The organism is Ruegeria discodermiae (assembly GCF_030758345.1).
Lineage (GTDB): Bacteria > Pseudomonadota > Alphaproteobacteria > Rhodobacterales > Rhodobacteraceae > Ruegeria_C.
The window spans coordinates 1-57,671 of sequence record NZ_JAVAMO010000019.1 but is presented as its reverse complement, the minus strand read 5'-3'; the positions used below and the strand labels follow the sequence as shown (position 1 = coordinate 57,671).

Here is a 57,671-nt window from a genome sequence, read left to right as displayed (position 1 = left end):
CAGCGCAGGCCGTTCCGACATTGCTTGCATTAGCCCAAGAATATCAATGCAGCGGGCGGGACATCCTAAATGCGTACATTCAAAGCATCCACATTCAGGCCGCACTTGCCAGTGCGATGGGACGTAATCATACGCTCACCGGTTGGCACGCCACCGGAACCTTGGCGACGCTCGCCAGCGCTGCGGCTGGTGCGAAAATGGTTGGCCTCAACCCAAACGAAATTGGAAACGCGATCAGCATCGCTTGTAGCATGGCGGCAAGCACCAAGGCGCAATTCGGAACAGAAACGAAATCGGTTCATTGCGGATTGTCCTCTAAAAACAGCGTTTGCGCGGTTGAACTTGCCATGGCCGGTTTGGAGGGAAGCGAAGATGCTATAGACGGTAACTTCGGCTTCTTTCGGCTATATAACGGCACCAAGGATCCAGAGCTTGGCAAAGTCTTAGCCTATTTGCACGGATCCAATGCTTTGGAAAATTCAGGATTGGCACCAAAAAGGCACGCTTGTTGTGGCTCCGCTCACAAATGCCTCGATGCGGCAGAGGATCTGGTTATAGAAAATGGCCTTGAGCTCGAAATGATCTCACGGATTGAGGCCGAAGTAGGCATCACAAATCGACAAAACCTCCGGTTCGACAGTCCGAAGGATGGCCTGCAAGCACGATTTTCGCTGCCGTACGCTATGGTGGTTTTTTTATATTCCGGCAAGTTTTGGTTAAATGATCTTGATGACGATGCTGTGTTGCGCCCCGAGATCCAAGCCCATTTGGGAAAGGTGAAAGTTAGTGTTTTGGACGTTGCCGAAAGCAGTATTCCAATTGACCAGCCAGTCGCCCACAATATTCGGATCGTCCTTGAAGATGGACGGACGTATTCGGCACGTCGCGCATATGCCAAGGGAACATTGGCTGATCCCTTTTCGCCGAAAGACTATTCGCACAAATTCCAGCTTTGCTGTTCGGAACGGTTAGGGTCGGCATCCACGGGAGCTTTGTGGGGTCGTCTCATGAAACTTGATGATCAGAAAACGGCGAACCAGTTGCTATTGGCTTAGTTGGATTCCGACGCAAACCCGGCGGCAACTATTGAACTTCCAATTCCCGATAACAACCAGCAACAAAGTCTCGCAACCACATGTGGAGCGGCTCAGTATCCCGTGTCTTGTGCCAAACCATGTTAATCGAACGGCTGGGTGAGGCAAACGGTAGTTCGGACACATTCAGATCGTACCGCTGCCGGGCCACATCGGCCAGGATCCGCGGAATACTCGCAATCATCTCTGTCTCCGCGACAAGGGCGAGTGCACCTGTATAGTGGGGAATTCGGGTCTTTATGTTTCTTGAAGCGCCAACTTCGGCCAGTTCCATGTCGAAACGCGTAAGGTCGGTATCAACGGTAGAAGTACTTACATGAGGCGTCGTTTCGTAATAAATCTGATCAATCTTTCTGCCAAATTTAACATTCGATTTTGCCCCGACACACACATAGTCAACATCGCCAAGTTTCAACCAAGAAAACCGGCCTGGAATCTCATAATTCCAGGTAAACGCTAGGTCGATTGTTCCTTTGTCTAAATCGGTCAAAATCTCCTCGCTTGAAACCTGCTGCGTCAGTCCGCGGGCTGGTAGCATTCGAAACTCAATGTTTGGAGCAACCGAACGAGTCTTTGGCAAAATCACACCTGGCAGAAGGCCGGTTAGCAACTCGCTCATCGCGATACGCACTACTGTATTAGCCGTGGACGGATCGAACATTTCTTCCGGCTGAATGGCATCCACGATCTCACTGAGACTAGCGGTAACTCGCTGAGATATTTTTTTGCAGCGTTGAGTCGGCATCATCCCGTCGGGTGTCCGCACAAACATCTCGTCATCGAACAGGGCTCTCAGTCGACCCAACGCATGGCTCACGGCGGGCTGGGACAAGCCCAAAGACTGCGCGGCTTTAGTGACATTGCGCTGCTCTATCAGAGCGTTGAGGACCTTGAACAGGTTCAGATCGACCGTGTTGAGTTTTTTTCCAGCCATGGCAGCTTTAGGTCCAATTCGGGAGCGTCAATCTGAGTGATAGTGTATCGCCCATTGTAAATCCACACAGGCCAAAGCTGTTCTAAATGCTTGGTCAATTGGCCGAGGAGTTGAACTAAGCTTGGTACGCCAGGTCACAGACCATTGGGACCGTCCCTTGCTAGTCACCTACGCGTTTCACCAGTTGCCAACAGCCCAAGCGGAATGCTCGGATAACCCGCTTCGATGACATTGCTATTGTTGCAATCAGAAGCCATTTGCCTGATCCAAACAACGCTCATTTCCGCCTCGGATTGCTTGCGACATTGCGGCTAGAGGCAAGAACTGTCATTTTGTACGCATTTCAGAATTACAAAGCCCTGTGATGAAGGTCCGCATCGGGCTGACTGCGATCCTTTGGAATAAAAATGCGGATGGCCGCAAAGTCCCGCGATCTGTGAATTGCCGTCGCATTCTTCGCTGCACAGTGAACGAATGGCAGCGATCTCCGCTGCCACGCGGCGTCATAGACTGAGCATCTGCGGAAAATTTCGGGCTGCGTGCGCATGCAGCGAGAAATGGCAATGACTGAGTCGGGCTCACAGCGGACGATCCCAGCCCTCAGCATGAATGTCAGCTTAAGAATTCGAGGCAGGTCTTCTGTTACGACGGCGACCTCATTTGTTCCCTGTTAGATTTCAGGAAATCCCTGATATCATAGAAAATTTCCCTGTTGGTTGAACTAGGGAATATCTATATAAAACACTGTTAGTTTTGGTAATTTGGGCCTCCACGAAGCCAGAAATCGCGTCAGTTTCTGCATTTTCCCTATAAATTCCCGGTAAACAAGGAATTTCTGACCGAGACTGGATAGCTTGAGACTGCGCGCACAGCCATGATTTTCCATAAATGTGTCGTCCGGTATGAATCGAAACTTGTCCGGCTTGAAACACATCTTTTGACGGGTAAAACCGCAACTTTTGCCAAATCTGGCGGTTTTGACGGGCGGGCCTCAGTCAACTTGGCAGTTTTTCTAGTTTCCAAGAATTGCCACGGTGCATGAGGTCTGGAGGCTCTGAATCCGGCACCCAGGGCGGCATCCAGACCTTCGCTGCAGAAGCGAAAGCCCCCGACGCCTGCTTCAGAAGCCGACGTTGACGCCTATCGTCCCATTGGCGCTGACGCCAGACAGCTGCGGTAGCTTGATGTCAACGTCGAGCTCGAGAAAATAGCTAGAAAACCTGCACCTCATCCTTCGAAACCCATTTTTTGTCTATCATCAACTGGGAAACCGCATTTGGATCATCAGAGTAGATCACTAACGCCAGGCTCAAGAAAATCTGGCGGAGCTCCAACCTTTCCTTCCAGAAAGCCGAGCTTGAAATCATATTGTGGAATTGCAACCAGCCTCACGGCAGGCTTTGTTCCTATTGCAATCACAACGTCCTCACCGGCCAGTGCTGCGTCGATGAGTTCCGGCAATTGGCTCTTCGCCTTTTGTACTGTGCATAGCATGGCAACTCTCCTTATTCGCTAAATTTGCCAATCTTGTAGGCAGTTTCAACCACGCTCAGGACTGACCTCGTTTCTCAGACACCCTACGTCGGCTGGTCCCGAACCGGCGGTTGGTGGTCTGCGCGGCGAAGTCTGACTCGAGCCCAACCCGGTCATCGCAGTTTTGTGCTGCGTGAGCATACAGCGAAAAAACTGCTGCGCATGCATCGGTCAGCGTGCCGCCACGCAGCGAGAAGAAAGGCCATTCGTGCTCAGCGCAGCGATCACGACGGCTCGAATTCACAGGACCGGGACCAGCTGACCTTTACCCTAGGCATGCTTGCCGCTGATAATCCCCTGTAGAGTCAAGATGCTTGGAGAACCCGTCTATGCGAGAAGAATTGGTTGAAATCTATTCTGACGAAACCAACGCAACGGTCCTCAGGCATCCTAGGAGGAAGTTTCCTGGAGTTCTTTTGCAGGGGGACACCCTACATAACATCTGTCAGAGACTTGATTTTGCATTGAAAGATTTCAACCGTGGTAGCTCGGCGTACGACGAACTGAATGAGATACGAAAGGCGATGGCCGCAGCTTTTCCGCCGCCTTCGGAGCCGACGAACAGGTAATTCTTGCGGCCTATGGCAATTGGCTTCATCGCCCGCTCCGCGGAATTGTTGTCGAGTTCCAGGATGCCATGATCCAGATAGGGGCGCAGTTTCTTCATCCGTGTCAGAGCATAGCGGATGGCCTTGGCCAGTTCGGATTTGCCTGGAATCCGTGCCAGCTGCGCGGCCAGCCAGGCCTCCAGATCATCAAGCAGCGGCTTTGACCGGGATTTTCATTCTGGGGCGCTGCCGCTTGTCCCAAGTTCACATGATCGAGATAGTCTCGCCAGAGAACACTGGCGGAAGCATGCGAGGCTAAGTAATCCGCTCGCTCCGCGTCCGACAGGGCAGCCCAAAATGGCAATCAGCTTTCCATCAACCAAGACTCTAAGCAGCCCTGTCGCCAACATCTGTCCGTCGGCTCTGACCCCTCGTGGTGCACCCAATGTGGGAGTGGTTTAGATTCGCGATCGACCATCAAACGATATCACTCTAGTTCTCATATATCAGATCCGCTAGCCAGTCCGCGCCTGTATAGCCCGCCCATCCGAAGAGAATCGCCCCGATAGCACCGGTTACTATGGCGCCGGGTCCCGTTTCAATACCAACCAATGCACCTGTTTTGAAGCCAAGCGTTGCACCAGCGCTGGCCGCCGCCCATCCCCCAACCTGCCGAACCCCTTCTGCGGTGATGGGGCGAAGCGAAACTTGATCTACTGACTCTTTTGCAGCGAAACCTATGTCATACGCAGTCATAACAAAACCAAACACAGCCACGCCCCTACCGAGTCGCCCAAGGTCCCGGGCATTTCGAAAGGACTTGTCCAGTTTCCTCAAGAGATGCGCAGCCTGAGTACGTGTGATCTGTTCCTTGGTAACCGCCTCGAAAATCTCGTCGGCGGAATGTAAATACTTCGAGTGTTGCGGGCTCATCTCACGGGTGCTCCCTTTCGGCAAACTGCCTTCAATAAGGGTTTCGCCTTCGAACCGCTCGATCGTATCAATGGCCAAATCGACCGTTTGGCGCATTGCAGGATTTTCGCGCGCGAGTTTTTTCAAGTCTTGGATCAATTCCGAGGGCCGAACGACCCGACCACCGGCACGTTCGACTTTTTTCGTATCAATTAGGTATCCGGCACTTTGCTTGCCCTCGGCCGAGTAGCCCGTAAGGCGATCCCACTCGGTTGGCGATCCATGTGACCGGTCAGAAGCCGATAAAAATTGACTGTTTTTCGACGAAAAGTAGTGCTCGGCGGGTCGGATTCTATTTCCCGGGTTCTTCGGAATGAAGTCTTGCGGTACGACAACGACCCTTCGGATGATATTCCTATTGCCGACTTCAGGAAGTTGGTGGACAAGAACGAACATCCATCCGCGCCCAGGGATCGTGTTCGTTGATCTTGTTTGCGCTGGCGTTGCCATTTCCGACAAGACTTGACCGTGAACGTCATTCTTCACTTGCCTCCCGATGGCGCCTGGCTTTTGCGACACCGGTACGATGCCTCGGTCCACCTGAACGCTGGTCTCTAGGGTATCATGATCCTTTGACGTTGCGCTTTGTTTCTTGAAGCGCAATTCGCAGGAGCAGGGAATCGCTTTTCCTTTTGGATCTATAAGTATTCCGTTGCAGATTCCGGTATCGGTCTCGAGTACAACCGGTCGTCCACCTATCTGCATTTTTCTGCGCGGTGGCACGATTTGCCCTTGCCCCTTGCCAACCGCTCCGTCGTCGCTGGTGCAACCTTCCATAAAGACTGAGACGATGTCAGAGACCACCTTACCATCACACATGGAGACACGCTCCGCCGTGACGTTCTCGGTCGGGACTCCGTCGCCTTTGCCGAGGGAACCCGGCATAGGCGAAGGTGTGTCCAACTCGGGTTTGTCGACGACTACGAGCGTGCCGTTGATCCTGATCACTTGGGACATTCCAAAAAAAGGTCCGTCATTTCGCCTCTTGTATCATTGTTAGTTCTCTTCCCAAAAAACCGGACAGATAGTGGAGTTACTATGCGGCCTCGACGGCAGTCATGTCGACCCTCGTCTCCTCTAGCAACTGTATTTCTCAGGGGGTCTGAGCTGACCGGTTTTGCCGAGATTTGAGGAGTGCGTTCGCGATTGTGACGAGTTTTCTAGCGACTGCTGTGATGATGACTTTGTGTGGCTTGCCCGCGTCACGCAAACGATCTGCGAAGATCTTGAGATTCGGATTGTGATGACTCGCGACGAGAGCAGCCTGGAACATGACGTGTCGTACCTGTCGCCGTCCGCCACCAATGGCGCGCTTGCCGCGCATCGCACCGCTGTCGTGAGCAATGGGAGCCAGGCCCGTGAGCGCAGCAGCTTGTTCTCCCGAGAGTTGGCCCAGTTCTGGCATTTCCGCGATCAGCATAGCGCTGGCAACGGGGCCGATCCCAGGGACAGAACGCAAGATACCAGCGGTTTGTGCAAGGCCCTGATCCGCGGCGATGGTCTGCGCAATCTGATCTTCCAATTTACCGATCTGTCGGTCCAACAGCGCCCTCAGCTCAGCATCAACTTCAGTGAATATCCCATCCGTTCCCAACTTCTCATGCGCCTTGATCTGCGCCAGAAGTCTCTTGCGCGTCTCGACAAGTTGCGCACGCTTTGATGCCAAGGCTCTGAGAAGGCGCAATTTCCCATGTGGCAGTTCGCGCCCTGCGTTTGGTCGAAATGCCATGAATCGCGCAATGAGTTCCGCGTCGATCCGATCCGTCTTGGCGCGTGTGCCACGGCTGGCGGCGAAGGCTTTGATCTGAGCTGGCGGCAACTGCCGAGTAGCGATACCGGCTGCATCCAGCGCGGTCCACAGACGCCATTCCTCCCCTCCAGTCGCCTCGAAACAGACAAGCGCGTGCGTTGATTGTGCCAGACCAACAAGCTGCGCGTGGCCCTCATCGCTGTTTGGAAGCCGCAACCTACGAATGTCCGGGAGACAATGAACGTCAAGCCAATCGCGGCTGACGTCTATGCCGATGATCTGCTCGTGTGATACTTTGTTCATACTCTCTTCCTTCTGCTCCGCGGTCCAGACCGGCCGCATTCAACTGTTCGAGACGATGAAGAGAGACGGTGCTGGCTCGGTAGGAAACCTGGTCATGCCACAAGGCTCAGACGCCATACACCGCCCCGTCAGTAACCTCGGCAAAGGTGGCTGACGGGGGTTAAGTTAGCAAACTCGAGATACAGAAGGCTCAGGACTCATAGCCAATAGATGACCAAAGCGGCGAGAGCGATTGCTGACCCTAAGGGCTACCCAAATATAGAAAAAAGGGTAATGATAGAAATATAGTTCGGGAAGTAGTGATATTTCATATGTCTCTTTCGCTCAAAATATTAGCTAAAGTCCGTGGAAGCGTGAGCATTAAGGCCTCGCGGTCACTCGATACTAACAATAGTTGGATTGAGTCTACGAAGCTGACTGAGTTTAGTTGGAGGCTGTTTCCGCTACCAGAGCCGGGGACAGCGTCCCAGTATTCCTCTTTTGGGAACGTTCACATGGTACTTCGAAATGCGGTAGAAGGAGAATTGCGTTACAAAAGACATACGCGGCATGCTTGCCTACTTTTTGGGGGGCTTAGTTAGATGGGCGTTTCAGTTACGTTGATCGTCCGCCCGACCGAGTCAGCTTTAGGGCGTCGCGATTGGCGGACAAGTTGGGGCCAACTCGCCGATCTTGATCCATCTAAAGGCTTACGTCTGATGTCGCAAAGGACCGAAACAGCGGGCCTGACGCTTGATCGCTCGGAGGATGGCCGCCTCCGTCTAGTGCCGGTAATTCCACGCGGTAATCTGCTCGAAGAAGAGCATCGGAAGACTCTGCGGCACAACCTGCATTTGGGCAGAGGAACTTTGTGGCTCTCGAATCCGCTTCTACGAGAACGCAGTGCCTTCACTCTCACCAACCCGGACGCTAAGTCTAAGCGTGGCCAGATTGCGGACGGCTGCTGGCGGCGGTGTTTGCCGTTGGCTGACGTGTCTGACGTTGATGACTTCCTGCCCTCGATGCCGGCGGGCGACCCCCTTTGGTGTGGCCTCGATGCGCTGCATCTCGGCAGCATGTACCGCTTCAGCAGATTCGGGTCCGACGACGATTGTGCTGCAAGCGAACCTATTGAGATCGGTGAGCCGATCGACGAAGAAGAAGGAAGTACAGATACCGCCTTCGACGACGGGGACGGAAGTTGGGCTGGCTGGGCCAACCCGATAGTGCTGCAGTTCACTACTGCATCGCTAGAGGAGCCAGTGCATCCCATTTTGGCCCGGCTTTTGCAGGATGAGTCTGCCTGTCTCGATATCCAGGTCACACTAGCAGGTCCGCGATCAGGGTCGTCAGATGCGGCACTGGCCGCGCGGTTCTGGTTGCATGATGCGCTAAGAGCTCGAGTGTTGAAGGCCGACTATGCAAATGCGCCGCTACCCCGTCTAGTCTTTGGCCCCAATGCTCCCCCCGGCGGAGCGCTGGCCTTTCTGCTGCTTGATCTTGAGGGTGGAAAGTTTCTGCTCGACGTTGCGACGGGGCAGCGTGCGAGGGCTTCCGAGTGGCTTGCCCCCCGTCGGCAGTTGCGCGAAGACGGGGAAGCAAAGGAAACGATTGGTGACTGGCTACGCGCCCGATGCTGCGAACATCTAGGGCTCAAGCAAACCCTCGACAGAGGCGACGGGCCGCAACCCATTCCGCCAGTCCGAAATAAGGATCGAATTGGCACCACAAGTCCGCCTGCAAACCTCGTCTGTACCACGGGTTCAATAACAACCACGCTAGCAGAACGGATGGCAACAGCGGAAATGCCTGCTGTTTTAGAGAACCTTGCGGAAGCTCTAGACCATCCTCGAGACCCGGATGCGCCAGGGGCCGCGCTCGCATCCGAAGGTGCGAAGTTGCTGTGGGAAGCACTGGCTTCGAGGGACCGCGAAGCGGTCGGGCATGCGACACTGATCGAGCAGATAGCGCGCAACTTGGCCCTACCTCATTCACCAATCCTGCTTCGTTTCCCTGAACCTCCGAAAACGCTCGATGAGACCGAGACGGAGAAATGGCGGACAGAAGCCGAGTCGCATTGCGTTGGCCTGGTCGAAAGCGCGCATGCTGCCGGTGTCTGGTGGTTCGCCGGGCTTAGTGAGGCGCGCGTAGCGCAGACACCCGAACCCGACTGGGATCTCCATGAAGTGCACTGGGCAGCGCGACTTTACAGGGCAGCATTTGTACAGGCAGCGCGCAATTGGAGCCCTCAATGGAAGGTCGAGGTCACTGCTGGGGGTCTCGGCACGGGACTGCTCGGAACGCTACTTCTAGGCGGTAGTGGAGGCCCGAGTCCGGCAGCGATGCTGCCAACTCGCACACGCATCACCGACGTTTCCTTTCAAGCGGAACGGACACTCGGCTTATGAACGGAAGGGGTGGAACAGAAGCGGCGGCAAGCCTGCTGAGAGAGAGCGCCCGAGCATTCCGGAACCAGCACCCTGATGCGCTCTGTTGGGCGGCGGTGCTTCACCTGTGCCTAGACAGGGCAAAGCAGCATTCAGCCTATAAGTCGGATCCTCGCTTACCAGAACTGATGAAGGCGGTCGAGGCAGAGATTTTCTCCCAGTATCATGGCGTGCCACTTGGCAGTGGGCTTACAGATGCGGATATCGATGCGGCTCTGCGCGCTCTGGAGACCAGATTCGCTGGCGCACGCGAGGCGGCGCGGGCGGCGGGACACGAACTAATTCTGGCCTGGCGCTCGGGGTCCGATGAGGTGGGTGAAGATTGGTCCGTGCGACCTTGGCGGGCGTTGCTGTCGCGCTTTGAGGTCGGGTCCGAGATGTTCTTGGCACAAGCGCCTTGGCCTTCGGTTCCCGAGGACGGACCAAAGCCAATTGACTGGCGCACCGAACTCGACGCGTTGGTTGGCCTCGGCAAAGTTAAAGAGCAGGTTAATGAACTCCGCGACCTTCTCTATTTGCAGCGCCTGAGGATGCGCCGCCGCATTCCGGGCGTTGAGCCAGTCGAGCTTTCGATGCATCAGATTTTCAAAGGCAATCCCGGCACGGGCAAGACTACGGTCGCGCGCATCTTGGGAGCAATTTACCGCGAATACGGCCTGCTCAAGGGCGGTCATGTAGTCTCGGTCCAGCGATCGGACCTGGTAGGAGCCGTGATCGGGAAGACCGAAGAACTAACTAAAGGCTGGATTGAGAAGGCAGTAAATGGTGTGCTTTTCATAGACGAGGCTTATAGCCTCACCAGTGGCGGGGCGCAGGACTTCGGACCGCGGGCGATCGACACTCTGCTGACAGAGATGGAAGATCGCCGCAACTCGCTGGTCGTTATCGTCGCGGGCTATCCCGCTAAGATGGCGGAGTTTCTTGAGAGCAATCCGGGGCTCGCCAGCCGGTTCAACGACGAGATCCACTTCGACGACTATGCAAATGATGAACTCATTGAAATATTCCGGCGCTTGATAGCGCGGCATGGCATAGGCGCGCCGGCACCAACGGTTGAGGCACGAGTGGCAGCATGGCTCGCGAACCGACGCGCAGATGCAGGCGCTCGTTTTGGCAACGCGCGCGACGTGCGGAACCTTGTCGGCATTCTATTCCGAAGACAGGCACGGCGGCTGAACCTGTCGTACCCAGACGGGGCGCCGCCCGAGGATGAGTGGGATAGTTTTGCTCCAGAGGACGTGCCCTGCCCAGTTGGCGGAGACGAAGCGGGTACGGCTCGCTTACGCGGCCGCGCGGTGGACGAACAAACGACAGAGGAAATAAAATGAAGCTAGATGAGATTCTCAAGCGCACAAACCGCCATGTAGCGATCTTAGGCGCCTTTAACCTCGAACGGAACCAGCCCAAGGTTATGCGCGGCCGAGCTAGCGAGGTTCTCGAGAAACTGTCGTTTAGCCTGATGTCCAATCGCGTTCAGCGTCTCCGCAACGGCAATATCCCCTTTTACAGCTATGCAGTGACGGCCCCGGCGGAGCTAGCCGGCAAGGGATTAGGCAACGAGGCAATCAAGACCTACCAGGTGCTGCCAGATGGGGACGGTGTACTCTCGAAATATCTCAAAGACCCGCATCGCAAGCCGAGCGATATCGGCGCGGAGCTCTTAAAGTCGCTGCTGGATGCTGGCGACGCGCTTCGCCCCTATGAAGATCCGGCATTTGGCATACAACTGACTGAAGGTCTCTACTACGCTTTGGATAGCAGTGGTGTTTTAGCAAGCCGCGGCGTGTCGCCCGACATCGTAGATGCCATGATGCTGCGCGAACTTCTGTACCACCCAGGTTTCAACCAAGCATTCCAAGACTTTCTGCGCGCCAGCGATGGACAAATTCTGGCTGCAGCGCTTGACACGGCATTGCAGGAAGCGGTCTACCAAGCCCTCGGCGAGCAACCGGATCCACTTGTTAAGAAGGCGCGAAAGCGGCTGGCAGAAGCCTTCGCGGCAGAGACGGCGGCTTATCGCTCCTGGCTTGATTCGACGGGCGGCGCCTCTAGCGATCACAGCCATTTCGCTGTGCTGGACAGCGAAACAGGGCACGGTGCAGAATTCCAGGCTGTCCGCACTGAGCACCCAATCCAGGAACACAAATCGGCCGGATTACGTGAAGCATACGGTTATTTTCGAAGCGCCCACGACCAGGTTACCGATCTGGCCCAATGTGAACCTTTAATGGCCTTTATCACGCAGTGGTATCTTGAGAGCTTTTCGGAGCAAGTGGCCGGCAAGGCAATGGCCGATGCGATTTTCGAAGCGATATATCAAGGCAACAAGGAAGCTCAGCCAAGCCGGATCCCGCTCCGCGTCAAACGCGCGGCGGCAGCGGCCCATGCTGCGGCGATGAAGACGCTGTTGGAGGAGCCAAGCAAAAAACCTCAGGATGTAATGGCGCGCGAGATGGCGGAGGAGGCGCTTGAAGCATACCTGAAGGTCCGCCGCCCTATCTCGGCTTTCGAACGCGATGACTTAATCGATCTGATGCGCGAGGAACTGATGACGCTTTCGCTCAAGCTCTTTCCCGGGCGGGAAAAGATCGACGCGACCAACGCGAAGTTAGTCGACGCGTTTTACGAGGCCGAGCGAGGCGTCGAAAAATGCTTCCAAGTAGCCAAGGAGAAGGACGCAGAAGAAAAACTGCGCGAGGTGATGGAGCCGGTTTTCAAGACTTTGGGCGAGGAGGTCACCAGGGCAATCCATGACCTTGGCGAGGCTGAGGTCGCGAAGGACCAAGGCACCAAGACTGCCGAGATCTTCGAGGCGACACTCAAGAAGGTCGGGGCTGAGCCTAAGGCGATCGCCGAGGCACTGAATGTGGCGCTTGGCGCGGCTGAGGGCGAGGCCAAGGCGTTGGTTATAAATGCATTCCGCGAGGCGGAAGGTGGCGCCATCGAGGAAGCGGGCGAGGCAGTGCGCGCCGCTTACGAACGGCTACTCTCGACCTCGGCGGGCATGAAAGTGGCTGGCAGCCTAGGCCCCGTTAGCGACCCTGAACTCTCGGCCAACGAGGTCCGCGAGGCGAAAGTGCGTGTGGAGATTGCCAGACTGTTGAGCGCGGGCAGCGATGCCGTGCAGGGACTGCCCGCAGACGAGACCGAAGCGGGAGAGTTAGAAGTTATGCCTGCCGGTAGGACGACCGAGGAAGAGTCCAGTGTCGAAGCGACTGCAACAGCAAGCGGAACGGACAGTGACGGTTCTGCCAATGAGGACGAACTAGAGGCTGATGCCGCGGACCCGCCCACGACCTCCGTGATGCCGGCGGACGAGAGCTCGACCGACAAGACGGCTCATAGGGAACTTTCAACTCGAGCGCCAAGGCCGATCTCGATGGCGCTGACGGCGGAAGAGCGCAAGGGTCTGCTTGAGGAGGCCGCCGAAACAGAGCTCGAAAAATCGCCGCGAGGCCGTGCCGCGGCCGTGCGCCGTTTGGCCGAGCAACTCGTTGACGCTCGCGACCGGGTTATGGCTGAAAAAGGTCGACTTGCGAGGGAGCCGCGCCTCAACACTGCCGGAGACCCGGTGGGTAAGGCACTCGCGGCAGGCTTGCGGTTCTTGCGGCTCGGCGAGAACTTCCTGACCGCGCCTATGGGCAACTCGCCCCTCGGCAAGCCTGACACCTCGTTCAGTGCAATGATCGCACTCCATCTGATGAAACAAACCGGTCGGGAGCATGGCCCTGGCCAACGCGATCTGCTGACCGGATGGAAGCAACAGGCCGGGGACGAGCCGGCGACGGCCGCGATCCGCAAGGTGCCACTATGGCAGATCTGTCCCGCCATCTTCGACGCTGACGGACTGGATGAGGACCAGTTTGTTGAGAAGTTCCGCAAAGAGGCGGGACGTGCGCTCACCGGATTCATCAGAGAGGTGCAGAGGCAGATAGCAGAGCTCCAGCGCCTTTCAGGCTTCTATCGCGATGTCGAGGAGGTGAAGGATCTCCTTAATCTTCTCGCTTATTCAGGCGACTGCGAGGTTACCGTAGTGAACACGATTGCTACGGAATACGATGAGATTTGCAGGAACGAAGCCTATCCATCGGGCGGACCGCTTTTCAACGGACGCCGAGACTTGCTTGATGACGTTCCGCCAGGCATGGTCTTCGTATCTGGCCAGGCTTTTGCACCGGAAGCACCGCGAGATGTAGACGTTTTGATTGGAGCGCTCGGGCTCGGCAGCGACGATAGTGGAACCGAGCCGCTGCGCGCGACAGAATCCGGCTCCTACATGCAGACAAATGCGCATCCCGGCACGCTGGGGATTCCAGTGGTGTTCGGACGTGGGATCGAGAGTCAGTCATTGCCAGTGGTGGGTTTCGACGTGCCGGGTCTTTCAGAATTGCTAGTTTTGCTGACAGGTGCTTCAGTTGGCGGTCTGCCGCGCTTCCGCGAAAAATGGGGCGAACATACTCGCATCGCGGGGCTGCCCGAAATCGGGCCCGATAACACTGTGGTACGAGCGCTCGCCATGATGCTGAGGTCACCGGAGGTGCACTCGCCTATTATCTCCGCCCATGTTTTGACTGGGCTAACGCTTCAGAGCCAGTTTGGTCCACTGGACAAGCAAACGCGCAGCCTAAGGTCAACAAGCGACTTCCAGCCCGCGGAAACGGCGCCGTTGGTTGTTCAAGCTGTGGACGCGGCTCTTGCAGCACTGGACCCGCTCGCAGAGCAGTTGGGCGAGACAGATCTTGGCGAGCTTGTTTACATGTACCGTGACGGCGCTTGGGAGCAAATAAAGATTCGCAACGACGGCGTGGGAGAACCCGGTAAGTGGATCGCCTTCGCGCCACCGCCAGGGCACGGCGAGGACGCACCGCCGAACCCACTCTTCGACAGACTGTTCCCGAAAACTTCCAAAAACTGAAGGACATCGTGATGCCATACAGATTCACCCAGGATGGAGGTTCAGCCATTGAAATCGCGGGCTACTTCTACGTTCAGCCCTTCTCGACCCCAGGTGGCAAACTTCAGAGAAATCCGAACTCTGCTCGCCTGCTGATTACGCTCGCCCTAACGGGCTACAATGACGATACCTATCCCTCACCTAGTGCTGGTCTGAAGCCCGCAGGCGATATCGAAATCGCAGATCCAGCCGCGGGCACGGTTCTCACCGCTAGAGGCTTCCAAACCACGACGATAGTGCAATCGCAGTCGCGCGATCTGGCATTGACGCATTGGATCTTCAATGGTTCGAACAACTCAACTGTCGACTTTACTCCAGCTCTGGTTAACCAAGCTGCGCGTGCTGGCCGCGTCCATGACGAACATCGCGTACGATGGTATGGCTATGCCGAAAGCGACGGACAGGAGGCGAAGCGCCTTAACCTCACGTATCTTTCTGGGCCGATCAGTTTTGGTCAGAATCGCCATTTCACCACAATCGATTTGCTTGGGATTGCCAACGTAGAGGGCTCTGGCAGCCTGGTCTCATGGCTACTTTCGGAGGATCTGGACCAGTACGTCGGCAAGATTATTGTGAAAGATGAGATGCGGAAGGTACTCACAGACTTCGCGGGTAAGGATGGAAACGGTACGGCTGCGGCAATGCAGATGAATCGTGCTTTCGGCGCTGCATATTCGCTTAACGGCATCTACACAGCGCAGCCAGCTGCAACAATCGCCGCATTCGCGCGTCGCTTCACCGACGGTACCGCAAATGTCATTCGAGATGCCGCCCGCGATGGCACTGGTATCTTCGCAGGTCTGACTCAGCCGCTGCGCGACACACCAGACGGCACGGGAAAGAACCCTAACGCCTACGACGTCAAAGGTCCCGATTTCGAAGGACTGTCAATCTGGGACTTAGCGCCCCGCCAGGGTGCTGATGCAGGCCTGTTGTTCTGAGGCGGTATGGTCGCGAAAGTTGATATCGGCGATCCGCTTTGGATCGAGATGGTAGTCGCTGATGGCGAGACGGCGCGTCTCGACTATCGTGTCATACCGAACAAGCGGGGTTTCGAAGCCGGGCTGCTCCGCGGCACGGCACTTAGTTCTGGCATTGACCCTGAAGAGCCGATTAGCCGTTTGACGGCGCTTGTTAGGGGTGATCGTGGGCTCGACCGATATTTCGCGGCGCTCACGGAAAGCGATCTATGCGAAGTAAGGACCGACGGCCTCGGCTACTGCCTACGGGCTGAAGGAACGCATTTGTCGGCCGAGGCAGCGGCGGTCGAACAATCAGCTCCGCTCGAGGTCTTGCAGCGCGCAAATTCGCAGGCAGTCGAGGAATTTCTGGCCCGGGCGGGCCGGCTGGAGCTCGCGCCCTCCACGGGTCGGCTTGACCCGGCTATGCTGGGCGCGGCTCTGCCCGAGGGAGTCGTATTCTTGTCGCGCGCGGGTGAGAGCGCTAGCCGCCGGCGCAAACGGGTGTTGGGGCTACTCGCGGCACGGTCGACATGCTATGTGGCCGCCAGCCGTGCAATAGGCGATGCACACTGGCGACTAACAGCATTTCCGCAGACTGAACCCGACCGGCAGCTACAGATCGGCACGCCTTGGGTACTCGACGGATTTGCTGATACGCCAGAGGGATGCCAGCTAAGCTTGGCGCTTCGAGTGGTTGACGGCCGCCGCATCTACAGCGAACTGATAAAGACTGCGGCGCAGGGCAACACGCCATCGACCGTGGCTTTGACTGAAAAGCTCCAACTACCACGCGAGCCAATGACGATAGTCTTCGAGGGTGAGTCGCTATTCTTGCGTCGCCTCACAGTGCGGTTCTTTCACGACGCACTCGCAGAGGATCCACCCGAGCGTGGCGCCGTCAACTTCCAGGCCACGCTCGAACTCGTACCCGACCCGCTGGCAAAACGAACATTGCCTCCGCTGGAAGAAGCATTACTGCTTGGTCGACTGGTAGAGCCTATCGAAGCGGGGGCGGGGCAACGGCTGATGAGAGTCGAGCCCGCAAGCCGAGATGCGGTGGTCGAGCCGGCGCTGCAGGCGCTAGTCGACTGGGCGACACCTGATGCTGCCAAGCTCAGTGCTGTGACCTGCGCTACGGCCTTCGAACGGCCCGACGAAGCCGGGCTGCAGGTTCGATGGAAGGCAGGCGATTTGGTGCTGATCTCCGTTGCGGACGGGCGGGTACCGGCGATCCTAGGGGCACCTCGGCTTGCGCGCCCGGCTCTCTCGGACGCGCTGGCAGCAGACATGGCGCTATTGGGGGGGCGCATCGAATTGGCGGCCCGCGCTCCCGAGGCAAAGCCGGACACTGTTTTGACTCTAGAGCAAGGCGGGCGGGCGACACTAAGGGCAACGGAGGTCAATATAGCTGATCGGGTGACGATCACCCAGAACGAAGTGAAAGTCACAACCGACACCAAGATTGCCGGCAATCTTGACGTTGAGTGAAGTGGGTCGCGTTGCATGGGCACTAGTGCATCGATCAGGAGGGCTAAGGATATGAGCGAACTTGAGACATGGCGTGAAAAATGGCCCGTGCCGAACGACGGAAAGCCGTTAAAAACGGTGCATCTGCGCGGGCTTGCCCTTGGGACGCTTGCCCAAGCGGCCGCTGGCATCGGCCGTCTCGGCTGGGGTCTGGCGCTTCCGTTCAATTCCGCATCGGGAGCGGCGAACATTGCAAGTGTTGGCGGAGGCAAGGTTGAAATCGATGCGCTCTCCGTTGTGCTTCCACAAGGGGTATATGTGCGGCTCGCCCGAGCGTCGGCAGCCTTGCCTGCCAGAGGCGAGCAAGTGCTCGGGCTGGTTTGGACACTACCCGACCATGCTCCAAACGAGAACTTATCCGCGCAGATCCAACCAGAACTCAAGGTTTACCCAGAGGTGGCAACCGCTGCTGCGGACGGGGCGACAGTGCTGGCCGAGATCCGATCGGCGGGAAAAGGCCGGCGCCGAGTTCTGCGTTGGATCGTTCCTGTTTTGGAACCCGGCGCCACGCCTGAGACCGCCGCGGCAGGTGCGGCCCTGGCCGACGCGATGCGCTCTGCCGCTGTGTCCGCTAGTGCCCATGACCGCTATGAGTGGCAGTCTGCGGCGGTCGCGCTGCGCATGGCGGCCAGTCAACCGGCAGCGAGATCGACTGCCGCAGTGGTGGACGATATCTCGCGCGCACTCGGCGAGGTGCTAGCACTGGTGCGCGCCGCTGCTAGTAAAGCAGACAAGACAGCCCAGGCTGCAGCGGCTAAGCTGGCCGACTTGCTTGAGGCCGTGCCCACCGAGCCTATGCCCGACGCGATTACGAATTGGTACGCCGAACTGGCCGCAGCCTTTGCCCCGCACGGCCCACTTATGTCATGGCTGCGCGGCAAAGGCACCGAACTCCGGCGCCTGCCTGGCTACCCGCGAGCCAACGCCGTGGGCCGTCGTCTTGATCGTTTCGACGTAGCTCTTGCTACGCGAGTCTTAGTGCGCCTACGGCTACGCGATCGGGCGCCGCCTCGGGTGCTTGTGCAGGTCGATGATGCACCCTTGGCTCCTATCGTCCTAAGCCTTGTGCCTGGCGGCTTCGAAGCGGTGCTAAGCCTGCCGGAGACTGCCCAGCAGCTTGAGTTGGAGTTGCCGGTGGAGGCCGAAGTTGAACTGCGCGAAACGGCGGAATTCGGGGGGGATGAGTCGTGAACGATGGATCCAATCTAAACGAGCAGACATTGCCTGCCCATTGGTCCGAAGAACTCGGCGCACTCGAAGCATGTCTCGACCAGGAGAGGCGCGGCGTACACGCTCTTGAGGAATCATTCCGGACGGTAACGTCATCGGCAGTTGAAAGCTGCAGTTGGGCGCCAGTATTTGAGGCTTGGGCAACGCTGGCCCGACGGTACAAAGATGTTACAGAAGGTGAAGCGCTAACAATCTGGGCCTCGCCTGAACGATGCGAGCTAGACTTCTCGCGATGTCAACCACAGTTAGACTTTCGGTCGTTCGAAGCCGATTTGGTGTTGGGCATTTGGCCTGCCGTACGTTGGGGTGAGACGGGGAGCCCTCCTGACCATCCGTCGGCCGACTGCGAGACCACTTGGCTTTCGCTATGGCAAACCATTTGGCAAGCGGCAGCTTCCTCACCCGCAGCGGACGAGGATAGACAGCAGGAAACAGGCACCGGCCTAGGTCTAAGTGAATCACCAGTCGACCAAGGACTCGTCTCCACGCTGGCAGCCTATACAAGGCTGGCCGCCGCGGTTTTTGCTCCTCGGCGCGGGAGCGAAGCCTTGGGTATGCCGGCGCGATGGCGGCTTTGTCTGCTCCGCCAGGTGCGGGCATTCGAAGCGGCGGCGCTCGGCGCACCTGGTAATCAAGCTCTTGCAAGACCTGAGAGCAGCGATCCGGCAGCAGGCCAAGTGATCGCGGCTGGTTGTCTTGCCCTCTTTCACCATGCTACGCGTCGCCTCGGTTCTGGTCCTGGACAGGGGCGAGTCTTCGGTGAGGCGCTGCGCGACTTACTTTCTGCTCCGCTGCCCGAGGCCGAGAACGACAAATGGAGCCAGGATGCGGAACGCTCACTTGAGCGTCTTTTCCGTTTCTGGGCGGCCGGGGAACCAGCGCTTGGTGCGCTTTTTGAGGGCTGGCTTGGCCTCGAGTGGGGTGAAGGTCGCGAAGCTTTGCCTGCACCGCAAGCTCCGATGCCACATGATGTGGTAGAGCGTATCGCCCTCGTCGGCGGCAGTTACGTCGGCAAAAGCTCGTTCCTTTTCGGTTCCGAGTTACTTCGCGAAAAAGTAGCAAATGACGAACTCGCCGACATCATGCTACCTGAGGTTCGCCACGCCTGGCTAGAAGGTAGATCAGAAAAACAGAAGATCGCGTCCCGCCGGGCAAGGTGGAAGAAGGGCCAACATTCACAAACAGAAATTCCCGATTTGATCGCGACAACAGGTGTTCACGATTTTCAGGCCTTCGAAATCATCGACATGAAAGGCGAAGATCTACTGCCGCAGGGCGACTTGGTCATGGACTACGCCTTGCGGTACATTTTTGAATTTCGCCCGCCGGCTGCACTCGCGTTTATGCTCGACACAACTGCATCATTGGCAACAAACGAACTCGAATCCTTTAAGCGCCTTATGTCGCTCGCGATTGACGCGCATCGCACTTCCCCACAACCTAATTCCCTAGGAACGGCGGAAGCCCCAGTACCGCCGGTCCATCTTATAGCGAATAAGGCCGATCGACTACTGGTGGATCTACGTTCTGAGCGCTTCGAGACTCCAGCCAAAATCCAAAAGAGCGATGTAGAGCTACTCGACCTGCTTTGCGAAGAGACGCTCGACTTCGGCTTGCTTCTGCGGCGTGCAGCTCAAGCGGCGTCCGATGGACTTCAAAGTCCACTTACAATAAAGTCACTTATCCAGCGCGAAGCGCTGGAAGCAAAAGTCCTCAGTTCGAGTCCTACGATTGGCATTTTGGTCGACCGACTAATTGAGCGTGAATGGGCTCTATTGTCGACGCTGATAGAAGTTACTGCGACGAATGTAGTATTGAACTTTACCTGCTCAGCCGCTCCGGGAGTCGTGTCAGGCTTGGAGTTGCCTGGTATCCATGCTTTTTGGAAAGAGATTTGGGCATGGGCGCGCTCACGCCGTCACGCTGCGCTTACAGTCCAGCGTGACGGCTTCCTCGACGGCCCTAAACGCGACCACGATGTACTAAGCAGGCATCTCGAGCGCAGTGCGCTTTCACTTCCAGTCGATGCGCTGATCAAATCCATCGCAGATGTTTCAATTCAGGCGCAGAACGGAAAAGAACTATTGGCGGATCGGCTTGTTGCAGTTGAATTGCCTGCTTCGCCAGAGGCCTTGGCAGATTGGTTGTCCCAGTCAGGCAATGGAGTTTTAAAGGACCTCAGCAAAGCTGCGAACCAAGTAAGAACGTTGGCTGCAGAAACCGACCAAAACCTGAAGCATACAGTGGATCAACTCATTCATGGGCTTGTGACTTTGCTTGGCATTAATCCGAAAGCTAAAATCCACACTCTAGGTGACCGACAGATCCAAGCCAGTATTGTCAGCAAAGAAGTCGACTGGCTAGATGCGCTACAGCTTCAGACGGCAAACGGTGAGCATGCTAGATTACTGCCCAAGATAATCGCCGAAGACGAGTTGCTTCCAACACTCATACAGGCTCGGCAGCTACTTGACACCCTAGTTGACGTTGAAGCGGAAAGCGATGGCCGTAGCGAAGCATTAGACTTCCTACGTCAGATGCTCGACCGAAGAATCGGAGCACCAGTTCCAAACGAGACTCTCGAGCGGGCTTTGCCGGGTGGACCAGAAAAAAATCCACGCCTGTTTAATCGCGTCAATGGAGCTCTGCTCGACGACTGCTTTTGGCGAAACGAACCTTGGCGCAAAGACCACAGCGAAGACCCCATAGTCAGCTTCATTCTCTCAAAACCCGAGAGCAATGTGAACGACCTGTTAATCGAACTAGCTGGCCAGCCTGCCCAAGAAAACAAAACGGATTGGCTAGGTATTCTAGCTCCACTCTTACGTCTATTTGCCGAATACGATCCTGTGTTTCCCCAATTGGCAATGAAGTGCTTCGAGAGCGATGCCCAAAAGGCTGCTGTGCTCCACAGGTTGAACGGCCGACGCCGAGTAGAACAACTGATCTCGGCGCTCAAGGCAACTCTCGCAGCACGCGCCGATCTCCATCAAGAACCTAGTCTAGTCGAACGCGCCGAGCGATTGATTTACGTTGAAGTAATTCTGCCCGCGATCCAATCACTCGGGTTCGATGCACGACCGTTCGAAGAAACCGTGCGGTTTGGAAGTGCTGCGGCACGAAGTGACAATGCAACGGCGCTGACAAGTATCCAACAAAGTTTAGACAAGCAAATTGCAAGCTGGCCAGGAGAGCTCATGTCGCTGACGGCCAAATCCAAAAAGCTGGTCCAAGAGATACGTGCGGAAACGTCGGATCTTCGCAACCAGCTAAAGGACGACTTTGGTGACGGTATCCTACCAACATTTAACAATGAGAATCCAAATTCACTGCGACAAGCGCTAAAACGCCTTCAGGCTGGCGAACGCCTCCTCAACGTTGCTGCGGACGAGACAGTCCTCTCTCGCGAGGCGCTGTCCGAGGGACTCCAACAATTAGCCGCCGGAATCGAAAAAATGCGTGCGGCGGTCGATAGCGTTGAAAACACCATCCACTCCGACATCCTTGTTGAGCGCTATGAACGGTTCCTAGAAATTTGCCTCGAGGATAGTGAAGTTATTGCAAGTCAATTGTCCGATGCTTTGGGCGCAACAGATGGCGGGCTTTTGCGCGGCCACGCAGATATCAAAGAGCTTCATAGGCGTTACCTCGAAATAATGCAGCACTATTTCGATGAATGCGCCGACGCAGAAAGGTAGAAATGAAGGGCTTGTTCGTATATCGCTCTGGCCCGCCACACACAGGCTGGATGTGGGAAGCAGATGCCCGAACACGCACGAGCCTGCTCCCCTTGAGCAAGAATTGGCTGCTATCTGACAACTATGCTGCCCACAGAACAACCATTGGGCATATTGCTCATGGTCACGATTATGTTGTCTTTGTTCATCACGACCGCAGCTTCGCTGGGCAGTTGATTCCAAAGCTGAAGTATGGTTCCGCCGGTTTCGATCCGTTCACCATCATAACCGCACTGCCCCAAGCCACTGCTGCGCTACGCGATGCAGTGGCTTGGGGAGATGCCCTGCACAAATTGCTCATTTCAGGGAAATCCGTTAGACCCGTTTCCATCGACGACCTCAATGCAGCTTTCCGGGCCGCAGCGAACGGAGCCGACAGCGACGCCATCGATGGAGATCACACAACCCAGAGCGTTCTGCCTCGGCCTTGGCAGTCGCCCGGAGACACACTAGCCGTCGCAATAGCCCGAGCATTGTTTCTGGCAGAGCCCGCAGAACGACGTGCAGACAATTATTTTTCGATCTTTCCTCCGGGACTGACGAACGCGACTGCGCCGCTCTGCCGTCTCGTCGATGTAGGTGGCGCGCCACCGCCGCAGGCGTTGCTTGACGCGGCACTCGCGCTGCCTGAGGCTCGGGCCCAGGAGCTTCCAGTGGCGCTAGCGCTGTCAGTAACCAGCGCGCAGGCGTCGGACTCTAAGAAAAGGGGCGTGCCGTCGCCCAGATCTGCGGCCGTTTCAGTACGCCAATTGACACCGTCGTTGACGAACGCGCGCAACACCCAAAATCCAAACACGCCAAAACAAGACCCAACAGATCGCCCTCACGAAACACGGTCGCCCGCGACCGACGGCGAGCTTCCACCACCATCTTCGACCCGACCAAACCCGCATGCCCGAACTGGTGCCCGAAGGCCGCCGTGGTGGTTATCGCCTGCCGCGACCTTCGCCGTGGCTTTGCTCCTTGTGGTCTGGATCAACTCGCAAATTGCGGAACTCGCCGAAATCCGAAGCGCGGTTGTTGCCGCAGCAGACCGGGCGGAAAATGCCGAGATCCGAGCTACCGCAGCACGTGATGAAGCCGCCACGGCGCGAGACAAGGCCGCCACGGCACGAGACGAGGCCGCCACGGCACGTGATGAAGCCGTCGCAGCGCGAGACGAGGCCGCCACGGCACGTGATGAAGCCGTCGCAGCGCGAGACGAGGCCGCCACGGCACGTGATGAAGCCGTCGCAGCGCGAGACGAGGCCGCCACGGCACGAGACGAGGCCGCCACAGCGCGAGACGAAGCCGCCACGGCACGAGACGAGGCCGCCACAGCGCGAGACGAAGCCGCCACGGCGCGAGACGAGGCCGTGAACTTACCTCTTCCCTTTCCCAGTTTCGGCGTGTTTCCAGGTGTACCGTTGAGTTTTGGCACCGCGCTGAATGGCCCGTCCGAACCCGGCACTGAGTGAAGGCAAGCTGTCACTCACGGAAAGGCTCCGCTAGACGTCCCAAAACAAGTAGACCATTCGGTATGCCTTTCGTTATGGGCGATGGCCTTTTCGTTAGTCGTAAACAACGTCCGACTTTGCTGCGGCTTCCCAGCCTCTTTGCCGCAGGCGAATTGGTCGGGGGCGTGTTTTTCTTCAACTATCCAGGGGGAACCGGCCTGATCAATGGCTCCGTCTTTGGACGGCTGGCAGGAACGCATGCAGGAACAAGATGAGCTGCATCGCGCCGGAAAAAACGAGACTATGAAGGCAAGGTTCGGTTCAGGACAAATTGTCGCCAGCGAATGACCGGACTGGCGACATCGGAAGCGATGCAGCGCGAAGTGCGCTGCAATCGCGAATTAATGCTGCGTCAGCGAGTGTTCGAAATCGAATGAGCGCTTTGTCCGCGTCTTACCAGTTCGTGCGCCGCGCGGCGAAAGGCGGCCCATCCCAGAACTGTCGTTCATGGATCTCGCGGCGAAGGTGCCCGGAGAGCCCTTTCTGTGAATTTGTAACTCTCGCTGCACGCGCTCGCAGCGGAAATTTTGCCGCATGCGCATCAGCTTGAGAAATGCAATGCGGCGTAAAGAGCGGCCATTCGTGTCAGGCGCAGCGAATTTTCGCCAGGCAATGAGCGAGACGCGGGACTTTTCAGTCTTTCGACCACCGTCCGTTTTGGCGACTAAGCAATTGAATTGACCGATCAACGGTTTGACTTTGTGGTGACTACCGCCGCCGTCAAACGATGTATCTGGAGCGCAATTGCTCTTGACCGCAGAGCCAGCACTTGTCTGACGTCAGCGCCGGGGTGGCTGGGTCATGTCCTGTCTTGTTTCGTCAGGATTAAGTTGCGCTCTCAAGTAAGCAGGTGCGAACACGGTATTTGTCTACAGCACTCAGCTCGGTGAGCTACTGGACTGAACACAGTTTCAGTGTTTTCAAAAACTGTGTGAGACCATCTTCTCCAAATATGTCTTCGAAGTCTATTATTTTGCTTATTTCCCAGTAGTCTTCTTTAGTGAGGTCACAAATTGATATCCCGCTCCCGTTTTGTACGTAGCACCTTGGATGACTATCAAATGCAATTTTCTTAGTCTCGTGACAAGATTTTTCGGAAAAGAGAACGCTACCGACCAGTTCTTCTTGAAGACAAATCAAAGTAGCATCTCGCCATTTCCGCCCCGCTTCTGAAAGGCTAGTGTTAGACGCAAAGCGTCTGCAGTACTTCAATCCGTAGCCCTTCGCATACCCGTCATTGCCGCAAGAGTTTACCTTTTCAACACATTGGTCATAGAAGCTGCATTGATCTCCTAGCGAGGTGGAGTTCAAGCACAACTTAGGGACGGTTCCACCACAAGTAGAAGCGTAGTCTGGTCTCTTAGAGTTATTTCTCACGAAAGGATTGAAATTCCCTGCCGGAACTCGCCATTCTTCGGAGACACGAAAGATAGGGCAACCACCCAGTATTGGGAGCCTATAAAGTGTGACTTCGCCCAAGCCTTCGCTTGTTTTCTGGAGAGTGACATACGCTGTACTTCTACTGACCTCTTCGAACTTTATCGGCGCATCACCTAATCCATTCACTTTTTCGTCCAAAGTCCAGATAAGATTGTCTACTCGAAAGGTATCCACGAAAATATCGAGATTAACGCGTACATACTCAAAATCACTTACAGTCCCCAAACTTAAGTTTGCCTCAAGAGAGATGTCGTCGCCTGCAAACTGCTCAATCTTGGAGAAAAACAAATCTGTTGTGGCATCTGAACCGTCGAGCATCATTTCCAATTGTGACTTATGCCACACTATTTCTTGGTTAGTGATCTCGTCACTAAGATAGATGCAAAGAACAGCCTCGCTTGCACATTTTCCAAAGCCCAGAATTGCCGCGTTGTGAACCAATTCTGCCTGAATCAGTTCGTCATTTGACTTGTCGATCCTGAAAACAATTTTGTAATCGCCGTCCGGCAGAGAAGCTAAGTTGGATTGTAGTTCAGTCGTCAAACCAACAAGCGACCCTTGTATATATAACTCGCCCGTTACTGCTTCTTCGCTAGAATAGGTTCGACTTACTTTTACTTCAATTTCTTCCGAAGAAGCATAGCCGGAAAATGCACTTAACCCTAGGGCGAGGAAAAAAATTGTTCTTCCTACTATAGATGCTAGGTCTGTCATTTGAGTCATATTACTTTCGCTTTGAGCTGAGGTTCAGAGATCAAGCAAAAAAATTGTAATCATTGATTTAGATATCTGCCAACTAAGCTAATACCTGCAGTTCGGGGCCTATTGGCTCTGCGTCAGGAGACATTATTTCGAATGCCATAGCGAAATGATCTGCATTCTCACCTAACCATCGAACTATCTTTGAAATAACAAGGTAATCAACTCCACAATGCTTGGTTCTTTCGGGCCGTGAACTAACTATAAATGAACTGTCACAGTAGTCGCGGAACGTACACGCATTGCAAGTCGCGTTTACTTCGTTCTCTTCGCGTTGCACAGATTTTCTATGCTGTTTCGACCCAAAAGACATGGGAAGCCCATACTCTAAGTCTCCGAACTCTAAGCCCGCTGTATATGCATCGGGGACACGATACAATTTTCCGTCTGTGTTCACTAGCGTCACTGTCGGGCCTTCTACTCGAGATGCACTTTCTCGAATTTTCTGCTTTGACAAAAACCTGAGCGAGATCTCCAGCCACTCTAGAAATGGCCTCACTGAAAGGGTTTCCTTCTTTGAAATCCAAATGACAAAAACTTCAAATAGTCTGTTTGCCGTAGCTTCGTAGTTCACTGAGATTTGGCTCTGATTGACATGCTGAGACACATCGAAAACAGGCAAGAACCTGAAACTAATTCGTAGGTTGTAGAAAAAGTTGAATATGTCCACTAATCTATTTTCATTGTGCCTGCCTACAACGCAAATGCAGCCGTAGTTGATCCCGTTGCGCAGTATAATCTCCATATTTTTTACCACTTGATCTTCAGTGGTTTTGCCTGCAACGCTGAGTCGTGTTCCTGGAACGCCATCAAATGACACCCCAATTCTGAACCGATTTTCCTTTAAATACTGTATTTTTTCTTCGGTAATTGAGTAAAGATTGGTCTGAAGACAGTTCTGTAAATCCAAGTCATCGCCACCGTAATCAGTGGCGATATCCATTATGCTCTGAAGGTAGTTTAGCGGAAGAATAAGTGGCTCACCGCCGTGCAATATCAGTTTATGTGATACCGATTTACGTTCTACTTTAGCCTCTTCGGACAAATGCCGAATGCCGGAAAAAAAGTTTCTCCAAAGTTCTAAAGATAGCTTTTTAGGATCCCCAAGTTCATCCCACTCGTAGCAGTAAGAACACCTCAAGTTACAAAGCTTAGATGCCTTAACCACCCAGAAGTTGCTGTATCCCGTTAGGTTATTGTTCACTGGAACCAAAAATTTTCTCAGGATTATTCTTTGTTAGTATTTCAAACTGCCTCAGAATCTCGCCTTCTTGGAGGAAGTCACTCAGGTCGATCCCTTCATCTGCGCCGTTTATCAGCAACTCCGCAAAGTCAGTACTGTCAGTGTTACCGGGATCATCATCCGGAGGGGCCCACTGTGCCCAAATGTCATCCGGAATCTCCACGAAAGGTTCGTCGTTGATACTATCGGACAGAACGTCTAGAGCTTCTTCGACTTCTGGCGATAACTTACGTTCCAGTTCGTTTGGCACCGACCAATCTGCTTTCCCTTCAAGCGACAGCGGAATTTTGATTAGCAGTCCTTCATACTCGCGAAGGTCGGATGTTTCACCTTCAGGTTGTTCGCCTCCTGTTTGAGCCCAAGAACACGTCCCCATGGAGGTTACAGTGAGAGCAGCCAAGAACCTTCTAGCAAAAATTGTTTTCATTTCAATCTCCTCGCCCTTACTCTATTTGCGTTTCTAAGCGTTATCAAACAAATAAGTTCTGTTAGTCACGAAACCTCGGTGCGGGCCCCAAGGAGGAATGCCGCCACTTCTGAGTGAGCTTCATGAATGAGTTCCATAGTAGGATGATGGTTGGGCAGTATTCACACAATAGTCCCTATCTTTGCGCGGAAGGGTTCATGTGCAGACCGAAAGCGGCTGTTTGCTCAACTGCAGCGGAAGCGAAGTATCGATTTGGGGCTAGCGAAGGGCTGCTTCGGTGACGTGTGCTACATTGGTAGGACAGGCATGTGGCGATTGCGAAATGATACTACGTCATCAATGGCCGCATCTGCATAAGTCCGGTTTGTCCGCGTCTCGTTGGTCTGACGAGGTTGCAGCGTAAGTTCGATCTTGGGTCGAGTAAAATCGACAGCCATGAATGACCGGATTGGTGACTTACGCCGCGCCGCGTCATCTAAACCACCGCAGCTGCGAACCGATGCTGCGTAAGCGAAGGCTCAAAATCGAATGACGGCTGAGTCCGCTTCTCGCTCGTCTGGCTCGGTTGCAGCGAAAGTACAATTTCGGTTTGGGTTTATTCGACGCTTGTGATCGGCCGGTTCGATGATATGCGCGCGTTGCAACGAATGATGCACTGCAACCGTGAACGGTCGCTGCGTTAGCGTAGGTCGATTATCCAATCGATCATCCAGTTGCTAGGCGCGTGGTTCAACATCCGACCAATGCTTGTTGATTGGCAATGACTTGGCCCGCTGAGCGGCTTGCTGGAGGGAAACGGGCTTAAAATTCCAAACATCATCACCAACGTTTACCGCGTTCCGGGAACCTTTCCAGCTATTGTGAACATGACCAAATAGATGAAGCGCTTGGCGTCTCGCATCGTTCCAGGTGATCATCGGATAGTGGCAAAGTGTAATAGCCTGATTTTGTGGCCCGTCTTTGACCTCCACCAAACAATGAATGCTGTCCCACGGTAGTTCTAAAGTAGGATTGAGGTCATGGTTCCCAACAGCAAGATGCTTTTTGACTCCTGGCAGCTGGCTGAAAACACCCGCCAAATACGATGCTTCTTTCGCTTTAGGACCAAATGCAAAATCGCCAATTATCCATAGTTCATCATCCGGCTTCACGACCTTCCACATGTTTTCGATGAGGACGGTATCCATTTCGGCTGCTGACCGGAATGGGCGATTACAATGAGCAATCACATTCTCATGCGAGAAATGCGTATCTGCAGTGTACCAATTGGCCATTTTCCGGCTCCCGGATTTCACTTTAATGTTGGCGACAGAGTTGGGTTAGTAGTTATCAAGTACGCAATGGGAACCACAGATCAACTGAAAGCGCAAAATTTATGTAACATGTTGATTCTATTATTAACTTAAGTGCATTTTTTGAGGTATTATAATACCAATATTCGCCTATTAAAGGCAATATCGGGGATTGCAATGAAACACACGGCGATTCAAGATACGACCACGTCGTATAGGAAAGTGGACTCCGTTTCATGCAATGTAAGATGAGCGCGGCCGAGATAAAATTTCGCCTAGCAACTGAGGCGGGCCTCACAATTGCGCAATTCGCAGCGACAATAAGCCGGCATCCGTCCACAGTCAGTATGGTAATCCATCGCAGACGAACCAGCGCTCCGATCATGGCAAAGATCGCGGAGACGTTGGAAGCAGCACGTTCTACTTCAAAACATCCATCAATCGATCAGGAGGATGCCGCATGACCTAGCAATCAGCAAACTTCAGCAAGAGGTACGCGCTGAATAAGCAAAGGCCCGCCGCAATCGCGAACAGGCCCATGCCGTAGAACGCCTTATTCATCCCACCTCACAATTTGAAAGTCAACAGACTCGCGCTAGCGGCCTGTCGCTTGCGCTCATCAATCCGGCACCGACGTGCCCGGAAACAGGGATGCATTGCCATGAACATACGGCTCGACCACAGGTTGATGGAGAACACAGGGACTCCACCTTCCGATCTTTGCGGAATGCCGGAGGCGTTCCAACGGGCTTTCGGGCCAACTGAACCATTCGAGAACGAATTTGGCGAGCTTGAAATGCCAGAATTCGTGCCGCTGCCCTATCGGGGCCAAAGGAAAATCAATCCACGTTCGCGGGGTTCATCAAGGTTCTTTCCTGTCTGGCTTGACCTGGAGACAGGGCTGCCGAGGAAGTATGGAGCCGACAGCCAGGTCGAGTACCACTATCTCGCGCTCACTCTATTGGAACCGGAGACTGCTCAGGTACATGAGCAGTTTGGACCGGTTACCTACGTCAAGCCTGACGGGCAGCAGGCAAACCACTACTTCGATCTTTTCGTCACCAGATCTGACGGTCGTCGGATTGGCATAGCTGTCAAACCAACGGAGCGGCTGAAGTCTGGCCGGTTTCTCCGAGAGCTGGAAGCAGTTCAAAAGACGATGGCGCCGAATGAAGCCGTATTGGCGGATGCGATGGAAGCGATCAGGCAGAACATGCATCAGAAAGCGTCGAATGAACTCGAAGGTTTGCAGCCGCATCACCTTCATGCGGTCCCCGCGCTTGGTCCTGTAATCCTTCCATTTGAACGCCACGGTGTCGGTATCGGCGATGACGAGGCGTTGGTTTGAGATGGCGATGCGGTGGGTGTATCGGGACAGCTACGCCAGCACAGCCTCTGGCCCGCCAAATGGTGGCTTCGCATAGACCACCCAGTCGATCTTGCGGAACCGAGCGAGCCATTCGGCGAAGGCGCTGGCGTCTGCTAATTCAGTGAGATCACCGAAGAACCTGAGCTGTCCTGGGTGGTGCAAAGCCATGCGACCTTCGACAAACAATCGCGGGAACAGCCGTGACAGCACGCGCACGTGCAAAAAGAACCCCGACTTACAAGCAACCCACCGGGCGTTAAGGGCCGTGTGAGTGTGAGCCCTTTAGTTTGAGCTTCCGGTTGTTCACTGCGCTGAAGAAAACTCTGATTTGTACCTAGCATCTGCGCTATGTCATTGCGAATTAGCCGATTACATCACAGCCCAAGGTGCTACGCAGTGCATCGCTAAGCTCTTCAATAGTCTCGGTGGAGATATACATACCACCAGTGCGATCAGAAATGCATTTGGCCACAGAAACATCATCAGGGAAAAGCTCCACGTCTGGGCTGTCGCCTGCGAACCGACCTGTATCGACCCGGAACCCGATCACATGCACAGTCAGGTTTGCAGCACTAGAGGCTAGCTCTACGCCAAGCGCGCACGGCGAGCCTCCGCAAGTCTCATTTCCATCCGTGACGAGTACTACGATGCCGGGGTCCGTGCGGTAGTTGAGCACCTCGGACGCTTCCCGGACCGCTTCTGTAAGCGGCGTTAAGCCGTTTGGGTCCAGCAAGGCGATTGCGTCCACCACGGGCTGCATCGCATTCGCTACCGGTTGGAACTTCAGATTAATTCCGTCACAGGAATTCTCGGGGCCCGGACCATAGGTGATCAATCCGATACGGCGGATTGGGGCAATCTGAGGCATCGCATCTTGCAGGGCCGAGCGCGCAGCATCAATCCTTTTGGGTTCATCCAACTGCAACCCAAGCTCTGCCATAGAAGCTGAGCCATCAAACACGAGCATCGCGTCGCGCGCGCAATCTTGAGCATGAACCAGCGAGATACTCGGTAGAGTAACGGCAAGAAGAGCCATGCAGGTTGTCAATCGGTTTCTCATGGATCAATAGAATTCGTTCATTCCCCTTAGGTCAACTGAGAAGGCCGAGAATATGAGAGGTGTTCAGCTACGGCACAGAGCCAGCCCCAGCTACGCGTCGCCATCGATGGTGGTCGGAACCTCAAAAAGCGCCAACGATGCAGCGTCTCCGATGCCCGCTTTGAGCCCAAACTTCCCAAATGCTGCAGGTGCGTGAAGGTCGGCTTTGATCATTCTGCACGATCAGGGGGCGTAGACATGACCGTAGCCCAATAACTATGGCAGCGGCGTCGCGGACCCCTAGTCCGTTCTTGCTCAACACGTCAAAAGCGCTACTGTCGGCCCATGGGAGCAAAAAGCCTTCTTTCCGTGCGATCATCTGCGGAAAACGCAATCCTGCGTTTGCTTGCAGTGCGCTCAAGGCGTCCGGGTCGAATTCCTTTTGCCAGAATGCGTGCGGGGCCGGGTTACAAGTAACCAGACTCACCATATCAAAGCATTCAAAAGGAAATATCATGTCATCACATGACCGTTCACTATATCTGCGCTATGCAGAGGCCCTAAGGCATCCAAACGATTTTTCTACCGCAGTTGCCGCCTTCTTCGCCGCGAACGCGAACATCAATGCCGTCCACCCTTTCAACGAACTGCAGGGGGCAGACAAATACCTCGACACGTTCCTGCGTCCGTTACAGCAGTCTCTTGACGGACTTTACAGACGGGACGACATTTTCATGGCGGGTCAATTTGAAGGACAGGCCTGGATCAGTTCCACAGGCTACTATGTCGGACGGTTTGCCCGAGACTGGATCGGCATCAAGGCAACCGGCACGCTAAGCTATCTGCGCTATGGAGAGTTTCACCGTCTTGAGGACGGAAAGGCTGTCGAAAGCTATATCTACTTCGACATCCCCGAATTGATGATCGCTTGCAATCAATGGCCTTTGCCCATGGGGCCGGGCGTCAAGCGCGGCTATACAGGGTTGATCCAAGGCCCAGCGAGCAGGGACGGCGTCCTAAAGGATGCCACCGATCTGGCCGAGGGCCAACGCAGTTATCAGATCGTGACGGATATGCTCAACCAACTGGCGACCATGGATGAGGCGTGGCGTCCTTACTGGCACGACAACATGATGTGGTATGGCCCGGGCGCCTTTGGAAGCTTTGTAGGTATTGAGGAATTTGCATCGTTCCAAGTCCCTTTTGAATCACAGTTTGAAGGATGGTCGGGTGGAACGAAAAACAATGGGATGACCAAGCATTTCACAAGGTATGGAGACGGAAATTACACGTGTTCAGGTGGTTGGCCATCCCTGACTGGTGTCAACGTGAAACCATTCTTGGGTCAAGGTCCCACAAATGAGAGGGTCTTTATGCGGGTTTGCGATTGGTGGCGGCGGGAAGACAGCCTTCTTGTTGAAAACTGGGTATTCGTGGATGTCCCGCATGTCTTGCTGCAATTGGGATTTGATCCATTACCCAACTGGCAGAGTGGGCAAAACTAATGCCCTTAACTTGATGAGTTGAAAAATTCGTCGGTAAATCTCGCTACGGACTTCAGAATGTCTGCAGCCATTGCGGACATTCAAATTGAACCGGGCTATCGCAACTATGTCCCGCAATCTGTGAGTACGAAGTAGACCAGGTTTCGCTACTGCAGCGAATGGCCGGAAAGCGGGCTGCAAACGCAGCAATTCCGGTCGTCGGTCAATGGCGGCAATGGGCCGCGAGTCACGATGTTTTTCTGGTTTGCCAGGAGAGACAGTAGCAGACTTCTTTGCAAGTTTCGTTCGTTCATCAGTTTGCTCTTAGGTGGCCGATGAAGCGAGCTTCGGGCGCTAGCTTCTGTCTTTCAAAAAGTTCGGTAAGCACCACTCTACCCAGCGTGGTTAGTGCGCCCGAAGCGAGTGCCATGCTAGGATCGGCCTTCAATGCGAGGCTCGCGAGCGCACCTGCGCTGAAGGAAATCGCATTCGGCTTGAAACTTCTCGATAGAATACCACTTTTCGAAACCAAGGAGTTTAGGCGATGAATTTCTGGATGCAGCAGATCGCGTTCCAGAAGCTTGATTTCCTTTAGGTCATTTGCTGAGCCTACGATGCTGGGTAGATCTCTCGAAATCTGCCTGATAACACGCCGAAAGCCTTCGAATGCTTCGCTGTCCATCCTTGCCGCTACCATCACTTCTGGATCCAAAGTCATCCCTGGTAAGGCTGCTTCGGACAAGAGAGTAATTGCCTTGCGATCTGTAGGTAGCAAGCCTTCCAAATGGGCGACTGACGCATTCATGGCGTCGATTTCCTCAAGGTGGGTTGCAGTGTATGGAACGCCAAGCGCCTTAGCAAAAAGCAAACCCTCGGCGACGAAAAGATCAGGGTAGCTATTTTCGATCTCGCGTTCAGTCATCCATCGCCGTACACCAAGAAGCGGCTCGGCGATTTCGTCCATGTAGACGCGCGCAAAGTTGTAAATCCTTATCACGCCTGAATTAACGAGCGGCGTGATGGCTTTGAAAAAGGCTCTAAACTCAGCCCCATACTCAATCCATGCTTCAGAGTACTCACGGTGAACCGCTATAGGGCCACCACGATCGGTGTGCGGAGCTTCAAACCAATCTCCGACGTAAGTTCGTGCAGGGTCGTTGGTGGCGGGTTTGTAGTCACCCAGAAACACGCTTGGGATCCAGACTTCGTCAGCATAGAGACAGATATTCAAGACGGAGTTGAACCAAGCAGTTACAGTTCGTTTATGGGAAAATAGTGTGTCTCGTCGGGATTCCGCCGCAGGATGCCCGCGAGCATAGAAATCAAAGACCTGTGAATCGCGATTTGCTCCATCAATGAATTCACCTGATACGTTCGGTGATGATCGCGCGAATTCAGTCACACTCAGTTTGTTGCGCATAATACTTGGAGCAAAGATCGATATTTTTTCCATCTTTGTCCCAACATGCGAAAGTGGTTTACAGAAAACATACGCCTCCAGAGTAAATTCGGTCAAGTTTTTGGGGAGTCGCAAACTTTGCCGTTCGGACAATTACTGTGCACGCCAGTCCTAATCCGTCTCCGTATCTCGCTTGTGCGGCGAATGACCGGTTCGGTGAAGCTGCATTGCGGCGTGGCAGGGCGTGATCAAAGTCCGCTCTGGGCCGTCCTCGATATGCCATGGCGGCTGAGTTTGTGGATGCTGCGCCGACCCCGAGGTCGGCTCAGAGCCCTTTTTTACAAATACTGGGCTATACACAAATGCCCGAGATCCAGAGTAAGCGGTCATTGGTGCAGTGTTGGCCACCTACTTGAAATTATCGAACCAACTGTCTGAGTACTGTGATGCAGCTAGCTCTACGGCATTGTTTCAAAAGCCAGGGGCCGGCCAAGACTCGCACCGAGAATACGGGCCAGATCAGCGCCGTCGAGCCCTGCCGGTCCACCCAAAGGCATGATGGCGTTGGGAAACTCGCCCTGCAGCGCTCTGTCGGCAACGCGGCCAAAATCCTTGGCCGCGACCCACTGCATCTTGAAGTCAGCCGGTGTCGGATAGGCCAGCTTCCCGTTTTTGAGCCCTGCAAGGGTCCAGGGTCCGAAAAGGTTTTCCATATAGGTGATCGGGGTCAGGCCCAGGAAAGAAAACCCGTCAGCGCGCAGCTGGCGAAGAACAACCGCGCCAGAGTCGGTTTCAGAGGTTTCATCCATGATCGGCCCGCCCGTGTTCCAGATGACGCGGGTGATGCCCGCCACCTTGGCCGCTTCAAGAGCGTTGAGGCCGTATGTGATGCCAAGCTCATCGGCCTCGCGGAACAAAGGCACAAGCAGAAAGATCGCGTCATAGCCCCGGCTGGCTGTCAAAAGGCTGTCCAGATCACCCATTTCTCCGATGGCGGTTTCAGCGCCTTGCGCCGCCCAAGCGGCGGCGTTTTCTTCGGTGCGGCATAAAACCCGGATGGTGTGTCCGGCTTTGATCAGCTCTTTTGTACCGGCGTTCATCTGAGCGCCATTTGCGCCGTAGACTAGGATTGTCTGTTTCATCGGGGAACCTCGTTTGAGTGGAAGTCGATCAGTTCGACAAATCGGGGTTGTAGGGGGAGCCCTCGTAAACCTGTCAGCGCAAGATGAGCGCAGCAGGGGCGAACTTCACGGTTGTCGGCGTCACCCGCAATAGACGGAGCGCAGAAGGGTGCTTCGCGACTTCATCTGCGTCGGAGATGACTTCGCCTGTTCCGGTGATATGGAGCAGATCGCCGGTTTCAAAGTTGATGAACATCAGCTCGGTCAGGGGATTAAGCAGGATGTTCCCCAGCGTGTTGAACATGTTGTTTCCGCGATAGTCAGGCATCGTCAGCCTGCCTTCATCATCGGCAGCAATGAACCCAGGCTGTCCGCCTCTGTGGTTCATGTCCGCGCCATCGTAGACGGCATCCGACCCACCGAAATAGACGCTGGCGATAAAAAAGGTGTCCGAGGCGGCAACCAGTGCCAAATCGCTGTCCGAAAGCTGTTGGCGGATTTGCGGCTCGGCAATCGCGGCCTCACCATAAGGGACAGTCAAATCGCGAATGCTGATGTATTTGGGGCAATTTCCGTAGCTTTGCGCCACGCGAATATCGATATGGGTGTCCGTTACGGCCGCGATGCGCCCGTGCATCCGGTTGCGGCGGCGATTGGACAAATCAATCCCAAGAACGCCCATGGCATTGCCGGCAGAAACTGTGCCAAGCACAGCACGCGTGTCGGATCTGGCAAGATCAATGCGAAGTGTCTTGTCATCCGGGGTGGAGAGGAAGCCCTGATGACCTGTCACGATAAAAGCGCGTGGCTGGCCGTCTTTGTCGGCGACGCTCAGGAAGACATACTCAAGCCCAGCAAAAAACTCCCGGTGCTGGTCTATGAGATGATCCCGCATCAGGCGGTCGCTCATCATCTCATTGCGCTCCAGCACTCCAAGTTCGTCCTGGAAGTGGACCTCGCCCTTGTGGAAATGCCGGGAAGTTTTGCTGGTCATGGCGAACGTCCTTTCAGGGTGCCTTAGTCAGAGATGACCGGCGGGCCGTAAGGGCAGTCGATCAGGTAGCCCCAGCCACCGTTTTCGAGCTTCTTGGCGACTTCGGTGGATTCCCCTTCGGCCATCACCGATCCGTCCGGCGCGACGACACTCCATTTGGCGCGCAGCATGGCGGTATCGCCGGTGATGACTTCGCTGATCACTTGGCTGTTGATCGTCGGGCGGATGTCCAGCATCTCCTTGAAGCCCTCGCGCACTCCCTCGATGCCGGTTTTTGGGGGCTGATCCGGCGGAAAGAACATCACGCATTCGGGGTGGAACATGGAGGCGATACCTTCGAGGTCGCCTTCCTGCAGGTAAGCGCTCACACAATGGGCGATGTCTCTGGGGCGCCTTGCGATATGTTGGGTTGTGACAGTCATAGGTTTGTCTCTGCTTTTCGGTGGTGTGAGTGGGGCAAGGGCTTAGAAGTCGAACGAACCAGCGGCGCGCACCTCTTCCGGTAGCCAGGTCTCGTGGATGTGCAGCCATTTGAGCGGCGGCCCCATGTCGATCATGGCGCTGGTGACGCGGGCATTGTTCGACGGGTGCGAGGTTGTGGCCCCGATCTGCCATTCGGTGTAATTCGCCAGAACCACGCGGTCGATCTGGCGGCGAATGGTGACGTCACGGATTTGGATTTTAAAATCCTTGTTCGTGCCGTAGCCGCGCTCGAACATGCCTTGCAGCCCGGCACCCCCGACCACATGCCCTTCTGGCGGGATGAACACCACGTCAGGATCGAACCGGGACAACAGCCTTGGCTCCAATTGATCGCGGTCGATTGTTCCGTTGAACCAAGCCACCAAGAATTCGTGGATATCAACGATCTCGTGGCGGACATCATCCAGAAGGGTGCTCATGTCGGCGTCCTCAAGCTGCGTCGCGGTGGTCGTTGTTGTCGACGTCGAGCACCAGCTTCCAGGAGCCGTCCGTATGGCGGCGATAGCACAGGGTCAGACGACCTTCGCCGCCGCCTTTCTCGCCGGATTCCTTACCGGAAAAGGCAACGGTGAAGCGGCCAACCATCATCGCCATGTCGCCATAGACCCGGATGTGTTCGATGTCGTAGGTGGATTTGAACCTGTTGGCGTCGATGCGCGGGCCGTATTTGTCGCGCACAGCCTGAATGCCAACGGTTGTTTGCTGGCGCTCGTTGCAGATCACAACCTCGGGGTCGCAGGTTGCAATCATGCGTTCCAGATCATCGCTGTCGAGACCTTCCAGCCATTCATTCACAGCGTGCTTTACATCATCGATATCGCTCATTCTTTTTCTCCTTGCGGGGTAAGTTCGGTGAACCATTGGCCGACGATCACGTCTTCGATCTCGGCCAGGAACGCTTGCGTTGCTGGCCGCTTTGAGAATTGCGCCGTAACTCGCTTGGCACTTTCAACGTCGGGATGCGCATCATAGTGTGAACGGGCTTCCGGTTTTGGGGCTTAACCAGAGCCTCGTTTCATGACATTATCCTTCATTGCGCGAAGTAAGGTCCGCTTGGGTTGGTTGCTTGCAACCGGGATGGATTTCCGCACTAAAGAGTCTTAACAGGTCGTTGTTGCGGACCCGGTCGTCAGATGTGAAACATGGTGCCCACTCCAAATGCGATTATCGCCGCAACCCCTCCGATGAGCGACGTTTCGATAGCCGAGCGCCACCACGGGCTGAGCGACCAGAAACTCTTGAACGCCCCGATCGCAAAGAAGGTCGCCATGGTTACCCAGGCCGATACTGCGAATGCGTCTGTCAGCCCGAGCATGAAAGGCAACAAGGGGATCATTCCCGCAACGAGAAAAGACAGGAATGTTGTTGTCGCCGATCGTAGCGGGCGAGGATCAACCCCGCCCAACCCGTATTCGCCCTCTAACATAAGCGCGATCCAATTATTCCGATCTTCGGTTATCGCATCCGTCGCTTGGTCGAGAACATGCCCTTTGAGCCCTTTGCGCGACAGGATTTCCCGCACTTCAAGCCGTTCACCTTCGGGGTAGTCCTGGATGTGGCGTTCTTCGATCTTGCGAATGCGCGCTATGTTATCCCTTTCAGCTTTCACGCCCGAGTAATTGGCAGCCGCCATGGAAAAGCCGTCGGCCAGCACATTTGCCAGCCCCAGAATCACGATGACATACGGGGATAGCCCCGCGCCTGTTACGCCCGCGACAATCGCAAACGTCGTAACGGCTCCGTCAATGGCGCCGTAAACCGCATCGCGAAGCACTCCCCGCCCCTGCGGATTGCCAATGCGAGCGGAAATCTCCACCGGGGTATGCCCGTGATCAGGTACCATCACACTTTCCTTTGGGTTCAAACTAGGACCTCGTCAGAACCGCGCCTTAAGCCAGATCAAGCTCCGCTCTGGACGGTGGGCCAGTTGTGATGTCTCATCCAAGCGCACTCTGCTACTAAAAGTGCAGCGCCACAGCTGTATGGCAGTCACCGTGAACTGGCGGAGTGGACGAGATGAGCCAAACATGGATCGACAGGTTCCAGGGCCTGCGCTTGCTGCCGGGCGATGTGCGCGACGACCTCATCAAGGGCAGCAAGGTTGTTTCGCTGCCCGCAGGCACGCAGGTGTTCGCACCCGGTCAGTCGGCGGACAATCTTTTGCTTTTGCTTGAGGGCACCGTGCGGGTGCAGCAGAAATCCGATACCGGGCGCGAGGTGTTCCTTTACCGGGTCCATGCCGGGGAAAGCTGTGTTCTGACGACCGCCTGCATGCTGGCCTTTGAGGAGTATTCAGCGGACGGTATTGCGGAAACCGACGTCACTGCCGTTGCGATCCCACGGAAGACGTTCGACGACCTTGCGGCCAAATCACCGGTTTTTCGCGAGTTTGTCTTCACCGCCTATTCCCGACGGATCACCGACCTTTTCACTTTGATCGATGACATTGTGTTCCAGCGGATGGACGTGCGGCTGGCCTCGCGGCTGCTGGAACTCGCCGGCACACAGGACGTCGTGCATGCCACGCATGCCATGTTGGGTAGCGAGCTTGGGACTGCGCGCGAGGTGATCTCGCGGACATTGGCCGAGTTTCATCGCCGGGGATGGGTCGAACAGTCGCGCGGAGAGGTGCATCTGACCGCTCGCGACGGGCTAGAGCGCCTTGTGCGATCCGCTGGAGGCGCTTTCTGATCCCGTCCTTATGCCGATAATGTGACCAAGTCACCAAAGTCTCGCTGCCGCGCATGCAACGGTCCTGTATGCGATTCTCAACGGAGTGAGACATGACCAACAACATGGGAAAACTTGATCGCGGCGTTCGCCTTGCCGCCGCCGCTTTGCTGATCTTTGCTGCCTTCGGAACCAAGGTCGCGGCGGCGGGCGTGCTGTTCTGGCTGCTGCTGGCTGTTGCGGCTATCTTCGCTGCCAGCGCACTTGTCGGAAACTGCCCGCTCTACAGCCTATTCGGCCTCAAGACCTGCCGGGATTGCTGATGATCGAAACAGCTTTCACGCCCTGGGCGTCGCTGTGGGGCGGGGTTTTGATTGGTTTCGCGGCAACTCTGCTTATGCTCACCGTTGGGCGGGTGATGGGGGCTACCGGCGTGCTGGCCGGGATGCTCTGGCCAAGCTCGGGGCAAGACTTCGCATGGCGCGCAGCGCTACTTGCCGGGATGGTGGCCGGTCCATTTGTGGCATTCGCCCTTACGGGCAAGATGCCCACCCTCGAGGTGCCTGTATCGCCGCTCCTGCTGGTGATCGGCGGACTGATTGTGGGTATGGGTGTCACCTTTGGGTCGGGCTGTACAAGCGGGCATGGGGTCTGCGGTATGGCGCGGCTCTCGTCTCGTTCGATTGTCGCCACGCTGACCTTCATGAGTACCACATTCGCCACCGTCTATCTGGTGCGCCATGTGATTGGAGGCTGAGCAGATGCGTCTGGCAATCGTATACCTAATCGGCGTGATCTTTGGCACGGGCATCGCCGTGTCCGGGATGGCCAACCCCGCAAAAGTGCTGAATTTCTTTGACATCGCGGGCGGCTGGGATCCGTCGCTGATCTTCGTCATGGGTGGAGCACTGATGACCGCCTTCCTGGGCTACAGGCTTGTTTTCGCCCGCGCGACGCCACTGCTCGACACGCGGTTCCGGCTGCCCAGTAAGCGTGACATCGACCTCAAGCTGATCGGCGGGTCCGCCCTGTTCGGGATCGGATGGGGGCTTGCAGGCTTCTGCCCGGGCGGCGCGCTGCCAGCGCTTGGGACGGGCCGGTGGGAGGTCTTTGCCTTCACCGGGGCACTGGTGGCCGGGATCATCCTCGCCAAGGCCCTGCAATCCGCTGTCGCAAAACGGACGCGCGCCGCGACCTGACATCAATAGGAGGAGAAAACCGAAATGACAGACTATCCCGTTTCCATGGAGACGCATCCGCAGGTGCAGGCGTTCTTCGACGAGGCGACGAATACCATCAGCTACATCGTCAAGGACCCCACATCAACGGCCTGCGCCATCATCGACAGCGTCATGGACATCGACTATGCCGCCGGCCGCATCACCTTTGATCACGCCGATGAGTTGATCCGCTGCATAAAGGATCAGGGCCTGACGCTGGAGTGGATCATCGAGACCCATGTCCACGCCGATCACCTCTCTGCCGCGCCCTATATCCAGCAGGAACTGGGCGGCAAGATCGGCGTCGGCTCGAAGATCACCGTGGTGCAGGACACGTTCGGCAAGGTCTTCAACGAGGGCACCGAGTTCCAGCGCGACGGGTCACAGTTCGACGCGCTGTTCGGGGATGGCGACACGTACAATATCGGCAATTTGCAGGCCTTTGCGATGTCTACGCCGGGCCACACGCCAGCTTGCATGGTGCATGTGATCGGCAATGCGTCCTTTGTGGGGGATACGCTTTTTATGCCCGATGGTGGCTCTGCGCGCGCAGATTTTCCCGGTGGAGATGCGGGCGTGCTCTATGACTCGATCCAGAAGGTGCTGTCCCTGCCCGATCAGATGCGGCTTTTCATGTGTCACGACTATGGCCCCAACGGACGGGACATCGCGTGGGAGACGACGGTTGCTGAGGAGAAGGCCCACAACATCCATGTCGGCGGCGGCAAGACGAAAGAGGAGTTCGTCAAGTACCGGACCGAACGCGACGCGCAGCTTTCCATGCCCAAGCTGATCATCCCGTCGCTGCAGGTGAACATGCGCGCCGGTGAAGTGCCAAAGGACCATGACGGGAACCCGATGCTGAAGGTGCCGGTCAACGGTCTGTAATTCTCTGGGAGGAGTAGAACTTCGAACCCAAAACGCTTTCGCCCCGATTTGCGGTCAGCGCTCAGATAAACGTCGAGGACGTGCCGATCATTGCAGAACAGGGCTACCGCGCCATCATCTGCAACCGGCCCGATGGCGAAGGGGCCGATCAGCCGGGGCTTGAGGAAATCGAGGTCGCCGCCAAAGCCGCCGGGATCGAAGTGCGTTACGTGCCGGTGCAGGGCGGCATGGTTCAGGATTAAGACGTGGCCAGTTTTGGTGCGGCGCTCGACGCCTTGCCCCACCCTTTGTTGGCCTATTGCCGTACCGGCACCCGGTCGGTCACGCTCTGGTCTTTCTGGGAAGCGCGAAAGCGCCCGATGCCAGAAATCCTCGCCGCGACCAAGGCGGCGGGCTATGACATGAATGGGGTCGCGCGCCGCTTAGCAAATGGCGGTCAGACCCCCACCGACACGGGCGACGCGCATTTCGAAGTGGTCATCGTTGGCGCGGGCGCGGGCGGCATTTCCGTTGCCGCATGCCTCAAGTCGCGCAAGCCGCAGCTGAACATCGCGGTGATCGATCCGGCAGATATTCACTACTACCAGCCGGGCTGGACCATGGTTGGCGGCGGCATCTTCGATGCCAAGACCACAGCCAAGACCATGGGCAGCCTGATCCCTCGCGGTGTGCATTGGATCAAATCAGCCGTCGCTGCATTTGAGCCTGAAAACAACGCCGTCATTCTCGATGGCTGCCGGGTCGTGAAATACGACCGGTTGATTGTCTGCCCAGGGCTAAAGCTGGATTGGGCCAAAGTTGAAGGGTTGGAAGAAACGCTGGGGCGCAACGGCGTTACATCGAACTATCGCTATGACCTCGCGCCTTATACCTGGGAACTGGTGCAGGAGATGAAATCGGGCCGCGCGCTGTTCACCCAGCCGCCCATGCCGATCAAATGCGCGGGTGCGCCGCAAAAGGCGATGTATCTTTCGGGTGACGCGTGGTTCCGCGGCGGCGTGCTGAAGGATATTGACATCCAGTTCATGAATGCCGGCGGCGCGCTCTTTGGCGTGAAAGACTATGTTCCTGCGTTGCAGGAATACGTCGACAAATACGGCGCGACGCTCAACTTCATCCACAACCTGGTGTCGGTCGATGGGCCAGCGAAAAAAGCCGTTTTCGACGTTTGCAAACTGGACGCCGAGCCAAGCCGCGTCGAGGCCGAATTTGACATGATGCATGTCTGCCCGCCTCAGACGGCCCCTGACTTCATCCGGGTCTCGCCACTTGCGGACGCGGCGGGCTGGGTCGATGTGGATCAATCCACCCTGCGCCACCAAAGCTACGATAATATCTGGAGCCTCGGCGACGTCATGAACGCCCCCAATGCCAAGACCGCCGCTGCGGCGCGAAAGCAAGCCCCGACAGTCGCAGACAACATTGTTGCGGACATTGCCGGGGGGTCCGCTGTTGCGCAATATAATTGCTATGGCTCCTGCCCGCTGACGGTCGAGCGCGGCAAGATCGTGCTGGCCGAGTTCGGCTATGGCGGGGCTCTCAAACCAAGCTTTCCGCGTTTCCTGCTGGACGGCACCAGACCGAGCCGCGCGGCGTGGTTTCTGAAGGAAACGCTTCTGCCGCCGATCTACTGGAAGGCCATGCTGCGGGGCAAGGAGTGGATGGCCAAACCCGAGAGACTGAAGGTCGCAGCCGGGCGCTAGCCGTGGGGCCGGTGGCGGAGCTCTCGCTCCTGACGGCTTCTGCCAATGGCGAGATCGCCGAGCGGGGAACTGCGGGCGATACAGTGGCTGCCCTGACGCTTGCCTTTCTTTAGGGCGGGTTCCTGTTGTTGATTGGGGTGCTGCGGCTCGGTTTTCTGGCGAATGTCCTCAGCCATCCGGTGCTTACGAGTTTCATCACGGCCTCGGGCATCCTGATCGCAACCAGCCAGTTCAAGCATATTCTGGGGGTTGAGGCGCATGGGCATAACTCCGGCAGTGACATCACCGCATGGCTCACGCGGTACGGTATCCGAGCATCAGTATCGAAGCATCGGAATGGCAGGCACTGAACGAAGGAACACGTCGCAACGATAGGTGCGGGTCTGGTCGTGGCTGGGACTGGCGGATACGCGCATGCGAGACGCATCTTTGATGGCACGATGCAAGCACGATAGCGCAAATGGGTTTGTCGTCCTTCGTTCGCCATAACAATTTGTGACCGTGTAGAAATTCACGCTGGCCACTAAGATAGGTGCACGTAGTCGCCTGGTGCCGCAGGCAATTGTTTGGCGCCCCTGCGCTTTCCTCCCATGGGTGGTGGCGCGACCTCTTCGGTCGAATGGGACTTGAGCCAGTGCACCATTGCAGGCCACCAGGATCCTTCCGTCACATGACTGGTCGCAAGCCAGTCGTCAGGCGAGGTATAAAGCGCGTCTGCGGGTCTGTGACCCAGCCGGTAGTGACGACCCTTGTGTCCGGGCTCGCTGAGAATGCCACCATTATGGCCGCCATTGGTGAGCACGAAGGTCAGGTCTCCATCCGTAAACAGCCTGATCTTGTAGACTGAGCGCCAGGGGGCGATATGGTCGCTCTCTGTGCCCAGCACGAAAAGAGGTACACGGATATCCTTCAGCGCAACCACGCGACCTTCGACGGCGAAACGGCCCGCACTTAGGCGATTTTCCAGAAACAGGCCCCGCAGATATTCCGAATGCATACGCGCGGGCATCCGCGTCGTATCATTGTTCCAGACTGTTAGATCCGTGGGCAGGTCCTCTTCGCTCAGGAAATAGCGGCGCACGGCACGAGCATAGATAAGATCCTCGGCACGGATGGTGGTGAACGTGCGCGTCATCTGGGGCCGGTCAAGGCACCCCTGCAACCACATCAGATCCTCAACAAACGAGACCTGACTCTCATCGATAAAGAGCAGGAGTTCACCCGCTTCGGTGAAATCGACCTGGGCCGCCATGAGCGTAACGCTGGCCAGCCGATCATCCCCATCGCGCTGCATCACCGCAGCCGCAATCGCCAGAAGCGTTCCACCCAGACAATAACCGTTGGCGTGAATCTTCTGGCCCGGCACGATCTTCTCCACGGCATCAATCGCAGCCATGATCCCCTGCAGGCGATAGTCTTCGAGGCTGAGGTCGGACTGGTCTCGCCCTGGGTTTATCCACGAGATCATGAAGACAGTGAAGCCCTGGTCTACCAGGTAGCGCACCATCGAGTTCTCCTGCGAGAGGTCGAGCACATAATATTTCATGATCCATGCGGGCACAAAAAGGATCGGCTCGGCCTGCACTTTGTCGGTCGTGGGCGTGTATTGGATGAGCTCAAAAAGCGCATTGCGAAAAGCCACCTTGCCCGGTGTCGCGGCGAGATCCTTGCCGACCTCGCGGTCAACAGGAGCAGGCTCTTGCTGCTGTGTCGCGGTGCGCGCGAGGTCTTCCAGAAAATGCGTGCCACCTTCGACTAGATTGCGACCGCCTGTCTGCAGGGTTCGCTTGATAATCTCGGGGTTCGACCAGGGGAAATTCGAGGGAGAAATGAGATCGAGTGCCTGGCGAACCTGAAACTGAGCACGTTCGGCATCGCGCGGCGCGATACCGGGCATCTCTTCGGTCGCGGCCTGCCACCAATCCTGCGTGCTCAAGAACGCCTGTTGCCAAGCGGCGAATGGAGTTTTCCGCCACTCATCAGCGGCAAACCGGTGGTCCTGGGCACGTGGATGGAACGGTGGCTCGGGGGATTTCCCCATTGCAAGGTCGGTCGCGTGAGCCCAGAGCTTGGAGGCGTTGCGGGTCGCACGTTCCACAAGCTCAAGCTGACGCCCCGGCGAGCGGCTCAGGTGGACCGCCCAATCCATCCAGGTCGCCATGATCGAATGCGGAGAAACCCCAGCGGTGGCCCGAGCCAGCGAAGCACGCATGGCGCGGTCGACCTTGTCATAGGGGTGATCCCGCGCTTCGGATTCGGGAACCTTATCTACCGCTTGACGATCACCCGCCGCCTGACCCCGAGGTAATTCAGTCATTTTGGTTCTCCGTTTTTGGCAAGCTGCTCTGAAGCACATGCATTCAGCCTGGCAATTGCTTTGCCGCGACACGTTGATGTGCGGATGTTACAGCTTCATAACCACGCGCCCCTGGATGTTGCCCTGCTCCATGCGCGCGAAGATGTCGTTGATATTGTCCAGCTCGTCCCACTGGAAATGCGAGGCAACCTGACCTTCAGCTGCGAAGGCAAGCGCTTCGGTCAGATCGTTGCGCGTCCCGACGATGGAACCACGAATGGTCTTACGCATCAGCACGACGTCGAAGATCGGTAGTTCGAACTCACCGGGCGGCAGACCCACCAGACTCATCGTGCCGCCGCGCGCCAACATACCGACCGATTGGGCAAAGCTCCGGTTGGAAACAGCGGTGACGAGCACGCCTTCAACGCCGCCGCCTGCCTGCAGTTCTTTCTCAGGATCGGTCTTGGCGGCGTTGACCGTTATGTCTGCACCCAACTCCTTGGCCAGTGCAAGCTTATCGTCCGCCACGTCCACGGCCACCACGTGAAATCCCATCGCCTTGCCATATTGCACCGCCAGATGACCAAGTCCGCCGACACCAACGATGGCCACCGTCTGGCCGGGTTTGGCTTCGGTTTCTTTGAGGCCCTTATAAACCGTAACACCAGCACACAGGATCGGTGCAGCCGGGCCAAACTCCAACCTGTTGGGCAGATGCCCCAGATAGCCAGGGTCGGCCAGCACATATTCGGCAAAGCCGCCGTTGACGCCATACCCGGTGTTCGACTGGTCCGGGCAAAGCGTTTCCCAACCACCGACACAATGGCGGCAGTGCCCGCATGCGGAATGAAGCCAGGGAACGCCCACCCGGTCTCCCTCTTTCACGCCAGAAACGCCCGCGCCGACCTCAGCAATGATCCCCACGCCTTCATGGCCCGGAATGAAAGGCGCAGACGGCTTGACAGGCCAGTCCCCTCGTGCGGCATGCAGATCGGTATGGCACACACCGCAGGCCTCGACGTTCACAACAACCTGACCCGGTCCGGCAACGGGCTTTTCCACCTCACGAATCTCAAGCGGCGCACCGAGCTTGGGAACGACGGCTGCTTTCATCATCTCACTCGCCATGAGCGACCCTCCTGAAATGAGCGAATGCTACAGCGGGAGTGTGACACCAAACGCGCCCATGCGATCTGACAGAGGTCAAATACCGATCGCACTTGAACGTAGGTTTGCCGGATAACAACATAATCGAGCAGGATCACCGGTTCATCAGACGACTCACGAGACCAATGCTCGGTTTCAAAAGCTTCGTCCCAGCTGTAGCGACACTTGCGGGGATCGAGACCGCAAACATGATCCGCAAGGTCCAACTGGGACCTTCGACAAGCGGATTCCGTCAATTTGCAGACCTCGCAGGTTAAATCCACCCACTCAATGCGGTAGCTTTGAAACACACCAAAACTTGCGACAAAACCACGAGAAGGCGTTGCGACGTCCGATTCCCCATCTTTGAAGTGCACCCCAGTCGCTGCTTGCCGCCAGTCTAATGCTGGAGTGGGGTTAAGCCTACCCATGCTACGAAATCGCGGCCTCGTCTAAATGTCGAAGGTGGTGGTGCAAAAGCAGCATAAGATTGCAACAGAGCCGGATCTAGTTGAACAAACACAAAGCAACGGTAAGAAAGACACGCCCTTTCACAGATTGTGCGAAAGGGCGTATTTTTTGGCTTTGGCCGCTAAAGTTTATAGGAAGTCTACGGCGTCGGGCATAGCGGGTGTCTCAAAGTTCAAAACGTTCTCCGCAATCCCGGCGGCCCCGTCAACGAGATCGCCGACGATGGGCAGGCTCGAACCTGCTTGAACAAGGTTCAGCATCCAGTCTTCGAAAGCCTCGGCGAAGGCGATGTCGGTGGCGCTTTTGTCCGTGGCACTCCCGAGATATGCGCCGAAGTCAACTTGGCCCAATGTCAGGTCGCTGATCTTGAATTCGAAGCTGTCGACTGCATCGATGCCGGTCTGGCCAGTACGGTCTGCCCAGGTTGCGGTGAAAAGGCCGTCTTGAAAGGCCTTATCAAGATCAATCTCTTGGACGCCGTCTTGGCCGACGATGCGCAGGGTTTCGACGCGGGTGTCGTCCTCGTGCATGTTCTTGATGCGCACTTCGCCACCGCCGCTCTCGATCACCAGATCCTTGCCACCTTCGACGAAGAACCGAAGATCGCTGCCGTCAAGCGCGCCAGCCTCGCGCAATTCCAGTACATCATTGTCGCCGCCGCCGCCGCCAGAGATGGCGTCAAGCTTGTCGCTGGCGAATTCGATGAAGTCGCCCAGTTCGCGCGCCGCATCCAGCCCGGCTTCGTCCACATCCATATTGCCGGTCGAGCCGAAGGTGTAGAGATAGGTGTCATTGCCCTGGCCGCCGACCACATCGCCACCCGCATCGGAAACGGAGAGGAAGTCGTTGCCCACACCTCCGAAGAACTGGGTGCTGTCATAATCCAGCAATGAGCTGATAGTGGTGTGGATATCTGCGACCGCGTCTTTCGCATCGTGGACCAGTTCGCCAACTGCATCGGTCAGCTTGTTCAGCGGGTTCAGCGCGTCGAGCGTCTCTTTTAGCTCATCAACCTTGACGGTCACGCCACTCAACGCATTGCCGAAAGCGGTGTCGAAAGGGCTTTCCACCGGAGTATCCCCGCCATCGTTATCGGGCTTCAGCATGTCCCATACCAGATCGGTGAACGTACTAGTGTCCATCATCCAGTCCACGCCGTCCTGGCCGAACGAAAAGTTCGCCTTGTCACCGGTCATCAGCATCAGATCACTGCCGGTGCCGCCGAAGGAGAAGTTGTAGGACCCGCCACCAAAGAAGATGTCGCTATCCGCGCCACCCATCTGGAAGCCCAGATCGCCACCGGTCGAAAACACATCCGCGCCGTCACCGCCGAACTGAAGGTTGAGCGATGGGGCGTTGTCCATCAGCTTTTCCTTAAGGGATTGTTTTTTGTACGCCTCATCCGAATTGGACGTATCCTGATCCGTTGTGGCGTCTTTGCTTTCGTCTTTTTTCGCATCCTCAATCTTTTCCTTCAGGTGATCTGCGATCGCCTTGAACGGGTCGGCTTCGCCATCGCCACCGCGGCTGACCATAAAGTCGCTGCCGCTACCGCCCATCTGCAATTGGATGCCTGCGTCCTTGCCGCGTTCCATGGCAAACATGATGTCTGTGTCGTCTCCACCCTCCTGGATGTTGACGCGCCCGATGCCGACCATCAGGTCCGTGCCCGCTCCGCCAAACTGTGCGGTGGCCGTGCCGCCGCCAACCATCAGGTCTGCGCCGTCTCCGCCAACCTGCAGGTTGCCTTTGCCCGCTCCGATGGTGATGTCGGTCTCGGACCCGCCGATCTGGATATTTGCTTCGCCGCCTGCCAGCATGATGTTGAAACCATCTGTGCCGGTCGAGTTGGCGTATTCAGCCAGCTTGTCTGCGGCCTTTTCCAGATCGAAGGCGCCCAGGTTCACGTCTTTGGGGATCGTCGACCAGATCTCGCCACCGAATTGCAGGTTGCCCTTGCCCGCACCAATCAGCCAGTCGCTGCCGGTGCCGCCGATCTGGATATTGGCCGCTCCGCCGCCGATCAGCAAATCGGCATCATTGCCACCATATTGGATGTTGGCACCACCTGCGCCCACGGCAAGATCATCTCCATCACCGCCGAACTGGACATTGGTGCTGCCTATGGCAAAGAGCTTGTCCTCGCCCGTGCCGCCGACCTGAACGTTGGTATTGCCAGCGGCCAGCAACATGTCATTGCCCGCGTCGCCGAACTGCAGGTTGAGGTTGCCGACACCGATCACGGCATCGTCGCCATTGCCGCCTGACTGCCAGTTGGCGTTGCTGACGGCGACCATCGTGTCGTCTCCGTCCTGTCCGCTCTGGGTCGTGGCGACCACCGCGCTAGCGACCATCTTGTCGTCGCCGGTGCCGCCGAACATGACGTTGACGCCGCCCGCGCTGATCATCGTGTCGTTGCCCGCATCGCCGAAGACCGTGTTGACGCCACCCACGGCTTTCATAACGTCATTGCCGTCATCGCCATGCAGTACATTGGCGCCGCCGATGCCGGTGATCGCATCATTGCCTGTTCCGCCATGCACCTTGTTGACTGCACCGATGGCTTCGATCGTGTCGTCGCCGCTGTCGCCATACATCTCGTTATAGGCGCCGATGCCCTTCAGAACGTCGTTGCCGGACCCGCCATTCATCTTGTTCCACAAGCCGCGGCCTTCCATATGGTCGTTGCCCGAACCGCCGGTCATGTAGTTTTTGGCGCCATAGCCATAGAGCGCGTCATTATGGGCGCCGCCATCCATCTTGTTGTAGCCGCCATAGCCCTTGAGCGTGTCATTGTGGTTGCCGCCATACATGTTGTTGACCGCGCCATAGCCATAAAGCTTGTCATAGTGATCGCCGCCATACATGTCGTTCTTGGCGCCGTAGCCCTTGATCGTATCGTTGCTGGTGCCGCCGTTCATGTAGTTGTAGGCGCCCTTGCCTTCCAAGTAGTCATGGCCGGATCCGCCATAGACGTAATTCTTGATGCCAAGGCCGTAGACTTTGTCATTGCCCGAACCACCGTCAAGACGGTTATACGCGCCATAGCCGTAGACCTTGTCATGGCCTGAGTCGCCATAGAGGTAGTTCTTAGCGCCCCAACCCTTGACGGTATCGTTCCCCGACCCGCCATACAGCTTGTTATAGCCGCCATAGCCATAAACCAGGTCGTTGCCCGATCCGCCTTTGAGATAGCTCTTGGCGGCATAACCATACATCTTGTCATTGCCGCTGCCTGCGTCCTTGGAAACGCTGATGCCATAAAGCTTGTAGGTCTGATGCGGTGATTTCTTTGAGCTACCCATGGGAAAATTCCTTTCGATATGAGTTGGGAAAATCTGAAGTTATGCGGCGACTGCCGCGCTCTGGGCCCAGTTTCCGTGGGCATCTTGGCCCGGGAACTGAACGATCTTTTTGAGTTGCCCGTCGGCGCTGCGGCGAGCGGCCCGGAATGCGACACCCGGGAAAACAGTGCGGGTCAAGTCGCGCGCCATCCTGAAGCCGTTGCCCAGCGGCGCGACAAAGTCCATGACCACGGGGCAGTGTCCAGTATTCCACTCCCCCGGTAGCAGGCATCGCCCTTCGTCCAAAACGGCGGCTTCGGTGCCCGCGTCGAGATAGGCCCATGTCGCCAACCCGACCGGCATTTCACCCGAGCGCCAGACCCGAAGCTGACCCAGGGCCAATGGCGGCAGTATCAGTTGGCTGAACTCGGCTAGGTCGCGGTCGCGATAAAGCTCGCATTGGCTCATCAATGCCAGCGCTTCGCCGAGGATGGTGAATTCTGAAGCAGTGAATTTCATAGTCAAACCTTTCATGTGCTGGCCGAGCGAAGTTGTTTGGAGAGAACGCCTCGATGCCCTGATCGTGCATCAGCAGCGGCGATTTGAATGGAATGGTCTGCCCGTCAGGCTGGGTCATCTGAATTGCAGATTGCCCCGTCGGAATCTGGTTAATTGCGGTAGATTTGGCGAAACGTCCCAGAGGATTTAACCCCCGGCCATGGCTGAGAAGTTCTACCCAAAGCTTGCAATGTCTAACCCAGCGCCGCTAACCTGTCTGGGGGAACAGTGCGCCAACACACGGCTGAAAATTGTCAGGAGATCTTATTTGGCCGATGAGGCGGAAAAGACAGAGGAACTGCTGCCGCCGCAGTTGGTGAACACGCTCCAGGCCGTATTGCTCGCAGAGTCGCGGTTCCTGTTCCGCTTGCGCGAAAGAACCGCAGAGATGTGCAAGGTCAAAGAAGACGTCGTCGCCATCCAACGAGAGCTGAACCATGAAAACGTCGTTCACGTTGCGCGCTTTTTCTTCCTTTTGAAGGCACTGGATTGTTCCAGCCCGGCAGCAATTGAAGCTTTAATTGAGGCTCACAATCTGAAGGTCAAGCGCCTGCTTGATGCCGAAGACTTTCGGTTTCGGACACGCAAGGAGCTGCAGAAGTCGGTCTTCAAAGATGCCCAGCAATATGTCTGCGTGAAAACGGTCAAGGAAAAGGGCAGGGCAGTTCTTGCAAAGACAGAGATAGCCGCTCTGCTCTTTGATCACATGAGCCGCGACAGTGCTGTCAAAACGATTGACCTGCTGGTGCGGGCGGGCCTTCTAATCGAGGAGGATTCCGATCCTCTGTCAGGCTCAAACCGAAAACTAATCAAAACAGACGGGATTCTTGAGGATACAGTGGCGAGTTATCTGTCCGATATCGGAAACTTAGCTATAAAATTAAATGGGGGTAAATCTTGAAGTTCGTTGTATTTGCATCTCTGGTCGTTTGCCTTTTCCAGTTACCCGCTTTTGCGCAAAGCTCTGGGATATTCGGCCTAGGCAACAGTGAATTGGCGTGCCGTTTCGTCGAGGAGGCGGAAATCATAGCAAATGTTGCGGATTACGAGCGCTACTCCTATGCGTGCGGCACAAGAAGTGTCAGAAAATTCGATGAGATGCAATTGCTTCAGGATGCTTACCGGGCTGACCCGGAAGCGACTCTGGATCTGATCGAAAGGATTTTGAAAGCCGGGAAGTCCAACTAGGCAGAAGAGTTGCGTTGCAGGTTTTCAGGGTGTTGTCACGTTGATATCCGGCCGACCGGGGAATGCTGATGGTCGGAATACAAGCGGCTCGAGTGGCGGCATCCAGATGTCAAATGTTTCGAGGCGGTGATATCGGATCGTGTTGCACGGATGGTTTCATCAGCATAGCCAGTTGCTTGATCTAACGACGAGATGGCGAGATGCCTTTCAAGCACAACGCGGCGCGGCGAGATAAGTTTGAGAAGTCCAAGTACCGGGTTACGAATTGTCCTGAGTACAACGAGGCGCTTCGCCAGCGTGGTGATGTTACGGTCTGGTTAAGCGAGGATGCGGTATCCGGATGGTGCGCCCCAAGGTCAGGGAAACGTGGTGGTCAGAGGCAATAATCTGATCTGGCGATTGAGACCTGCCTGACCCTACGCGCCCTCTTCGGCCTGCCGCTTCGGCAAACGCAAGGGTTTGTACGAAGCTTACTACGGCTCATGCAGATCGACATTCCGGTTCCGGATTTTTCACGTTCTGCCGACGCGCACAATTGCTTCGGGTCGCACCGAATGGGCCGGATATTGCTTAAATTTCATACCCGGCCGTTTCATACAGCTGCACCTCTTGACCGACGCTCCAAAATGAGAGGTCGGGAACTGGGGCGGTTGACCAAGATGTTGAGGGTAGTGAGGGCTGCTTCGAGTGACCAAGCTCTTGATACGGAGCAGATACTCAACCAAGCGGTACTCGACCGGCGTCCGCGAGGTGACTCTACTGTTATAGCGGTTTCTTTCCCGTTGATGACCTATCGAAACATGTTTCCTCTCTCAGAATGTTCCGTCGGCTCATCCAGATCCAGCATCGTTGGGTCGATCATGCGCTTGTTCGCGCTCATCTTGACAGAATTCTGCATGGCTGCGCTTCGCCGGAGGAGTCGCCGGAAACGCGCTTCGTCGAGCACAAGCAGTGTCGAGGGTGCCAGCGCCCGCACGTTTATGCGACGGGGTCGTTTCAACAGCATGGCCAACTGTCCAAACATTTCGCCACGTCCTAACCGATTGGTATGTCTGCCGAATTCCACTTCGACTGCCCCGGAAGCGATGAAGAATACACTTCGGGCGAACTCATTTTTGGAAATGATGGTATCACCTGCATTGGCATAATGAGTACGCAGCGCTCTGCTGAGTCTTCGCAGTGACGCTTTGTCGAGATCAGAGAACAGCGGAAACTGCCTGACCAGATCCCGCCCTTTGAGCGCAATGTCCAGATTCGGACGCCCTTCAGATAAGGCACGTCGTTCCGCCACTTCCTGCATCAATACTGAATAGAGCTCTTCCCCCACGATGCCGTCCTCACGCATGACCGCGTATTCACGTTCTTCCAGTCGCAGCGCCGTCCGCCGGATGAACCGCCGCTCCAGCCTTTCGGCATAGCCTGGATATTGCAGCCGCAAACCTTCGAGCGCTGACTCAACCGCCTCGGATCGACGTGCCAGCAGATCATCCAGCAGTTCTGCAACCCGGCGCCCGTGAATCCGACGTATGCGGCCTCGGACGAAGCCGTCGAGATCCCGCAGGATCAGCCGTTGCATGAGCAATCTTTCAAACCGGTCCGTTGTAATACGCGTGAGTGGAAATGAGATGCGAAGTCGGTTGTGCAGAAACACTGCGACCCGGAAAGACCTACCGTAGACCACGGACCGATTTGACGCGCGCTGATAACCGATCCGGCCTCCGGTCCGAGCGCCTTCAATGAGCCGATCCGCATCGGACAGGATCTTCTCGCTCAGAACCGATGACACGGTGCGTTCGCGCATACGGGCCAATACGGAATCCCGCTCGGCACCGGCCAGTGCAATAAGGCCAAGCGTGATCCGGTCACGATCAAGGATCTGCGCGCTGTCTTCGGCGGCCTTCACAGCGTCGTCGAGGCGTTCACTAAACTGTTTGGCTTCGTTCCTGACAATATCATGCGTCAAATTGTAGTTTTCTGCGGTGCGGGACACGTCTTCGCGAACTGATTGCAAGGCGACCGCGACCACCTGGCGTGAGAGTGCCGTATCAAGCGGAGAGAGCCTGTCGAGCCCCAGTTTTGCGATCACCGAGCGCAAGGTTGTCCCCTGAACAATCAGCGTAAACAGCGTAAAGCCAGTGGCCAGGATACCGACCAGACGCTTGGTTTCGAGCGGGATATGCGTGCTTTCTGTGACTGCCAGCGCCAGCGCCAACGTCACTGCACCCCGCAGCCCACCCCATAGTATTGCGGTGCGATAGCGGCGTTCAACGGTTGGTGACAGTCCAAGTGCCGTGAGCAATGGCAGCAATCCGAACAGAACCGCCGCCCGCGCGAATGTTGCGGCAAGAACCACTACAACCAACAGGCCAAAGTCAGACGGTCGCACTCCTTCTAACAATCTCGGTATCAGCAATGCTGCAAGAATAAAGATCAACGCACCGGCCCAATGCGCCAGAAGATCCCATACTTCTTGCAGATTTGTCCAAGCGACCGGCGACAAACGACCCGGGCCTGTGAGGTTGAGCGTAAGGCCTGCGACGACCACCGCGATGACACCAGACGCCCCGACGCTTTGTTCTGCAACGATATAGGCGAGATATGGCAGTGCGATAGATATTGAAATCTGTGCCATGTCCCAGCGGTCTACGAACGCCATCAGCCAAACCGCCATGCGCGCCATGAGCCAACCGGTCAGCGCACCGCCTGCGATCAACAGCGGAAATTGCCCCAGGGCTTCACTGAGTAACGGATCAGGCCGCCCGAGCATGACAAAGCTTATGAATAGCCCAAAAAGAGCGATCGCAGCAGCATCGTTCAGAAGGCTTTCGCCCTCAACTATTCTCGACAGCCTGCGCGGTGCGGAGATTGATCGGAAAATGCTGACAACCGCCGAGGGATCAGTTGTCGACACAATAGCACCGATCAACAAGCAGGCGGCCAGCGGCAGCGTACTGACCCAACTGAGCGCATAGCCAATGGAGAGTGTCGCCACGATCACGGCCACAACGGCCATCATCAGGATGGGCATCCAGTCGTCCATCATCCTGCGCAGGTTCATGCCGAGTGTCGCCTGAAAGAGTAATGTTGGCAGGAAAACATAGAGGAAGACATTGGACCGGATCGGCAGATCGATGATCGCCTGCGCCCCCGGGTTCAGCGCATCCGTCAGGTCGGTGTTGAACAAGAATGTCGCGCCCAGCCCAATCACTATCCCCAGAACAGCGAGGATAACGCTGAAAGGCAAACGCAATCGCGCAGCCAGTGGCTCTGCCACGCCGATAACAACAAAAAGAGAAGTGATGATGGTCGTAGTGACGACAATATCCATCAATATGTACTACCTGAGAACTCGAACCAATGGAATCCAGCCTTCAAGTCGGCTCGACCACGAGGGATCGATGTGTGAACTTACTCTCGTCCAGACTGTGCAATTGCATCGAATGTGAGAAATGATGGGCCGCTCGGCGACACCTGCACTGTGAGTGAGCGACCGGCTCTGGGCCGCTCGCATCAGCGTTCTTGCGACCGCAGATTGCCTTCGACGTAGGTAGGTTTTCTGGGTCATGACCTTTAGACATTCTTATCTACGGTAAATCGGTTGGCGCTCGGCGAAGAAAATGTGTTTTTGCAGGCGCGAACGAACCGCTTAACCAACGCTCGCGGTCTTGCCTTGTCGTAGCCGATTGAAAGCGTCAGCGAACGGAGGTCACCAAGGATCGGGCGAGCAACAACAGTGTCACCAGCGTAGGTTTTTGCCGTGTCTGGACGCATGTTCAAAACCGCAAGGCCTAACCCCGCACCGACAAGGGCGCGGAGCATCTCGGTCGAGTTGGCATAGGCGGCGATTTTGGCCACAGGCTCTGCAGCTTCAAGGAGGGCGCGGTAGTAGGGTCCGGCCACCGGTCGATCGAGCACCACGAGCGGCTCGGCGGCAATGTCGTTGAGTGTTACCATACTTTGGCTTGCCAGTGGGTGACCCTCCGGCATCAGGCAATATGGAGGGACCTCGATCAAGGTATCAAAGCCTAGCGATGGCGACACGTCTTCGCTTACAAAGAGGATCACGTCAAAGCGTCCGTCAAGAAGCCCGGCTTGAGCCTGGTCATTGTCACATTCAGCAAGATGTAAGGTCACTTGCGACGGATCGGGCACGAAGTCTTGCAGGATAGCCGGCAGGAAGGCGGGGGCCACGGGCGCGTAATATCCTATCCGAAGCACACCACCCAGCGACTGCCCCAACTCTGCCGTCTCGGATAGAAGAGCGCGATGTTCCTCAAGCAATCTTTCGCACTTGCGTGCCACGTCCTGCCCGCTCGCGGTGGGCTGAATGCCGCGGGCCCTCTGCCGTGTCACAAGAGTCAATCCAAATGCCTCCTCCATCTGGTCGATGGCCGCTCCCACGGCGGAGGCGGCGATGTTCAGCTCAGTTGCCGCACTGGTAATGTTGCCGTGCTTCAAGGCCGTGGTGAAGTAGGTCATGGCTCTGAGGGAGGGTGTCACGGCTTTCCCCGAAAAATCAGATCAATTTATACGATTAATACTGTTTTTTAAAGATTTCTGGAAGTGGCAAGCTCGTTCTGATTTTCGCACGAGAAGGGGGATTCGATGTCTGACGCACCATTGAAAGGATGGCATCATACGCCGAACGTGCCGCTAAAGGTGTCTCCCTTCTTTCAATGGCCCCTGCGCCCGGTGGCGATGCTGCGCTGGGTTTGGAACAGCTGGTTCCTGATTACAGAACGACTGATCATCGTGGGCATCGCTTTTATATCCGTGGCCTTCTTCCAACCGCAATTGGCTGCAACGCAGACCCTTGCCTTCGGCTGGATCGTCGAGATTTGGCTCCGTAATATCGTGCTTATGTGCCTCGTCGCCGGTGGGCTGCACCTATATTTCTACACCTACACCAAACAGGGCCAACGGCTGAAATACGACCCGCGCCCGCTAATGAAGAACGGGCGGCAATTCACGCTTGGAGGACAGATCCGCGACAATATGTTCTGGACGCTGGCCAGCGGTGTCACCGTCTGGACGGCGTATGAGGTGCTTCTGTTCTGGGCGATGGCGAACGGCTATGCGCCGGTGTTAACCTGGGCGGACAGCCCCGTTTGGTTCATTGCGCTGTTCCTGCTGATCCCGGTGTGGGAGAGCTTCTATTTCTATTGGATCCACCGGATGCTGCACATTCCGTTTCTCTACAAGCATGTACACGCGCTCCATCACCGGAACATTAATGTCGGCCCGTGGTCTGGCATGTCTATGCATCCGATCGAGCACATCATTTTCCTTGGCAGCGTGCTGATCCATTTCGTCGTACCAGCAAACCCGGTGCATATCCTGTTTCATCTTCAGTACTACGCTCTGACGGCAGCCACCACCCATACGGGGTTCGAGGGTCTTTTGGTGAAGGATCAGAACCGACTGAAATTAGGCACGTTTCACCACCAAATGCACCACCGGTACTTCGAGTGTAACTACGGCTCGCTCGAATTGCCGTGGGACAAGCTGTTCGGATCGTTCCATGATGGCACGCAGGTGTCAGATGCGAAAATCAGAGAACGTCGTAAGAAGCTCACCAACGGGACAAAGTGATGGGCGGTTTGCCGTAGCTGATGCTGAAATAGCCTCAGTTTATGCGGACATCTGTCTAATCAATCCGAGCAGCAGGTTTGACCGCCTGCTAGCAACTGTATTTCTCAGGCGACTTGACGGGCCCAGTTTCTGCGTT

The 57,671-nt window shown here is 56.0% G+C and carries 41 protein-coding genes and 7 pseudogenes (1 of these 48 running past the window's edge); 23 read left to right on the top strand and 25 right to left on the bottom strand.

Going from position 1 to position 57,671, the window contains the following annotated elements; genetic code table 11:
* Positions 1 to 1,055 carry the 3' portion of an MmgE/PrpD family protein gene (locus tag Q5Y75_RS24670; RefSeq protein ID WP_306202533.1) on the top strand. 298 nt of this gene lie to the left of the window's left edge, so 1,055 of the gene's 1,353 nt are visible here — the last part of the coding sequence; its start codon lies off the left edge, out of view; the stop codon is at positions 1,053 to 1,055.
* Positions 1,056 to 1,083: 28 nt separating this feature from the next.
* Here the strand turns inward: Q5Y75_RS24670 and Q5Y75_RS24665 are convergent, their stop codons facing one another.
* Positions 1,084 to 2,028 (bottom strand): LysR family transcriptional regulator, encoded by a 945-nt coding sequence (locus Q5Y75_RS24665; RefSeq protein ID WP_306202531.1) that lies wholly within the window; start codon positions 2,026 to 2,028, stop codon positions 1,084 to 1,086.
* A 1,284-nt stretch (positions 2,029 to 3,312) separates the two neighbouring features.
* Positions 3,313 to 3,522, bottom strand: a complete 210-nt coding sequence (locus Q5Y75_RS24660) for a type II toxin-antitoxin system Phd/YefM family antitoxin (protein ID WP_306202529.1) — start codon at positions 3,520 to 3,522, stop codon at positions 3,313 to 3,315.
* Between the two features lie 368 nt (positions 3,523 to 3,890).
* Between Q5Y75_RS24660 and Q5Y75_RS28595 the strand changes: the two genes are divergently transcribed.
* A complete protein-coding gene (locus tag Q5Y75_RS28595) occupies positions 3,891 to 4,130 on the top strand; it encodes a DUF6959 family protein (protein WP_371933305.1) in 240 nt (79 codons plus the stop codon).
* Here Q5Y75_RS28595 and Q5Y75_RS24655 read toward each other — a convergent pair.
* The 3 genes and pseudogenes from Q5Y75_RS24655 to Q5Y75_RS24645 form a co-directional block, all read right to left on the bottom strand.
* Positions 4,073 to 4,342, bottom strand: a pseudogene (locus Q5Y75_RS24655) (IS66 family transposase); the annotation flags it as partial. The gene Q5Y75_RS28595 and the pseudogene Q5Y75_RS24655 overlap by 58 nt on opposite strands.
* A gap of 259 nt (positions 4,343 to 4,601) precedes the next feature.
* The gene (locus Q5Y75_RS24650) at positions 4,602 to 6,038 is read right to left on the bottom strand and encodes a hypothetical protein (RefSeq protein ID WP_306202528.1); all 1,437 of its coding nucleotides are present in this window, start codon (positions 6,036 to 6,038) and stop codon (positions 4,602 to 4,604) included.
* Positions 6,039 to 6,174: 136 nt separating this feature from the next.
* The gene (locus Q5Y75_RS24645; protein ID WP_306202527.1) at positions 6,175 to 7,134 is read right to left on the bottom strand and encodes an IS110 family RNA-guided transposase; all 960 of its coding nucleotides are present in this window, start codon (positions 7,132 to 7,134) and stop codon (positions 6,175 to 6,177) included.
* A 581-nt stretch (positions 7,135 to 7,715) separates the two neighbouring features.
* Here Q5Y75_RS24645 and Q5Y75_RS24640 point away from each other — a divergent pair.
* From Q5Y75_RS24640 to Q5Y75_RS24605, 8 genes are all read left to right on the top strand, one after another.
* On the top strand, positions 7,716 to 9,521 hold the full coding sequence (locus tag Q5Y75_RS24640) for a hypothetical protein (protein WP_306202525.1): 1,806 nt from the start codon (positions 7,716 to 7,718) through the stop codon (positions 9,519 to 9,521).
* A gap of 167 nt (positions 9,522 to 9,688) precedes the next feature.
* Positions 9,689 to 10,888 (top strand): AAA family ATPase, encoded by a 1,200-nt coding sequence (locus tag Q5Y75_RS24635; RefSeq protein ID WP_306202523.1) that lies wholly within the window; start codon positions 9,689 to 9,691, stop codon positions 10,886 to 10,888.
* Entirely contained in the window at positions 10,885 to 14,475 is a 3,591-nt protein-coding gene (locus Q5Y75_RS24630) for a hypothetical protein (protein WP_306202520.1), read from the top strand. Before Q5Y75_RS24635 ends, Q5Y75_RS24630 begins: the two co-directional genes overlap by 4 nt.
* 11 nt (positions 14,476 to 14,486) lie before the next feature.
* The gene (locus Q5Y75_RS24625; protein ID WP_306202518.1) at positions 14,487 to 15,455 is read left to right on the top strand and encodes a hypothetical protein; all 969 of its coding nucleotides are present in this window, start codon (positions 14,487 to 14,489) and stop codon (positions 15,453 to 15,455) included.
* A gap of 6 nt (positions 15,456 to 15,461) precedes the next feature.
* Positions 15,462 to 16,964, top strand: coding sequence for a hypothetical protein (locus tag Q5Y75_RS24620; RefSeq protein ID WP_306202516.1), 1,503 nt, complete (start codon positions 15,462 to 15,464; stop codon positions 16,962 to 16,964).
* Between the two features lie 51 nt (positions 16,965 to 17,015).
* Positions 17,016 to 18,194 carry a hypothetical protein gene (locus Q5Y75_RS24615; protein ID WP_306202514.1) on the top strand — a complete coding sequence of 393 codons (1,179 nt, stop codon included), beginning with the start codon at positions 17,016 to 17,018 and terminating at the stop codon, positions 18,192 to 18,194.
* A gap of 629 nt (positions 18,195 to 18,823) precedes the next feature.
* The gene (locus Q5Y75_RS24610; protein ID WP_306202512.1) at positions 18,824 to 21,931 is read left to right on the top strand and encodes a hypothetical protein; all 3,108 of its coding nucleotides are present in this window, start codon (positions 18,824 to 18,826) and stop codon (positions 21,929 to 21,931) included.
* A gap of 989 nt (positions 21,932 to 22,920) precedes the next feature.
* Positions 22,921 to 23,427, top strand: a complete 507-nt coding sequence (locus tag Q5Y75_RS24605; protein ID WP_306202510.1) for a hypothetical protein — start codon at positions 22,921 to 22,923, stop codon at positions 23,425 to 23,427.
* A 930-nt stretch (positions 23,428 to 24,357) separates the two neighbouring features.
* Here the strand turns inward: Q5Y75_RS24605 and Q5Y75_RS24600 are convergent.
* The 6 genes and pseudogenes from Q5Y75_RS24600 to Q5Y75_RS24575 all read right to left on the bottom strand — a co-directional run bounded on the left by Q5Y75_RS24600 (position 24,358) and on the right by Q5Y75_RS24575 (position 31,032).
* Positions 24,358 to 25,629 (bottom strand): hypothetical protein, encoded by a 1,272-nt coding sequence (locus Q5Y75_RS24600; protein WP_306202509.1) that lies wholly within the window; start codon positions 25,627 to 25,629, stop codon positions 24,358 to 24,360.
* Positions 25,630 to 25,702: 73 nt separating this feature from the next.
* Complete coding sequence (locus Q5Y75_RS24595; RefSeq protein ID WP_306202585.1) at positions 25,703 to 26,869, bottom strand: radical SAM protein; 1,167 nt, start codon at positions 26,867 to 26,869, stop codon at positions 25,703 to 25,705.
* The gene (locus Q5Y75_RS24590; protein WP_306202507.1) at positions 26,859 to 27,335 is read right to left on the bottom strand and encodes a hypothetical protein; all 477 of its coding nucleotides are present in this window, start codon (positions 27,333 to 27,335) and stop codon (positions 26,859 to 26,861) included. Before Q5Y75_RS24590 ends, Q5Y75_RS24595 begins: the two co-directional genes overlap by 11 nt.
* A gap of 716 nt (positions 27,336 to 28,051) precedes the next feature.
* The gene (locus Q5Y75_RS24585) at positions 28,052 to 28,609 is read right to left on the bottom strand and encodes a metallophosphoesterase (RefSeq protein ID WP_306202506.1); all 558 of its coding nucleotides are present in this window, start codon (positions 28,607 to 28,609) and stop codon (positions 28,052 to 28,054) included.
* 1,186 nt (positions 28,610 to 29,795) lie between these two features.
* A pseudogene (locus Q5Y75_RS24580) lies at positions 29,796 to 30,248 on the bottom strand (IS91 family transposase); the annotation flags it as partial.
* A 109-nt stretch (positions 30,249 to 30,357) separates the two neighbouring features.
* Positions 30,358 to 31,032: a vWA domain-containing protein gene (locus Q5Y75_RS24575; RefSeq protein ID WP_306202504.1), complete on the bottom strand. Its 675-nt coding sequence runs from the start codon at positions 31,030 to 31,032 to the stop codon at positions 30,358 to 30,360.
* A 518-nt stretch (positions 31,033 to 31,550) separates the two neighbouring features.
* On the opposite strand from Q5Y75_RS24575, the gene Q5Y75_RS24570 reads away from it, so the two are divergent.
* Positions 31,551 to 32,540 (top strand): nuclear transport factor 2 family protein, encoded by a 990-nt coding sequence (locus Q5Y75_RS24570; RefSeq protein WP_306202502.1) that lies wholly within the window; start codon positions 31,551 to 31,553, stop codon positions 32,538 to 32,540.
* A 292-nt stretch (positions 32,541 to 32,832) separates the two neighbouring features.
* Here the strand turns inward: Q5Y75_RS24570 and Q5Y75_RS24565 are convergent, their stop codons facing one another.
* From Q5Y75_RS24565 to Q5Y75_RS24535, 7 genes are all read right to left on the bottom strand, one after another.
* A complete protein-coding gene (locus Q5Y75_RS24565) occupies positions 32,833 to 33,972 on the bottom strand; it encodes a hypothetical protein (protein WP_306202501.1) in 1,140 nt (379 codons plus the stop codon).
* Positions 33,973 to 34,376: 404 nt separating this feature from the next.
* Positions 34,377 to 35,060 (bottom strand): NmrA family NAD(P)-binding protein, encoded by a 684-nt coding sequence (locus Q5Y75_RS24560; protein ID WP_306202499.1) that lies wholly within the window; start codon positions 35,058 to 35,060, stop codon positions 34,377 to 34,379.
* 73 nt (positions 35,061 to 35,133) lie between these two features.
* The gene (locus Q5Y75_RS24555; protein WP_306202497.1) at positions 35,134 to 36,033 is read right to left on the bottom strand and encodes a pyridoxamine 5'-phosphate oxidase family protein; all 900 of its coding nucleotides are present in this window, start codon (positions 36,031 to 36,033) and stop codon (positions 35,134 to 35,136) included.
* Positions 36,034 to 36,056: 23 nt separating this feature from the next.
* A complete protein-coding gene (locus Q5Y75_RS24550; RefSeq protein ID WP_306202495.1) occupies positions 36,057 to 36,455 on the bottom strand; it encodes a YybH family protein in 399 nt (132 codons plus the stop codon).
* Between the two features lie 42 nt (positions 36,456 to 36,497).
* Positions 36,498 to 36,935 (bottom strand): hypothetical protein, encoded by a 438-nt coding sequence (locus Q5Y75_RS24545; protein WP_306202493.1) that lies wholly within the window; start codon positions 36,933 to 36,935, stop codon positions 36,498 to 36,500.
* A gap of 10 nt (positions 36,936 to 36,945) precedes the next feature.
* Positions 36,946 to 37,341: a YybH family protein gene (locus tag Q5Y75_RS24540; RefSeq protein ID WP_306202491.1), complete on the bottom strand. Its 396-nt coding sequence runs from the start codon at positions 37,339 to 37,341 to the stop codon at positions 36,946 to 36,948.
* 304 nt (positions 37,342 to 37,645) lie between these two features.
* Complete coding sequence (locus tag Q5Y75_RS24535) at positions 37,646 to 38,359, bottom strand: VIT1/CCC1 transporter family protein (protein ID WP_306202489.1); 714 nt, start codon at positions 38,357 to 38,359, stop codon at positions 37,646 to 37,648.
* Between the two features lie 173 nt (positions 38,360 to 38,532).
* On the opposite strand from Q5Y75_RS24535, the gene Q5Y75_RS24530 reads away from it, so the two are divergent.
* The 7 genes and pseudogenes from Q5Y75_RS24530 to Q5Y75_RS24500 form a co-directional block, all read left to right on the top strand.
* The gene (locus Q5Y75_RS24530) at positions 38,533 to 39,207 is read left to right on the top strand and encodes a Crp/Fnr family transcriptional regulator (RefSeq protein WP_306202487.1); all 675 of its coding nucleotides are present in this window, start codon (positions 38,533 to 38,535) and stop codon (positions 39,205 to 39,207) included.
* A gap of 92 nt (positions 39,208 to 39,299) precedes the next feature.
* Positions 39,300 to 39,509, top strand: a complete 210-nt coding sequence (locus Q5Y75_RS24525) for a YgaP family membrane protein (protein WP_306202485.1) — start codon at positions 39,300 to 39,302, stop codon at positions 39,507 to 39,509.
* A complete protein-coding gene (locus Q5Y75_RS24520) occupies positions 39,509 to 39,943 on the top strand; it encodes a YeeE/YedE family protein (RefSeq protein WP_306202483.1) in 435 nt (144 codons plus the stop codon). The genes Q5Y75_RS24525 and Q5Y75_RS24520 overlap by 1 nt, the downstream gene beginning before the upstream one ends.
* Positions 39,944 to 39,947: 4 nt before the next feature.
* Complete coding sequence (locus tag Q5Y75_RS24515) at positions 39,948 to 40,385, top strand: DUF6691 family protein (RefSeq protein WP_306202481.1); 438 nt, start codon at positions 39,948 to 39,950, stop codon at positions 40,383 to 40,385.
* A 24-nt stretch (positions 40,386 to 40,409) separates the two neighbouring features.
* Positions 40,410 to 41,294, top strand: coding sequence for an MBL fold metallo-hydrolase (locus Q5Y75_RS24510; RefSeq protein ID WP_306202479.1), 885 nt, complete (start codon positions 40,410 to 40,412; stop codon positions 41,292 to 41,294).
* Positions 41,295 to 41,323: 29 nt separating this feature from the next.
* Positions 41,324 to 42,997, top strand: a pseudogene (locus Q5Y75_RS24505) (bifunctional protein tyrosine phosphatase family protein/NAD(P)/FAD-dependent oxidoreductase); the annotation flags it as partial.
* Positions 42,979 to 43,263, top strand: a pseudogene (locus Q5Y75_RS24500) (SulP family inorganic anion transporter); the annotation flags it as partial. The pseudogenes Q5Y75_RS24505 and Q5Y75_RS24500, both read left to right, overlap by 19 nt.
* Before the next feature lie 257 nt (positions 43,264 to 43,520).
* Here Q5Y75_RS24500 and Q5Y75_RS24495 read toward each other — a convergent pair.
* Together Q5Y75_RS24495 and adhP are read right to left on the bottom strand one after the other, a co-directional pair.
* Positions 43,521 to 45,314: a PHA/PHB synthase family protein gene (locus Q5Y75_RS24495; protein ID WP_306202477.1), complete on the bottom strand. Its 1,794-nt coding sequence runs from the start codon at positions 45,312 to 45,314 to the stop codon at positions 43,521 to 43,523.
* 87 nt (positions 45,315 to 45,401) lie between these two features.
* Positions 45,402 to 46,424, bottom strand: coding sequence for an alcohol dehydrogenase AdhP (gene adhP / locus Q5Y75_RS24490; protein ID WP_306202475.1), 1,023 nt, complete (start codon positions 46,422 to 46,424; stop codon positions 45,402 to 45,404).
* 113 nt (positions 46,425 to 46,537) lie between these two features.
* Between adhP and Q5Y75_RS24485 the strand changes: the two are divergent.
* Positions 46,538 to 46,720, top strand: a pseudogene (locus tag Q5Y75_RS24485) (DDE-type integrase/transposase/recombinase); the annotation flags it as partial.
* Between the two features lie 50 nt (positions 46,721 to 46,770).
* Here the strand turns inward: Q5Y75_RS24485 and Q5Y75_RS24480 are convergent.
* The 3 genes and pseudogenes from Q5Y75_RS24480 to Q5Y75_RS24470 form a co-directional block, all read right to left on the bottom strand.
* A pseudogene (locus Q5Y75_RS24480) lies at positions 46,771 to 46,926 on the bottom strand (transposase); the annotation flags it as partial.
* A 115-nt stretch (positions 46,927 to 47,041) separates the two neighbouring features.
* Positions 47,042 to 50,218 (bottom strand): calcium-binding protein, encoded by a 3,177-nt coding sequence (locus Q5Y75_RS24475; protein ID WP_306202473.1) that lies wholly within the window; start codon positions 50,216 to 50,218, stop codon positions 47,042 to 47,044.
* Between the two features lie 39 nt (positions 50,219 to 50,257).
* Positions 50,258 to 50,716: a toxin-activating lysine-acyltransferase gene (locus Q5Y75_RS24470; protein WP_306202471.1), complete on the bottom strand. Its 459-nt coding sequence runs from the start codon at positions 50,714 to 50,716 to the stop codon at positions 50,258 to 50,260.
* A 307-nt stretch (positions 50,717 to 51,023) separates the two neighbouring features.
* On the opposite strand from Q5Y75_RS24470, the gene Q5Y75_RS24465 reads away from it, so the two are divergent.
* The 3 genes and pseudogenes from Q5Y75_RS24465 to Q5Y75_RS24455 all read left to right on the top strand — a co-directional run.
* The gene (locus tag Q5Y75_RS24465; RefSeq protein WP_306202469.1) at positions 51,024 to 51,656 is read left to right on the top strand and encodes a hypothetical protein; all 633 of its coding nucleotides are present in this window, start codon (positions 51,024 to 51,026) and stop codon (positions 51,654 to 51,656) included.
* Positions 51,653 to 51,943 carry a hypothetical protein gene (locus Q5Y75_RS24460; protein WP_306202467.1) on the top strand — a complete coding sequence of 97 codons (291 nt, stop codon included), beginning with the start codon at positions 51,653 to 51,655 and terminating at the stop codon, positions 51,941 to 51,943. The genes Q5Y75_RS24465 and Q5Y75_RS24460 overlap by 4 nt, the downstream gene beginning before the upstream one ends.
* Before the next feature lie 392 nt (positions 51,944 to 52,335).
* A pseudogene (locus Q5Y75_RS24455) lies at positions 52,336 to 52,446 on the top strand (transposase); the annotation flags it as partial.
* 287 nt (positions 52,447 to 52,733) lie between these two features.
* On the opposite strand, the gene Q5Y75_RS24450 reads toward Q5Y75_RS24455, so the two are convergent.
* Both Q5Y75_RS24450 and Q5Y75_RS24445 read right to left on the bottom strand, forming a co-directional pair.
* A complete protein-coding gene (locus tag Q5Y75_RS24450) occupies positions 52,734 to 55,271 on the bottom strand; it encodes a cation:proton antiporter (protein WP_306202466.1) in 2,538 nt (845 codons plus the stop codon).
* A 242-nt stretch (positions 55,272 to 55,513) separates the two neighbouring features.
* Positions 55,514 to 56,422, bottom strand: coding sequence for a LysR family transcriptional regulator (locus tag Q5Y75_RS24445; RefSeq protein WP_306202464.1), 909 nt, complete (start codon positions 56,420 to 56,422; stop codon positions 55,514 to 55,516).
* A gap of 126 nt (positions 56,423 to 56,548) precedes the next feature.
* Here Q5Y75_RS24445 and Q5Y75_RS24440 point away from each other — a divergent pair, with 126 nt between their 5' ends.
* Complete coding sequence (locus tag Q5Y75_RS24440; RefSeq protein WP_306202461.1) at positions 56,549 to 57,535, top strand: sterol desaturase family protein; 987 nt, start codon at positions 56,549 to 56,551, stop codon at positions 57,533 to 57,535.
* The last annotated feature ends 136 nt before the right edge of the window (positions 57,536 to 57,671 follow it).

Coding starts and splice junctions, on each gene's coding strand:
- Q5Y75_RS24535 (WP_306202489.1), bottom strand. CDS start 38,359: ATGGTACCTGATCACGGGCATACCCCGGTGGAGATTTCCGCTCGCATT.
- Q5Y75_RS24510 (WP_306202479.1), top strand. CDS start 40,410: ATGACAGACTATCCCGTTTCCATGGAGACGCATCCGCAGGTGCAGGCG.
- Q5Y75_RS24635 (WP_306202523.1), top strand. CDS start 9,689: ATGAAGGCGGTCGAGGCAGAGATTTTCTCCCAGTATCATGGCGTGCCA.
- Q5Y75_RS24625 (WP_306202518.1), top strand. CDS start 14,487: ATGCCATACAGATTCACCCAGGATGGAGGTTCAGCCATTGAAATCGCG.
- Q5Y75_RS24570 (WP_306202502.1), top strand. CDS start 31,551: ATGTCATCACATGACCGTTCACTATATCTGCGCTATGCAGAGGCCCTA.
- Q5Y75_RS24520 (WP_306202483.1), top strand. CDS start 39,509: ATGATCGAAACAGCTTTCACGCCCTGGGCGTCGCTGTGGGGCGGGGTT.
- Q5Y75_RS24560 (WP_306202499.1), bottom strand. CDS start 35,060: ATGAAACAGACAATCCTAGTCTACGGCGCAAATGGCGCTCAGATGAAC.
- Q5Y75_RS24445 (WP_306202464.1), bottom strand. CDS start 56,422: ATGACCTACTTCACCACGGCCTTGAAGCACGGCAACATTACCAGTGCG.
- Q5Y75_RS24640 (WP_306202525.1), top strand. CDS start 7,716: ATGGGCGTTTCAGTTACGTTGATCGTCCGCCCGACCGAGTCAGCTTTA.
- Q5Y75_RS24575 (WP_306202504.1), bottom strand. CDS start 31,032: ATGGCTCTTCTTGCCGTTACTCTACCGAGTATCTCGCTGGTTCATGCT.
- Q5Y75_RS24650 (WP_306202528.1), bottom strand. CDS start 6,038: ATGTCCCAAGTGATCAGGATCAACGGCACGCTCGTAGTCGTCGACAAA.
- Q5Y75_RS24665 (WP_306202531.1), bottom strand. CDS start 2,028: ATGGCTGGAAAAAAACTCAACACGGTCGATCTGAACCTGTTCAAGGTC.
- Q5Y75_RS24585 (WP_306202506.1), bottom strand. CDS start 28,609: ATGGCCAATTGGTACACTGCAGATACGCATTTCTCGCATGAGAATGTG.
- Q5Y75_RS24565 (WP_306202501.1), bottom strand. CDS start 33,972: ATGGAAAAAATATCGATCTTTGCTCCAAGTATTATGCGCAACAAACTG.
- Q5Y75_RS24645 (WP_306202527.1), bottom strand. CDS start 7,134: ATGAACAAAGTATCACACGAGCAGATCATCGGCATAGACGTCAGCCGC.
- Q5Y75_RS24615 (WP_306202514.1), top strand. CDS start 17,016: ATGAGCGAACTTGAGACATGGCGTGAAAAATGGCCCGTGCCGAACGAC.
- Q5Y75_RS28595 (WP_371933305.1), top strand. CDS start 3,891: ATGCGAGAAGAATTGGTTGAAATCTATTCTGACGAAACCAACGCAACG.
- Q5Y75_RS24590 (WP_306202507.1), bottom strand. CDS start 27,335: ATGAAAACAATTTTTGCTAGAAGGTTCTTGGCTGCTCTCACTGTAACC.
- Q5Y75_RS24530 (WP_306202487.1), top strand. CDS start 38,533: ATGAGCCAAACATGGATCGACAGGTTCCAGGGCCTGCGCTTGCTGCCG.
- Q5Y75_RS24525 (WP_306202485.1), top strand. CDS start 39,300: ATGACCAACAACATGGGAAAACTTGATCGCGGCGTTCGCCTTGCCGCC.
- Q5Y75_RS24450 (WP_306202466.1), bottom strand. CDS start 55,271: ATGGATATTGTCGTCACTACGACCATCATCACTTCTCTTTTTGTTGTT.
- Q5Y75_RS24600 (WP_306202509.1), bottom strand. CDS start 25,629: ATGACTCAAATGACAGACCTAGCATCTATAGTAGGAAGAACAATTTTT.
- Q5Y75_RS24515 (WP_306202481.1), top strand. CDS start 39,948: ATGCGTCTGGCAATCGTATACCTAATCGGCGTGATCTTTGGCACGGGC.
- Q5Y75_RS24555 (WP_306202497.1), bottom strand. CDS start 36,033: ATGACCAGCAAAACTTCCCGGCATTTCCACAAGGGCGAGGTCCACTTC.
- Q5Y75_RS24470 (WP_306202471.1), bottom strand. CDS start 50,716: ATGAAATTCACTGCTTCAGAATTCACCATCCTCGGCGAAGCGCTGGCA.
- Q5Y75_RS24630 (WP_306202520.1), top strand. CDS start 10,885: ATGAAGCTAGATGAGATTCTCAAGCGCACAAACCGCCATGTAGCGATC.
- Q5Y75_RS24545 (WP_306202493.1), bottom strand. CDS start 36,935: ATGAGCACCCTTCTGGATGATGTCCGCCACGAGATCGTTGATATCCAC.
- Q5Y75_RS24495 (WP_306202477.1), bottom strand. CDS start 45,314: ATGACTGAATTACCTCGGGGTCAGGCGGCGGGTGATCGTCAAGCGGTA.
- Q5Y75_RS24620 (WP_306202516.1), top strand. CDS start 15,462: ATGGTCGCGAAAGTTGATATCGGCGATCCGCTTTGGATCGAGATGGTA.
- Q5Y75_RS24550 (WP_306202495.1), bottom strand. CDS start 36,455: ATGACTGTCACAACCCAACATATCGCAAGGCGCCCCAGAGACATCGCC.
- Q5Y75_RS24660 (WP_306202529.1), bottom strand. CDS start 3,522: ATGCTATGCACAGTACAAAAGGCGAAGAGCCAATTGCCGGAACTCATC.
- Q5Y75_RS24440 (WP_306202461.1), top strand. CDS start 56,549: ATGTCTGACGCACCATTGAAAGGATGGCATCATACGCCGAACGTGCCG.
- Q5Y75_RS24475 (WP_306202473.1), bottom strand. CDS start 50,218: ATGGGTAGCTCAAAGAAATCACCGCATCAGACCTACAAGCTTTATGGC.
- adhP (WP_306202475.1), bottom strand. CDS start 46,424: ATGGCGAGTGAGATGATGAAAGCAGCCGTCGTTCCCAAGCTCGGTGCG.
- Q5Y75_RS24540 (WP_306202491.1), bottom strand. CDS start 37,341: ATGAGCGATATCGATGATGTAAAGCACGCTGTGAATGAATGGCTGGAA.